Below are 56,809 nucleotides of genomic sequence, written 5' to 3'. Positions count from 1 at the left end.
TGGTGCTCATGCTTGCCGGCTATGAAGTAGTAGTGTTGGACAGCCTGTGCAACAGCTCGGCCGAGTCGCTGCACCGGATCGCCACGCTTTGCGGCCGGACGCCCATATTCGTGCACGGCGATATCCGTAACGCTGCCCTGCTGGATAGCCTTTTCGCCTGTTACCCGATTACTGCCGTGCTGCACTTTGCCGGCCTCAAGGCTGTTGGCGAGAGCGTACGCAAGCCGCTTGAATATTACGCGACCAATGTCGGTGGCAGTGGCGAGCTTTATCAAGCCATGGCTCGAGCGGGGGTTTATCGCCTGGTGTTCAGTTCTTCCGCTACGGTTTACGGCGACGCCAGCCAGATGCCGCTGCGCGAAACTACCCCCACCAATTGGCCTACCAACCCTTATGGGCGGTCCAAGCTGATCGTTGAGGAAATGCTGCGTGACCTGGCTGCATGCGACCCGCGCTGGAGTATCGCCCTGTTGCGCTATTTCAACCCGATTGGTGCCCATGAAAGCGGCTTGATCGGTGATGACCCCAATGGCGTACCCAGCAATCTACTGCCCTACCTCAGCCAAGTGGCCGTCGGTCGGCTGGCGGAGCTTTCAGTCTTTGGCGACAACTACCCGACCCGAGACGGCACCGGCGTACGGGACTACATCCATGTCATGGATCTGGCCGAAGGACACGTCAAAACGTTGGATGCCCTGCGCGATCGCCGCGGGGTGTCAGTCTGGAATTTAGGCACTGGCGTCGGCCAGAGCGTTCTGGAAGTCATCGCAGCCTTTGAGCGTGCTAGCCAGCGCGCCATACCATACCGAGTGGTCGCTCGACGGCCCGGTGACGTAGCCGAGTGCTGGGCCGACCCGTCGCTCTCGGCTCTGGAGCTTGGCTGGAAAGCCAAGCGTGGTCTTGATCAGATGATGCGTGACGCTTGGCGCTGGCAGTCCGCCAACCCCAACGGCTATGCGTGTTCCGTCGAGGCTGCGGTTGCTGTAGAGGCTGGCTAATAACTCATGGCAGGGGTGGAGCGTCGCCCCTGCACCGCGGCTGTTATCGTCCCATGACTGGGGGGCCTGACGGCAGTGGCTGACTGCCGAATAGCGCCTCTACCAATTCAGGGATGAGACGGTCACCGTGTTCGCCTACAGCGCTCTGCTGGAACAGATTGAAGTCACCGAAGGCCTGATGCACGACCCAGCCAGCATACCGGTTCGCCTGGGTTTGCTCGCGGATCTTGCGCATGAAGTGCGCACGTGAGGCGACGTCTTTCAGTGCAGGGGTTCCGTTGTAGTTGAACTCGGAGACGACGCCAAATTCACCGGCGATGATCCGTTTGGGGTTGATACCGCTCGAAACCACCCAACGTTGTAGCTCGGACCAGTCCTCCCAGCGCGAACCATTGTCATACCACAGGTCATTGATCAGTCGGCTGTAACGGGCGATCTCCGATTTTTTCTGTTCTGAACTCAAGTGCGAATCAGCACTCACGCGGGCGCTGACGTCTGCGACCATCTGCGTCTGGCCGCCGACATAACGGGTGATTGGCATCGGGACGTTATACAGATGAGGTTGGCTGCCAATGCCCTGGTGAGTGAACTCGCCCGGTGCGTAGGGGTGAAAGGAGAACATGGTGTTGGCGTCGAAGTCGCTCAGGTTGAAGCGATTCAGTGCCCCATGCCAGCCGGCCTCCGGCTGCAGAATGATGGTCATGTCCGGAGCTTTGGAGCGGCATGCGGAGTGCCAGCCCGGTGCAGCTGAGCGGTAGTAGCCCGGTGTGAGTTGCTCTCCCGGTGGCTCGTTGATCATTTCCAGCGCCACCTGCTGCTTCGAGAAGTAGCTGCCCATGGCTGAGCAGAGCCTGTTGAGAGCGTAATGAAAGCGCGCTTGCTGAGCAGGTTCGTTGACCAGGGCGATGCGTTCTTCCCAAGTCGAGGCCCAGGCAACATGGACGCGGAAGCCGGTTTGTGCGGCCCGATCGATATAGCCGATCCAACGCGACAGAGTGGCCTCCATGCTCACCGGCGGGGCCAGGAATTCGTCAAGCGAAATCCAGATCCGCAGGGTGTTGAAGCCAGCCGCCGACAGTGCAGTCAGACGCGTCTGGGTCATGCCGTAGGCGGGCGCTTCCCAGTCATTCACTGGCGGTGTGATGTCGATGCCCTTGATGTCGCCTCGGGCCATGAATGCGGGGTTGGCTTGGGTGATCGTCGTCGAAGTATCTGCTGTAGCAGAGGGGGCGGACCCGCTGCGCAGCGCTGGCGCTGTGCTTACCGTGTTTGGGGAGCCGACCTTGTTGCCGTCCAGAAGCCCGCCCTTGACGTAAATGCTGAGGTTGCTACCGACCCGGAACACTTTGCTGATCTCGCGCAACTGCCCATCGGCGAAGCGCAGATGCACGCCGGGTTTGAATGCGTCGATGCTCGCCTGAGTGGCAGGAACCGAAAGCCCCGCATATTGGCGCCAGATACCCCGCAAGAAATCTTTGCTGGTGAAAGAGTTGATCTTGGAAACATACGCGGTTTCCGTCGAAACCGAAGTGGCTGCGTGAGCCTGAGTAAGTGCCAGGGGGGTGCAGCACAGGACAGCTGACGCAACGGACAGCAGCAGCGCCCGACGCGTCTGGTTGGAAAGAGTGTTAAGCATGATGGCTCTCAGCGACCTAATACTTCCAGGCGTATGCCGTGGAAAAGTAGCGGGAGTGGATAACAGGGTGTGCGAATCGGAACGGCGATTAGTTCAGTTGATATAACTAGAAATAAGGTTCTCCTGAAGAAACCCGGTGAGGGTTTGGCTTTGGTTGTTTGCGGGCTTGAGAATAGTTGCATTTAAGTCTGTTAGGAATATCCGCAAATTCCCTTGACCACCAGCCTGGTAACAGCTTTAGACCATGCGCCACTGTTTTGATATTTCGTAGGAATTAAGCCTAACGGCGTTTTTAGAGATTTCAGGTAAAAATGATGTGCTCGGATGCCATCGAAAGATGGCACTTAAATATCACTTAATTTCCGACGATTGGTCACGCGCCAGCACTTTCAGAGTTTCTTTTCATCAGCACGGTTTCCAACTTCTTATTAATGCGCCTCAGGAACCGAACCATGTTGGCTTTCCGAGAATATGCATACGCCCTGGTCTCGCTGCTCATCAACGTACCGGTCGCCGTTGCGGACACCAGTGAACCTACATTCACCCGTAGCGGGCCTATCAAGGGAATCGGAGTCAGTCCGCCGATTAGCAACTGGGAAGCGCCGGCCTATGGCCTGACTCAGGCACGGCTGGACGCCCTGGAGCAGGCTGGGTTCAACACCCTGAGGATCTGGATCTCGCTGGAAGAATTTCTGACCCCGCCGGTCAGCATCGAGGCCACCCTGTCGCGCTGGACCGGCTATATCAGCCGCGCGGCAGAAACCGGCTTCCGGGTACAGGTTTCCTGGGCATCTACCTGGGAGCAGCGCATCGCAGTGGTCAACGAGCCGACGACAAATGCGCGCTTTGAAAGGGCTCTTGGTGCTCTGTGTGGCGCCCTCAACAGGTCATTCTCGGAAGAGCAGGTTGCGCTGGAGATGCTTAACGAGCCTCCTGGCGAACAGCTCGCACCGAGCTATTACACCTCCGTTGCGCCGGGTTGGTATTCGGCCTGCCGCTCCAAGGCACCGAACCTGACCATCATTCTACAACCGGAAGCCGGCTGGCATGGCGCGCTCGGGCACTTCAACCTGAGCCAGTACGATGCCAACACCATGTTCTCCTTTCACCCCTACGCACCGGGCGAGTTCACTCATCAGGGCACTGGCAGCCAGCCGCACCTGTACAACGTTCCGATGCCGATTACCCGCTACGCTGGCGGCAAGATGCAGATGCTGGCGGACGTCAGCGCGCGCATAGAAGCGGATACAACGCTGACGCCCGAGCGCAAGGTCGAAGAAATCACCCGTTACGGGCGCATCATCGATCACCTGTGGTGGAGCGATGGAGCGCGCTGGGAGGACTGGACAGAGTTGCAACGTTGGGTTGGTTCGACCGGGATCAATCCCAGGCGGATCATCGCCGGGGAATTTGGCGTTGTTTCCGAGTTCAACTACAACGGAACCCCCGCACTGCCGGATGTCGCTTCACGCGCCTACTTCATGCACAAGATCCGCGCGCAGACTGAGGCAAACAATTTCGCCGGTTGGGTCGTGCATCAGGCATTTGGTGACTTCAACCTGTTCCAGCAAACCTCAGTGGGTGAGCATGGTGAGCACCTTATCCCCGAACTCGTCGAGGCGCTGTTTTAGGGGCGCTGGTGGCTGTTGGTGTGCTTTCTGAAGCAACGGTAAAACGCGTTGAAAATATCGCTATGGCGACGGAACGAAGCGCAGCGCGGCAGGACCAAGCTGCGTATGGCCCGGACAAGCGTTGCCCGTAGCAGCTGCTCTGAAGCTTTGAGCACCCCGGCACTGGCTTGTCTGCATGCCACCTGGCTACGGACCAGCCGGTAAACCCTGGATGGCACTTCCGGAAACGGATGTTGGTGCATTGATGCACGACTGAGAGCGTTCAAGATGAAGAAGCTCGGCTACCTGGTAGCGCTGTACCCGATCGGGTTCATTGATTCCGTGATCGCGTTGCGGATCTCTCTATTACTTTTGTTGCTTTCCGTGGTTATCAACAGGCGTCTGTCGCTGGTTGACTGGCTGCTGCTCGGTCTGCTCGGTATCACCGCCTATTCCTGGCTGACCGTGGATGGCTATGAGCGCAGCTTCATCTCGCCGCAGATCTCGTCCTACTATGTGTTCCTGTTCAGCCTGCGTTTCTTCTACGTCTGTCGCGATGATCTGCTGAACTTCATCACCAATCTGCCGCTGTTCCACTATCTGCTGCTGTGCGTCGTTTACCTCGTTGTTCAGGTCAAGGTCGGCTACACCTACGAAGTTGGTGTATTGGAAGCCTTCATGCTGATTCGCCTGGCGCTCCAGGCGCGCCAGCGCGGCTTGATGTTGGCGATGCTGCTGGCTTATCTGGTGCTGATGTTTCTCATCTCGACCCGCACAACGCCTTTGGGCATCGCTCTGCTGGTTGCCGGCTGTTGCCTCCTGAAACCGCCGAAGCCGGTGCTCAAGGCGGTTGTCGTGGGTGTGATCCTGCTGACGCCAGTGGCGGGTTTCTTTCTGATGGGCCTGGATCTGTCTTCCAGCATGGCGGATGTCGATGACAACGCGGAGATCCGCCTGGAGATGCTCAAGGGCGCCAGTTCGATGATTGGCATTTCCGAGTTCCTGCACGGGGTCGGATTCGGCGGCCCCTATCGCGACGTGAGCTTCAAATATGCCTTCTGGCATCCGCTGCTCGATACACGATTTCTCGCGCATCAGGTGTCTAACCACAACTCCTTGTTCGACGTCTTCTTTCGTTTTGGGATCTTCGTCTACGCCTTGTTTGCCGTTGTGTTCCTGCGCGTCATCTGGCTAGACAAGACGACCAACCATTACGTCTACGCCCTGTTGTTTGTCACCCTGTTCTCGCTATCGGTGAATGCGTATCTGGATTCAACGCGCCTATCGCATGCCTTCGCCGCTTTCATTATCGGACTGATGCTTCTGATACCGCGCAGGACCTTGCGGCACCAGCGCGCGCCCAATGCCGCAGTGGTGCGGGTCGGTTCGCGCACTGTTGATGCTGCGAAGTCGCCAGGCTGACATCTCTCCTAACGCTCACCCGCTGAATTCTCGTCCGCATGTCAGTACAGGAAGTGCCCATGAAAGATTGCGTTTTGATTTCCGCGTTCGCCTGCGACCCTTCCATGGGTTCAGAGCCCTACGTAGGTTGGAACTGGCTCAAACAGATCCTGACTGTCTCCGATGGAAATGTCGTGCTACTCACTCGCCGGATGCATGAGCGGCCAGTGCGCGAGGCGCTCGAACCCGCCAGCCGCGCGCGTCTGGATATCGTTGCTTTCGATTTGCCCGGCTGTGCCGGTATGGCTCATCACCACAGCCTGATGAAGCCGTATTACGTGTTCTGGCAAGTAGCCGCATTGTTTGTCGTGCTGGTCTACCAGCTGCGTCATCGTTCGCTCGCGGTGATACAACAGTGCACTTACAACGTGGTGGATATGCCTGGGTTGCTATGGCTGGTACCTGGAACGCGGTTCATCTGGGGGCCAGTGGGTGGTGGTCAGATACCACCTGCCTGGGCGAAACCGCTTTATGGGCGGGGTTGGATCAAGCAGCGCTGGCGCACGCTGATGAAACGCACGTTGCGGTTCAACCCGTATATCTGCCTAGCATCGTACTGCTCATCGTCAATCCTGGTGGCCAACCAGGACACCCTCGAGATGCTGCCTCGCTTCGCGCACCGCAAATGCATCAAGACGCTTGAAACAGCGGTGAGCGGCGTAACCGCTAGCCCTGCGGCGCAGGAGCCGAAGGAAAGTTTCACATTGCTCTGGGTCGGTCGGCTGGAGCCCCGCAAGGCTCTCAAGCTGTTGCTCGACGCCATCGCACAGATCAAGGCAGATCAGCCTCAGGCCTACGAGCGATTGCGGATCAAGGTGCTCGGTACTGGGCCTGATGCACAGAAGACCGAGGTGGAAGTAGCTGCGCTAGGGTTGGCCGGCAAAGTCGAGTTGCTCGGCGCGCTGCCTTTCGCCGAGGTCCAGCCGCTCTACGAGGGCGCCGACCTTTTCGTCTTCACCAGCGTTCAGGATACCTCCGGTAACGTGCTGCTCGAATCGCTGGCCAGCGGCCTGCCAGCTATAGCGCTCAATCACCAGGGCCCCCGAGAAATCCTGCAAAACGGGGGCGGACGGTTGATCGATGCGCACTCCTATAACGAGGCGGTTAAAGAGTTTGCACGCGCCATACTTGAGCTGATGGATGCGCCGCAATTGCTTAGAGCTTACGCACAGGCGGGACTGGAGAATATTCAGAAGCATTGCCTGTGGGAGCAGAAGGGAGAATTGTTCCGTACGCTGCTGGATGCGCAGGGCAAGTCTGCGAAAAGCCATCTCGCCTCAGATCAAGCTTGAGCGAACGTCTCATGTTTCCTCGTATTTCTACTCGCGCTAAGGGCGCGGGCGATCTTTCTAATGCATGAAGGAGGCGAATATGATTCCAAAGATCATTCATTACGTTTGGATCGGCGATGCGCCGAAGAATGAGCTGCTTCTGCGCTGCATCGAGAGCTGGAAAAAATATCTGCCGGACTACGAAATCAAGGAATGGGGCAACTCGCAAATCGACGGAATCGACATTCCCTATGTCCGTCAGGCGCTGGAACACCGCAAGTGGGCGTTCGCATCGGACTACATGAGGTTGTACGCACTGCACCGCTATGGCGGCTTTTACTTCGACTCCGATCTAGAAGTCACAGCCGATATAGAGCCGTTCCGCGAACATGACTTTGTTGCTGGCTTCGAGGAGTATCAGGGCAACCGATATCCGATGTCGGCGTTCATCGGCGCGGTTCCTAATAACGCAATTATTGGTGATCTGCTAGCCGAGTATGCGTCGCTGAGTCTAGTGGACCGCAACGGCAATCTCGACCTTACGGCCAATACCAAACGCATGACGCTGTATTACGCGCGCAGGTTCGGCCTGAAAAAGCCCTATAAGACCGATGAGCCAACCGCGTTAGATAGTTACTCGTTTATCTATCCGGTTCATTACTTTTGCACGCCTGCGCCGCACAAAAAAAACTTCACCATTCACCATTTCAACGGTTCGTGGCTGGACGGCTATGCGCGACGCAATGTTCTAAACATGTCCGGCTATACGCTGTGCGTTTTCAAGGACCGCAAAAAGGCCAATCGCAGCTTGCCCCTCACCTACAACGAAAGCTTGGCAATGATGCTGCCGCTTGGCTTCGACCTGAGACTGGCGCTCCTGCGCAAAGGCACGTCCCGGCAACCTTTTAAAATGTGCTGATCACATCTAAGGAAGCTGAACCGCCCCTGCTTTCCCAGAGGCTCTGACTCTTGACAGGGTAGGGCCATGAACACAACGACGAAGCATTCCCAAGAAGTCCATGAGCGAGCGGTTCGACCAGTACTGGAGCATCAAGACCACCATGAGTCGAAGCGTGAAGCGATGCTCTATTTCCGCCAAGATCGGTTCTTACTGCCGAAAACGGTGCGCAGCTGAGTGCGTCGAGCGTGACAGCGGTAAGCGTGAACGCCAGACCAGTAGCGAACGCGAGCGGAGACCCTGGAGCGAGAAATACGTGAGCGGCGCCAGGCCAACGAGATCCGGTGTCCAGCGTGCCGCGGCGCAGCCCCTCGGTATTGAACTGAGTGCCCAGCACGGTCCGCCGCTTGGCCTGCGGTTGCTTGCTGACAATATGGAAGGTGCCGCCCGGGTCGCCACGGCCATACAGCATCGAAGCCGGGCCACGCAGGACCTCGATTCGCTCGATAGTCGCGGCGTCCGGCATGTTGGGGTAGCCACGGTTGATGGCGAAGCCGTTGCGGTAGAACTCCTGGGAGCTGAAGCCGCGTACCAGGAATTCGGTCAGGCCCTGGCCGCCGAAGTTGTTGCCGCGCTCGACGCCGACGGCGTAGTCCAGCGCATCCTCGAGACGGGTGGCGCCGATGTCTTCTACCACCTGGCCAGGGGCGACGCTGATCGACTGCGGGATTTCATGGCTGGCGACCCAGGCCTGATGCATCGCGCGGATGCGCCTGCTCCCTGGTTCGCTCTGACTTTGCATAAATGGGGATCGTGCCGTTGGGGGGGAAGTTCACTCGTATCGACGAGGCGCTTGTTCGTAGGCGAGTGAATTGGGCCGCATCAGCAGAGCCATCCGAGCGCTTTGTCTAGATCGCTGTGCTAGTTATTAGCGATGACCGTGGGTTACCTGAAAGCCATCCGACCATTAATCATTTGCGCCGGTTAAGGTTCCGATTACGAGGCTAATGAGAAAGCGAGGCCGCTGAACTCTGAAAACTCACTCCGGTCGGGACTTATGAGGGCCGTAATTGGCTCCTTATGAATCCCCACTCAAATGGAGGAAGCATTGTGAAGAAATCAGCGTTCGCTCTCAGCATACTGGCCTCGACACTCATCGCGGCACCGGCAATGGCGCAAATGCCGAAACTCCAACCCGACGACAGTTACGTTTCAATCAGCGGTACCGTGCTCACCGCCGAAGATGACGAGTTCTCCCTCGACTACGGGCAAGGACAGATCAGCGTCGAAATGGATGACATGGGCTGGGTGGGCAATCAGCCCGAGCTTATTCCAGGTGATGAAGTGACGGTGTACGGGCGTGTCGAAAAACACTTCTTTGTCGATGCATCCATCGAAGCAGACAGCGTCTTCATCGAAGAGCCGGCCACCTATTACTACTCTTCGCCGACTAACGACATGACAACGTTTGCCGTCATGGACGTGGATCCGGTAACCCCCGTTGTGGTGGGTGACCTGATCCTTACCGGTACTGTGCAAAGCATCAAAGATCGACAGTTCACGGTAAACACCGGCGACCTAGAGTTCACCGTCGATACGAGCGGCATGCAAAACAATCCGCTCGATAACGAAGGTCGTCAGAAGGTAGGGAAAGGAGACACTGTCTCCGTTGCCGGTAACCTGGGGAGCGCAGCGATCGGCGACCGTAGGCTGAATGCGGAATCGATCATCGTTCTTCGGGACCAAAGCCAGCAGGGCCAAAAGCAGCAGAGCCAGCAGAAACAGCAGAAGCAAGGCAGCCAGCAAAAACAAGGCAGCTAGTCGTGCGCGTCAGCCAGCCTCGGAGCTGAACAGCTACCAGGCTGGCACTGAGCGAATCGGCCGACCAGGGCTCTCGCCGATTAATCAGCTTAGCGTTGAAGCTTTCGCGCCGATCGCGGCTGAATCAAACCGAGCCTTCACATAAGCTCCTTATAATGTTTAACGCCCGGCTAATGGGCTGGTAACGCACACCACAAAACTCAATAAAAACAACCGTAACCATCACGGCGCAAAAGGACTGGAAACCTCACGCGTGGATAGTTCCTCTTGAACCGATTGTTATGCGTTTGAGTAGGTTGATACTTCAATTAGATTTCCATCAGGATCTCTGAAATAAAATGAAGTAATCGAGCCTTGTGCGCCTGTACGTTTTACAGGGCCCTCCGTGATAATTACACCTTGATTCCTCACATGTTCCATTGCGTCAGATAATACAGTATCAGTAATGAAGCACAGGTCTGCGCTTCCGCACTGTACATTCTGAGCCTTAGGCTCAAATTCCTTACCTAGTTGATGAAGATTGATTTTTTGATGCCCAAACTCTAGAGCAATCCGGCCCGCCCCAAAACTAACGACCTTCATACCCAAAACGTTTTCATAAAATTCGACAGTGGTTGGGATTTCAGCAACTGTCAGCACTAAATGATCCAGGTGACTAATCTTAATCCAAAGCTCCATGTTCTAGGGAAAGGCACCTAGCGTTTTGTTAAGGAGCGGGCGTTAGCCCGTCCCAGTGAGCGAAGCGAACGATTTGAACCAGTTGTTATGGGTTTGCCGGCTCATTAAATAGCACCCTGTTCGAAAACGGGTCTGTTACCGTAAAACAACGATCCCCCCATGGCGCCTGCTCAATTTCCGGCTTACTGTACTTATACGGCCGTGAAGTAACCTCGTGATGGAGCGCTGCAAGATCACTTACGTTGACAAAAACCTTACTGCCAGGCGTGCAGTCGCCCGAATGCTCGCTGAGATGGAAGACAAGATTTCCTTTTGACACCTGCATGTATATCGGAAAATTGACCTCAAAGCGGTGTTCCCAATCCAGACTCATACCCAAAAAATCGAGGTAAAACTCTTTCGCTTTGCCTTCATCGAAAATTCGCAAAATGGGTATTGTTTGAAATTCCATGCTCGATCCTTGACTACACATAACGATTAAGCTAACGGGCTGGCTTTAGCCAGTCCCAGTGAGCGAAGCGAACGGCCTTGAACCGCTTGTTAGAGGTTCCTGCTCAATGCTGCATTATTTTTGCATGGGAGAATTTGCCTTGCTCGTCGAAATAAACATGCAAGTTGTCGTAATCCATTCCGAAGCCGCTGCACATGCCAAGCAGGTATTGGTATTCTTGCTTAGTAAAGCTTCCGCTAGGCCTTCCAAGTAGATCAATAACTTCTTCTTTCGCCATTTTGCTCGATAGCACATTGTCTCGTAAATCTTTCGCCATTCCACCTCTAAAGCAATTGGCATCTTCTGCATTGCTGATACTGGCGGTCCAGCCTCTCTCGTCAAAAGGCAGGGTACCGAAGACGCCAGAGCTCATGTACTAAAAAGCAAGGACGGATAGCACCAAAAGTAATGTAGTAATCGCCACTATTGTGACAAGAAACCACTTGAGAGCTTTTGATGCAAACGACATTGCAACCTCTAACGTTTGGTTAAGGGGCCGGCTTTAGCCGGTCCCGAGTGAGTGAAGCGAACGGCTTGAACCAGTAGTTAGAAGTCAGGCGCTTCATTTAGGATTTTTATCTGGTTCTTCAATGCCGATGTGACGCCTAAAACCGGGGCAATCAATTAGCAACGTATTGCCAAACCAACTGGCAAATTTTTCCATTAGGTGAAAACCCTCATCCTCGGACTGCACCGTGGGTAGCTCATAGTGCGTGCAGAAGTGACGGCGACCATTCCCTTCAACACGGTCAACGATGATGTGTGGTTTGCCATCTTTTTCTCCCATGTATACGAGATGTTCGTATTTCACGGTAATTTCACCTGGCTTCTAACTTTGGTTAAGGGGCGGGCTTTAGCCCTTCCCAGTGAGCGAAGCGAACGACTCGAACCACTTGTTAAATGCCGTTTGCACGTTGCCACCTTCTAGCCATGGCAAAGCACTTGTGGCGCAACTTCTGTGATTTTGATTTGTTGGCTGAAATGGCAAGTAGCTTGTCACAGATTTCTTGCGAAATGGGGAAGCCACTTTCCATCCAGCTTGCTGCCAAGAGCTCCCAATGACGACTTGGAAAAGCTAGAGAGTAGTCGATGACCTCAGCGAGCAGTCTCTCGGTAATCACTCCATGCTCCGGCAACTCATCAAGGACCGCTGGGTATGAATATTACAATATCGGTAGCAACGCCATATAACTCTTGTGATCGACCCAAAGGCGCTCTAGTTCTGCGATTTATTTCATGGCATTTAACGTATGGTTAAGGGGCGGGCTTTAGCCCGTCCCAGTGAGCAAATCGAGCGATTTGAACCACTTGTTAGGCTGTGCCGAAATTGAGAGCCGGACGCAGGTAAAGCCCTGTGTATCATGACTCTACCCATACCGTTTCATTTGGATGGTGCTCTTTGATGGTATTGATTGCGCATAAAATTGCTTCTTTATCGTTAGACTCAATGACATAACTGAAGTCTGAGAAGGCTACGCCTGACTGTCTGAGTGCTGCAAGTTCTGCCTTAGAGAATATTCCAGCGGATAACCAGAGCAAACAACCTAAATTATTGGCAATGCTTTGGTAGCTTTCATAACCTTTAAGAGTGAGTGCCAGGAATATCATGAAAGAGCCTAACGTTTGGTTAAGGGGCGGGCTTTAGCCCGTCCCAGTGAGCGAAGCGACCGGCTTGAAAAACTAGTTAGCGCTACCCTGCGCTGACTAGTTGCAGCAGTGCTCCTACCGCAAACATTAATAAGCCAGCAATTGCAACTAGTCGTTCAGTTTCTCCGAAATTAAATGCTGCGCTGTAATAACTTTTTATTTCATTAACTTTTTCAGGATGATGGATGATTTCAAGGTGTGCTTGGCTGGTCTTGGATTTCAAGTTTCTATTAAAGTCTTCAGATAACAATGCCATAAGTCTGTCATGGTCTTTTTTCCTTTGCTCCACATCTGGCCCGCGAAATATACGAAGAGCAAGCATTAAGGCCGATATTGTTTGAAGTAAAATGCCAGACATCTGTAAGGATAGCTTGCTACTTTCACGCCCTTGAACTCCAGCAAAATACCAGAATTCGGGATAAATGTAGGCAGCGGTAATTGCCATTGCGCCAAGGGTTTAAAACAGGAATATTTCTTGTGCTGCGGTTGGTGTGCAGTATTTGTTTAAGTGCATACGACTTCGTTATTCCCGAACGTTTGACGTGAAGGGCCGCCGTAGCGGCGAAGCTGCGAAGGGAATCCACAAGCGCAGCTTGTGGGCGGTCCCTCTCGACGGAATGGTTAGGTTTCGGTGGAAGGACACGGTTCTATTTTCCACTACGGACAAGACGTACTGCCATAGAAAAGCCCTTGGTGTGACCATCTGCCCCACCACTGAGAAAATCAATGTAGTAAATGAGCGAGGGGATTTCCTTGATTTTGGTGGTGCTCCAATAAAGAGCACCTGCACCCAAATCTCTGACGTTCGGGAAAACTTCGGTATTTATGGCTGGATTGCTGCATATTTTCTCAACAATGCCATACAACTCCTCAATGGTGGGGACGCGCCAACCGCCGCCTGTGTTTTTGGCATACTCCTTGGCCTCACTCAAGCTCATGAGTTTTGCTGTTCCCATACATTTGCCGTTTTTCCATGTGGTTCCGACACTGCAGCGACGCCATGTGAGATTGGTCTCGCGATCAAATGCCTCCGCTCCATTGAGCGTGAAACGAGATGAGGGTGTGCTTGCCATTTTTCCTTTGTCACATGTGGCGAAGGCAATACCTGAGCTGCAAAGCACAACGGCAATGATGAAGGTGCGGAATACTTTCATGGGATAAGAAACCTAACGTTTGGTTAAGGGGCGGGCTTTAGCCCGTCCCAGTGAGCGAAGCGAGCGATTTGAACCAGTTGTTATACGCCGCGTGAAATGGTGCAGTCCCTTATTAATGGAGACAAAAAGAAGCGATCTATTATTCCTGAAACTGTAACCACATCATTTTTTCTTAAAATTAGGAGCGCTTCTTTGTGCTTTGAGTCGAACACAGCAACCACATGTGCGGCATGAGTCGGTTCGCTTTCGGGCATGAGGCTTGTCCAAAGTAACCCATCTTTTTCTTCTGTAACATCGCCTAGACGAGCGCGCCAGAGGATTTTTTGGCCTGTATAGCTCTTTTCGAAGTGACTTCGCTGGAGCTCAGTTAGTGCGGGGTCTTTCCATGATTTACAAAAGGAAACCATATCGTTCAGTAGCGTCGTGCTTTGGCTCAGAGCTTCAATTTTTTGAACTGAATCAGCTTGTAAGATGGGTGATTTTGGTTCGGACTTAAATTCGTTGTTGGTGCGCTGCGGAGTAAGTTGAATTTGCTCTGGGCGCTGAAGTTCTTTCTTTAATTCATCAAGGTTTTTTTCTAATACGGAAATGCGGAAATCTCGTGGCTTTACGTATAGGGCATCAAAAATTTTCCAGGCCGCTGCAATAGCTGGAATGATTACTAAGACCAGGCTTACCAAAGGATTCTGTTGAATTATTTCAAGCATAGTTTGCCTTGTGTGTATAACTATAATTAGACACCATTTGGTGTATAAGACGCCGGACGGGCGTGGTGTATAACATTCCTTGTCATTGCGGCTCTCCTTGTCTAGGCCGGGCGTTTCCGAAGGACGGTGACTGTATAAGGGAGTTATACACCATGGATGGAAGGCCGCGATTGCTCGATCAGGTCCGGGACCAGATCCGGCTGAAACACTACTCGATCAGAACTGAACGTGTCTATTGCGAGTGGGTGAAGCGCTATATCCGATTTCACAAATATCGACATCCGCTTGAAATGGGCGCAGCTGAAGTTGAGGCGTTTCTTTCGGATTTGGCTGTGCGCCGTGATGTATCCGCTTCGACGCAGAATCAGGCGCTGGCTGCATTGTTGTTTCTTTATAAGCAAGTACTCAAGCAGGAGCTACCCTGGCTTGGCAAAGTGGTGCGTGCAAAAAAGCCCGCTCGGCTGCCGGTGGTGCTCTCTATCGACGAAGTGCAAAGGATTCTCAGCCAACTGGACGGCGATGTCGGGTTGATAGCACGACTGTTATATGGTGGCGGCCTGCGGTTGATGGAAGGGGTGCGGCTCAGGGTCAAGGACGTCGATTTCTCGCGCAACGAGATCATCATCCGTGACGGTAAAGGGCAGAAGGATCGCGTCACCGTAATGCCGGCAAGCCTTGTGCTGCCGCTTAAGCAGCACATCACTGTTGTACGGGCTATTCATCAGCGCGAGGTCGCCGCAGGGCGGGGTGATGTCTACTTGCCTGACGCATTAGCTCGTAAATATCCCAACGTGCCATGGGAATGGGCTTGGCAATACGTGTTCCCTGCTGCAGGCCTGTCGGTGGACCCACGCAGTGGTTCAGTGCGTCGTCATCATCTGGATGAAAAGCGGGTGCAAAGGGCTTTCAAACGCGCAGTAGCGCAATCCGGTATAGCCAAGTTGGCGACCCCGCATACGTTGCGGCATAGCTTCGCAACTCATCTATTGGAAAGCGGACAAGATATTCGCACTGTGCAGGAGTTGTTGGGCCACGCAGACGTGAAGACAACCATGATCTACACCTACGTGCTAAACCGGGGCGGCTTGGCGGTTTTGAGTCCGTTGGATCGTTTGTAAGTTTGCGGTATGCGCAGAGGGATGCGCTGGTCCGGCTATAGGCCGCCAGGTACGGTCGCGAAAGGCCGAACCCCCTAGGATCGCTAGGACGGGCCCGTGTGATCGTTGTAAAAGAATGAGCTGTAACGGTGGGTGATACCGCGCCCTGGGCAATGGCCAAGCCATCAACCCAGGGCATTGCACCAATAGGCACTAGAGCTCGATTGATACCCCGGCCTGCAGGGTGCGCGGAGCGCCCGGGTAGGCCCAGATGTTCCAGGCGCGCTCTTCGTATTCCTCGTCGAAGACGTTGTCGAGGTTGAGGTTGAGGCGAATGCGGTCGGTGAGCGGGTAGTAGGCCAACAGATCGACCACGGTGTAGGCGCCCATGTCGTAAGCAGTGTTCGAAGTGCTGCCCTTGCGTGAACTGACGTACTTCACGCCAACCCCAAGGCCCAGCCCGTCCAGCGCACCGTTATCGAACTCGTAGGTGTCGAGCAGGTTGAAGCTGTGCTCTGGCACGTTGGCCAGGCGGCTGCCCACCGGCACGGCGGCGCTGTTGCTTTCAGTGACTTCGGCATCGACGTAGGCATAGCCGCCAATCACGCGCCATTGCGGGGTGATATTGCCGGCAACGCTGAGGTCGAAGCCGCGGCTGCGGACCTCGCCTGCAGCCACCTGGAAGGCCTGGGAGCCAACGTTTGCCGGGTCAGCCGTCAGCACGTTTTCCTTGGTGATGTGGAACAGTGCGGCCGTCACGCTCAAGTTGTGTTCGGGCAGGTCGTACTTGATGCCAGTCTCGTAGGCGACACCTTCTTCCGGGTCGAACGCCTGGCTGCTGCGGTCGGCGCCCCGGTTGGGCTTGAATGAGCGGGAGGCGTTGGCGTATACGGCCAGCGCTTCGGTCACGTCGTAGATTGCACCGATGCGCGGCGAGACGGCGTTATGCGCCTGATCCCAGCTACCAGCAGCCGACAGCTTGTTGGTGTAGTTCTGCTCGAAACGTTCCAGGCGGGCACCCAGCTGCAGGGTGAAACGGTCGGTCAGCTCGACCTGATCCTGCATATAGAAGGCATAGGACTGCAGGTCTTCGTCGTCCCAGTAGTTGGGGCCGAGAATGGGGGGCAGCGGCTGGCCATAGACCGGCTCGTAGATGTCGATCGGGAAGGAGCCTACGCCACCTGCGGAACGGTCGATGCGGGAGTTGTAGTTGAAGTCGTCGTACTCGATGCCGGTCAGCAGGGTATGCATGAAGCCCAGAGCGCTGAAGCGGCCCTCGAGGTTGGCCTGAACGGCCGTATCGTTCCATTCCAGCCGTCGTTCGCTGTAATTGCGCCCCACGGTGCGGCCGTCAGCGGCCAAGCCATTGTTTTCCACGGCGCCACCCTCCAGGCTGCCGTCGAGGTATTGCACGCCGCCGCGCAGGGTCCAGTGGTCATCCAGCAGATGCTCGATTCGCAGCTGGGTCATGGCGTTTTCGTTGGTGAACTTGCCGGCGCTTTCTTCCCCGAGGAAGCGATCACGTGGCAGCTGGCCTTGCTGGCCGGCGTAGCGCGTCACGCCGCGGTCGAGCGGGTGACGGTTGTGGAGGTAGTCACCTTCCAGAATGATCGCGGTGGCGTCGCTGAGGTCCCAGCGCAGCACTGGGGCAACGTTGTAGCGTTCGCTTTCGACATGATCGCGAAAGCTGTCAGCGCCTTCGGCCACTAGGTTGAGGCGATAGGTGAATTCGGCCTGCTCGTCCAGTGCGCCGGTGGTGTCCAGCGTGCCGCGGCGCAGCCCCTCGGTGTTGAATTGAGTGCCCAGCACGGTCCGCTGCTTGGCCTGCGGTTGCTTGCTGACAATGTTGAAGGTGCCGCCCGGATCGCCTCGGCCATACAGCATTGAGGCCGGGCCACGCAGGACCTCGATTCGCTCGATAGTGGCGGCGTCCGGCATGTTGGGGTAGCCGCGGTTGATGGCGAAGCCGTTGCGGTAGAACTCCTGGGAGCTGAAGCCGCGTACCAAGAATTCGGTCAGGCCCTGGCCGCCGAAGTTGTTGCCGCGCTCGACGCCGCCGGCATAGTCCAATGCATCCTCGAGACGGGTGGCACCGATGTCTTCTACGACCTGCCCGGGGACGACGCTGATTGACTGCGGGATTTCATGGATGGGCGTGTCGGTACGCGTTGCGCTGGCCGAGCGCGTAGCGCGATAACCGTCCACTGGGCCGTCGGCGCGTTCGGCTTGCGAGGCGGTGATCTCCATTTGTTCGAGGGCGATGGGGGCCCCGGTAGATCCCGCTTGTTCGGCAGCGTAGGCGGTGGCGGCGAGCGCCTGTAGCGACAGCACAGGCACGAGAAGTCGACGCATTGGGGCAGTTCCTTTTGAAGGCTTCGAGCGGAGGGGCGCAGATGCTATAGATGTTGATAACTATTATCAATTGAGCTGCAGCTGGTTCGCTGAATTGTGTCGCTTTAGGGGTTTGATGAGTCGTTGCTGGCGCCGCTCAGGGCTTGCGGCATTGCCGAGCAGTTCCTGTCGAGCCGGCATGAGGTCTGCTTTAGCACGGAGCGAGCCCGGCCGACCGGGACGGAAGAGTTCGAGCAGAAAGGTCGGAGAGCTTCGCACTCCAGATCCCGGTGCGCATCGTTGCGCTGCGGTTGCGTTGGTTTGCGAGGCGCTTCAGGAGAAGGGCTGGATGGTTGTGAGGTTTGGCTTTTGCTTGGGCAGGCCTGCGGCCTGCATTCGCCGCGGGGCGCGCCTCCCACAGGGCAGGTGCGAGGCTGGCGTTTCCTGCGTATGACCTGTTCATTAACCTCGCGTTGCCACAACGTCCGCCACGGGCGCCATTGATTTGCCGAGACGATGCGCCAGCGTCATGTCACGCGCGTCGTCCAGCGCCGCTTAGGGATCAGCGACCCCGGCTCTCGCCCTCGCGGGACCGAGTCGAGTCGGCTGGCGTTTCGGTACCGGTCATCGTCGAGGATTCGGTATGGGGTTGGGTGTCATCAGCGGGCTCGGCTTCAGGCTCGCTGGACGGTACGACTGTTGGCGTTCCAATGCTTTGCGAGGCGCCACGGCAGGTCAGCTCGGCGAAAGGCTGGTCCGGCGAGTACTCGCCTGGCACCCGCTCTACCCGCTGAGTGTTGGGGCTCACGGTGAAAACGGGCGGGGCGGAGGTGTCGGCACGTGCATCGTCGGGCACGTGGAATTCGCAGGTCACGGTGTCACCGGTATTGTTCCTCACCTTCACGGCGCGTATTCCGACCAGCTCGCCACCCGCCTCGGTGGTTGAGGTCGGCACGCCCATGGCGCTGACTTCGATATCCAGGCCGTTCAGGTGGGTGATCACTTCGGGCTTGGGTGTCTGGGCAAGCGCAACAGGTGCGCAAAGGGCTAAGCCTAGGGTCGTGAGCAGTGCCTTGGTCATGGAAACCTCCTCGAGTCGATGACTGCTTAGAAGGGTTCGAGGGGTGAGGGTTCGGTCTGCTCTCCGATTTGCTTGTCCGTTGCTTCGCATCCTGCGGTTGAGCGCTACTTCTGTGGCTTCAGATTGCGAGCATAAAGCGCCTTCCCGCCCGTGGAGGTGGTGCCTCTGGCCTCCAGCTCGAATCGCTTGGAATGCGATTTGATCAAGTCGCTGAGTTTCTTGAAGCCATACAGACGCGGATCGAAAGCGGGACGGAGTTTGCTGATGTTGGAGCCAAGCTCGCCGAGGTGCACCCAGTCATCCTCGTCATCGGCAATGTCGCTAAGAACCTTGGCAATGAACTCTATCGGAGCCTTTTGCGCTTTGACCTGGCCGCCTTTCTCGGCGGTTTTGGCATCGTCTTCGGACTTTTCTGCAGGCTCCGGCGCGGGCGTCTTGTCCCCATTGCTTGGGGGTTCCTGCGAGGTCTTGGGTGCGTCGGCGCGAAGAATTTCGGTGTAGATGAACTTGTCGCAGGCTGAAACGAAGGGCGACGGGGTTTTTTGTTCGCCAAAGCCATAGACGGTCAGGCCTTCTTCGCGGATGCGTGCGGCCAGACGCGTGAAGTCGCTGTCGCTCGAGACCAGGCAGAAGCCGTCGAAGCGGCGCGTGTAGAGCAGGTCCATCGCGTCGATGATCAACGAGCTATCAGTGGCGTTCTTGCCGGAGGTATAGGCGAACTGCTGAATCGGTTGGATCGAATAGTCGAGCAGCACCTTTTTCCAGCTGCCGAGGTTGGGCTTGGTCCAGTCGCCGTAGATGCGCTTGACGCTGGCGACGCCGTATTTGGCGATTTCCTCGAACAGGCCTTCGACAATCGCGGCGGGGGCGTTATCGGCGTCGATGAGAACTGCAAGGTGGATCTGCTGACGGGTGTTGCTGGGCTTGGCGGCCATGATTCGTCCCTGGATGGATGTGTGTCGACCTTAACGTCAGTCACGCCTACACGGCCATAACCTTCTGCAATCTACGGGTCGCCCGTCGCGACTGAGAGGCCGCGCACCGGCTGAAAAACCGCCGGTGCGTTGCCCTCGGTTCCGGTTGCGAAAAGGTTGGACGGAACCCTGGCGGCGATGACCTTTCTGAGACCTTGGTCTGCTGCGGATGCGCTCGGTCAACGCGCGTCCTGCACCCTCATTCACCGGGCGGTCTCGATCGGTGCGGCGCTCTGGCTGGTGCTCTCGGGCTCAGCGACTAGAGTTAGCCGTATTCGTCCGTCCCTCAACGACAAGGCGCTTCCATGACCGCGATTATCGACTTCCTCAACACCATCTTCTGGGGCTACGTCCTTATTTACGGTCTGCTCGCGGTTGGGGTGTTCTTCACCATCCGCCTGGGCTTTCTGCAGTTTCTCCATTTCGGCGAAATGGTACGGGCCATCCGCGGTGCGCGGCAAAGCGACGCTTCGGGGATATCGCCATTTCAGGCGCTGTGCACCAGCCTCGCATCGCGGGTGGGCACCGGTAACCTGGCGGGCGTGGCGGTTGCGCTCTATTTGGGTGGCGCTGGCGCAATCTTCTGGATGTGGATGGTGGCGCTGGTGGGCATGGCCACGGCCTATGCGGAAAGCTCTCTCGCGCAGTTGTACAAGGTGCGCGATGGGGAGGGTCAGTACCGGGGCGGCCCGGCGTTCTACATTGCCAAGGGTTTGAAGGCGCCATGGGCGGGCGGCGTGTTTTCCGTGGCGCTGATCATCTCGTTCGGGCTGGTGTTCAACGCGGTGCAGGCCAACTCCATCGCCGATGCCATGGAGGGCGCGTTTGGCGTCCCGAAACTCTGGGTGGGCATTGCTATCGCCATTCTCGCCGGGCTGGTGATCTTCGGCGGGCTGCGCTCCATCGCGCGCTTCGCCGAACTGGTGGTGCCGCTGATGGCGGGTCTGTATGTGCTGATGGCACTGATCGTGTTGCTGATGAACATCACCGAGGTGCCAGGCGTGCTGATGACCATCGTCCGTAGCGCCTTTGGCCTCGAAGAAGCCGCCGGTGGTGTTGCCGGCTCGGTGACCGCGGCGATGCTCAATGGCATCAAGCGCGGCTTGTTCTCCAACGAGGCAGGCATGGGGTCGGCGCCCAACGTGGCGGCGACCGCGACCCCAGCGCCGCATCATCCGTCTTCCCAGGGGCTGGTGCAGGCGATGGGCGTGTTCATCGACACCCTCGTCATCTGCACCGCTACCGCGGTGATGATTCTTCTGTCGGGCGTTCTTGAGCCCGGTTCGGGTGTAACCGGCACGCAGCTCACCCAGCAGGCAATGGAAAGCCACATCGGCGTGGCAGGGACCTACTTCATCGCCATCGCCATTCTGTTTTTTGCCTTTACCTCGATTGTCGCCAACTACGCCTATGCGGAGAACGCGCTGATCTTCCTGGGTGCGGGTAACAAACTCGGCCTGACTCTGCTGCGCCTGGCGGCATTGGGAATGGTGATCTGGGGCGCTTACGAGGCAGTCACCACCGTGTTCAACGCGGCGGATGCGTCCATGGGGCTGATGGCAACGATCAACCTGATCGCAATCACGCTGCTCTCCGGCACGGTGGTGAAACTGACCAAGGACTATATGGCGCAGATTAAGGCGGGCGAGGTGCCTACGTTCAAGGCCGCGGACTACCCGGAACTGAAAGCCAAGATCAACAACAATATCTGGCGCTGATGTGAAAACGCCCCGGCAGTCATGCCGGGGCGTCGTGCCTTACAGCTCGGTGGGTCAGCTCGGTAGCCGGTCCAGTGTTTTTGGCTCATGCATCGGGCAGCCGTTGTGACGAGCGCGGAACTCGGATGACATCTCATAGGCCGGCTTGCGCGAGCGCATGATGCCGCCGAGCGGACGATGGGCCGCCAGTCCATGCCAGGGGCTGAAGGACATCTGGTCATCCACCACCGCTGCGCGGGCTTCGCTCCAGGCCGATTGCGGCTGGACGTTGATCCGCGCAACCGTGACGTAAGGGCTGGCATCTTCCGGCCAGACCACGCTGGCGTCCTCGATGGGCATCTTCTCGATGTCGGTGGCCAGCTGAACGCGCAGCTCCCAGGTCCCGCCGTGCCCTGCGAAATGGTCGTTGATCGCCTCGCGCAACCCGTTCGGCTTGTCCTTGAGGTCGACGTTCTGATCGGTCAGCGCCTTTAATTCCGGCGAGACGGGCACCACCGAGAGCTTGGCGAAGTAGCGGCCATAGAGCAGCGGAACCACGCTGTAATAGGTCTCGCCGAGCAAATTGGTGGTGGGATGGCCGCCCATGCCTTTGAGCGTCGCGCTTTCGCCGCCGGCCTTTTCCACCAGACTCTCGGCACCGCGCAGCGCGGCAGACAGCGCCTGCTTGGCGCGGGGCGCTCGGTCGGTAGTCTTGGCGATCAACTTCACCGACTTGAGGAAGTCCTTGGGTGTCGGCGCCATGAACGCCGGCGCGTTGACCATGACGAAATCCTGGGTGACCTGGCCGTCCGAATTCGGCAGGCGTTCGCCTTCAACGCCGATGAGCTTGATCGCCAGCCCGCGCGGAGTGGAAACCTTGTCATCAAGGATGTCGCCCGGATTGGTCGAATAACGCATCACCACCGGCATCTTCCCTGGCTTCGCAAAAGCGCCCTGGGCCAGTTCTGGCGGCAGGTCAGGCAGGATTTCGATTTCGCCCTGCAGCAGGCCGTGACTCTTGGCGTGCACGCTGCGAACAGCATGGCCACTGTCGGCAAAGGTCGTCTCGGTGATCTCGCGCATGGCCTGGATCAGGCCGGAGATGGTCTCGGCTTCGTCGTCTGGCACCTGTTCGTATGCAGGGTCGAAGGGTAGGGGCGTTACGGTCAGGCGATCGGTCATAGGCTCGGCTCCGGAAGGTGATGCGGACTTATGGACTGCTGCGCCGCGGTCTGTAGTCGACAATCGAGGTCCGGAATCGTTTTCGAAGAGCGTGCAAGCCCTTGTGGATGGACTTTGCGCAGGATCAGTCCACAAGCCTGGATTGCCCAGGCCCAGGAGCGCGCCGTTTTACTGCGGAATTACGCCAAGCCCTCGCGCCATAAGTGCCGCCAGCAGAGGAAGCAACAGCAGGGCGAGCAGTTCGATGTGGATCACCAGCTTGACCATTCGTGCGCTGGTCGGGCTGATGCTCGGGACCTGGCCGGACTTTAATGCGGGTCGCCATTTCAGGAAGGTCACGGTCGGATAGATCGACAACAGGGCAACGATGACGAAAAGCCCGACCTTGGCGTGGAAGAAGCTGTTGTTGAGGTAATAGTCCAGCCCCTTGCCATAGCGCATCGCGCGCGCTGCGCCGGTGACCAGGACGAACCCGGCGGCAATGCCGAAGGCCAGATCAACGCGAAACAGGCTGCGGGCGCGTTTGAAATTCAGCGGCAGGCGGAACAGCTGGTGCTCGAGCACCAGTAGGGAGAAGAGCAGGAAGATCGCCACGAAGTGCAGGTAGGCGGCGACGGCATAGGCCATTTTCTGAAGGTCCTTTGGTTAGGGTTGCTGCGGTGTGGCGGTGACAGCCGCCGCCGCATGGGTCGAGGCGAACCATTGCCCCTTGCGTTGCAGCCGCCTGGCGATGCTGCCTAAGCAGACGCCGCGCAGGAGCATGAAGGCGAGAAAGGCCAGCCACAAGCCGTGATTGCCCATCCCACGCAACAGCCAGCCCAATGGTAGCGAAATCAGAACGGCAAGCAGCATGGCGTTTCGCATTTCCCGCGCACGGGTGGCGCCGATGAACAAACCGTCCAGCAGATAGCTCCAGACGGCGACCAGGGGCAGCACGGCGAGATAGGGCAAGTAGGTCGCGGCGGTTTCACGCACGGAAGGAATGTCGGTCTGCAGGCTGACGAACAGCTCGCCGCCCAGCAGGAAGAACAGCCCGAAGGCCAGACTCGCCAGCAATGACCAGCCGCCAGCAACAGTCAGAATCCGTCGCAGCTCGGTGCGGCTCTGGGCGCCGATCGCATGCCCGCTCAATGCTTCGACCGCGTGGGCGAGACCGTCGAGTGCATGCGCCGTGAGCATCAAACCGTTCAGCAGCAAGGCATTGGCCGCTACCGTGGCGTCGCCCAGCCGCGTCCCTTGGACCGTGACCAGGAAGAACACCAGCTGCAGCGCCAGCGAACGAAGGAAAATGTCGCGGTTGACGGACATCAGTGGACGCCAACTGGCCCACAGGCGCAGCGCCTGACGGTCCAGGCGTCCGGCGTAACGCAACAGCGCGCCTCGGGTCAGCGCTAGGCCGACCAGCACACCGCTCCATTCGGCAATGACCGAGGCGCGGGCTGCGCCGGCCACGCCCCACTCCAGACCGATGACGAACCACAGATCCAGCGCAACGTTGATCAGATTTGTCGTCAACAGAATCGCCAATGGCGCGCGCGCATTCTGGGTGCCGAGAAACCAGCCGATCAGCGCCATGCTGGCCAGCGCGGCGGGCAGGCCGAACAGGCGGGTATGAAAATAGGCTTGGGTGAGCGCGTCGAGTTCGGCAGAGGGCTGCATAAGCTGCAGCGCGTAACCTTTCAGCGGCATCGCAAACAGGCTCAACAGCAGCGCAAAGCCCAGCGCCAATAGCAAGCCCTGCAGCAGCACCTGACGCAGCGCGCCGCCGTCCTGACGTCCGGCGGCCTGAGCAGCAAAGCCGGTAGTGCCCATGCGCAGAAAACCCATCACCCAGACCAGCAGGCTGTAGAGGCTGCCGCCTACCGCAACCGACGCGAGCTGATGCGCGTGCGGCAGGTGGCCGATCACGGCGCTGTCGACCAACGCCACCAGTGGCACGGAGAGGTTGGACAGAATCATCGGCGCAGCCAGCGCCCAGACCCGTTTATGAGTGGGGGCGTGCTGCCAGGCGGTCAATAACCGTGACATGAAAGGCTCCAGAACAGCCGGGCATGATACGTCGCGATGGTCCGGAGCGCAGCCGAGCGATGGCGCTGGTGCCGTGCTCGGTCGGGTTGTCGGAGGAGTAGGGCGCTACGAATGGCTCAGTGGATTAGCCAGCTCAGCAACCAGAGCCCGAGGAACAGGTAGATCACGCCAGCGATGATCGAGCGGCGGAAGAACGCGCGAAACGCGCCGACCAGCAGCATCAGGCCGATGGCCAGTGCAATGAGGCTGATCAGTGAACGATCCATGCCGAGGGTCCGCGACAGACCCTCGAGAAAGTTGGCGCCGGCATCGGCGAACAGCCCGAAAAAGCCGCTGAGCGCATCGACGATGTAACGAATCACGGTGCCGAGCGCCTGGCCCAACCATTCGAAAAAGCTTTCCACCTGCATGCTGCACTCCTGCCAAACGATCCGCGGCCGCAAGCGCAGCCGTTCCCTGGTCCATTGGGCTGCCAATCCGCCTGGCAGTTCCCGGCGTTGCGATTGAACCGCAGCCACGGCGATGGGTCAGTAGCAGGCTGATCGTCGCCATCGCGTGCACCGTCACGCAAATGCAACCCTTCGCGATCAGGCTATCTCGCCAGTAGCGGCCTAACGAGAAAAGATGATGCCGATAGTTACCAGTACCCGCCCGCGTTGGTTGCCTGAGGTTCGCCCGCAGGTCTGGGCGTTGGGAATGCTGGCTGCAGGTCTGCTGCACACTGCTGCCACCTTTCACCTCGATGAGCGGGTGTTCTATTCGCTGCAATCGGCTTGGCAGGAGAGCAGTCTCCAGACCCGCAGCCTCTGGTTGCCCGAGTACCAGGTGCGTGTCGAGGCTAAGCCGGTGGCGACCGTCGGTAACAACCTTTCCGGCTTGACCTTCGATGAGCAGCGCAATCAGCTCTGGGCCGTGGTGAACAACCCGGAGGAGCTCGTCGCGCTGGATCTCAACGGTGAATTCATTGCTCGCTATCCACTGAAGGGATTCATCGACGTCGAGGCCGTTACCTACCTGGGCGACAATCTGCTGGCAGTTGCCGAGGAACGCAGCCAAACGATCGTGATCCTCCCGGTTCCCTCGCAGCCCGGTGACCTGGTGCGTGAGGATTACGCGGCAGTCTCGCTGTCCATGGGCGCATCGGACAACTCGGGTTTCGAGGGGTTGGGCTACGACCGCGCCGGTGATCGACTGTTTGCGGTGAAAGAGCACTCACCACGCAAGCTTTATGAGATTCAGGGCATCAAGGCCAGCCTCAACGGGCAACTGAACCTCAAGGTGATCGATCGTGAGGCGTGGATCGAAGACAAGGACATGGCCAGCGACCTTGCCTCGGTGCACTACGACGAGCGCACCGGTCATCTGGTGCTGCTCAGCGATGAAGCGAAAATGATGCTCGAGCTCGACGGTGAGGGTGAGCTGGTCAGCTTCCGCTCGTTGTGGAGCGGCTTTGCCGGTCTCGACAAGAGCGTGCCTCAGGCCGAAGGCATGACCTTTGACGAGCGTGGCGATCTGTATCTGGTCAGCGAACCCAATCTGTTCTACGCCTTCGAGCGCAAGTAGCCGAACTGCGATCAGCCGCGGCGGATCATCCAGACGCCTGCGAAAATCAGCAGCAATCCCCCTAGCTTGCCCACGCTGATCGACGACTGGCGAAAGCCGGCCCAGCCGAAGTGATCGAGCAGCAGCGCCATCCCCAGCTGGCCGGCCAGTACCAAAGCCATGAATAGTAGCGCGCCGATACGCGGGCCAGCGAAGGCGGCGGTCGCAATGAAGAACATTCCCAGCAATCCGGCACACCAGTGATACCAGTTCAGGCCCCGCAGTGCCTGGATGCCCGGCATGTCCCGCTGGAACAGCACCACGCAGATCAGCGCCACGGTGCCCACTGCGAAGGACAGCATCGCGGCGCTCATCACGCTGCCAAAGTGCTTGGCCACCTGCCCGTTGATGCCGGCCTGTAGCGGCAGGAAAGCCCCGGCGATAAAAGGCAGAACGAGTAGCCACCAGGCTGCGACGGGCATGCAGATTTCCTCCAGAGCAAAAGAAAGCCCGCCGAGGCGGCGGGCGTAATTCAGAGCGAGCCGACAATGCTAGCGCGGCGGGTATTGCGAAAGAACCTTATTGACGGTTTCACGAAACATCCCGGCCCGCTCCTGAGGACTTCCGGGGTCGTCGCGCAGAACCTGTTCGGCACTGCCGCGCCAGACCAGTTTGCCGTCGTCAGCGTCGTACATATCCAGCTGTAAGGTGCCGACCTGATAGTGAATGGTGCGGGTGTCAGTCATCACCGGCCCGCCCCAGAAACCGTGCCATGGGCCGCCCCAACCACTGATCGATGAGGTGGTGTATTGCTGGCTGCGCTCATCGACGAGAAACCAGGCCTGCACCATGAGATCCGGTTGTGCGCCCGACTGGGCCTGGCGTAGGCCGCGTTGATCCAGCTGCTCGCTGACGGCGCTGCGGATGCGTTGCTCGGTCAGGTCGCTTTTGATGCGGGGATCGTCTGGTCGGTACTGCAGGGCGGGCTCCTTCCAACTCCAGGTCCGATAGGCGGAAAAATCACGCTGCGGGTCGAAATCGCGTTGCACCTGGGTGCTCTGACAGGCGGCCAGCATCAGCAGCAGAGGCAGGATCAGCAATGAACGGAACATCGGTGTTCTCCTTGCGTTAAATGCGTGCGCTCAGTGCGGTGGATAATCAGCAAGCGCACGGTTCACGGCGGCTCGCGCGGCGTCCTTGCGCTCGGCCTGATCGCCGCCACTGCGGGCCTCGGCGCGGTTGCTCCACACAGTCTGGCCGGAGGCGCTGTCGATCATCTCGATGCGCACCGTCATCACTTCCTCTTCATAGTTGCGCACCACCGGAGCGCTACCGCCGATCCCGTAGCCGGAGTTGAACCCCGGCCCGTAGCCGCCATAGCGACCGGCACCGACGCCCACTCGTGGCCCGTAATCATCATAGACCTGACGCACGCGCGTCTCCATCTGCGCGCTGGCGCTGATTTGCACGTCGCCCTTTGCGCCTGTTGGCGCAGGCCGCAAGCCGCGCTGGTCGAGCGCGCCGGAGATCATTTCCTGCAGCTCTTCGGTGCCCAGCGAAGCCGTGCCAGCCGGTGGGTTGCGCCAGCTCCAATTCTGGTAGCTGGAGAAATCCTGCGGTGCCGCCGGGTACGTCGGCGACTGGATACGTTCGATAGGCGGGGCTGGAGGGATCGGCGCGGACTCGTTGGTGTACGGGTTGCTGCTCTGGCAAGCCGCAAGGCTCAAGCCGAGCAGCGAACAGAGCAGGGGCAGTGCAGGGCGGATCGACATCGGTACCTCCCGGTCGGCTCAAAGCGGCCGACACAACCAGTGCAGGTAACGCCCGAGCCCGGCGAATGCGGGATGGCGGCGGTAGGCCAGTTCCATCTCGATGAGGTCGGCAGGCTCGGTGCGGGCCTGGAAATCGGCGGGCATGTAGTCATGGAAGACGCGCACGCCGCTGGTTGATTCGACCCGCCAGCGCGGCGCGAGTTGCGCAGCCAGCTCGCGCGGGTCGAGCGGCTGTTGCGGTGTCAGGCTCTGGCGCTCGCCGGCATAGGTCTGACTGCGCAGCTTCTTGAAATGGCCTTTTAGCAGGTTGCGGTAGATCAGCGCGTCGCGGTTATAGAAGGCCAGCGACAGCCAGCCATCCTCGGCAACCAGGCGATGCAGCACCGGCAGGATCGCCTGGGGCTCGGCCAGCCATTCCAGCACCGCATGGCAGATCACCAGATCGAACCGGCCCTCGACGTGGTTTTCGACGTCCTGCCAGGGTGCCTGGATGAACGTTGCGTTTTGGCCGGCTTCGGCAAACTGCTTGCGGGCGCCTTCCAGCATGGGTTCGGCGGGTTCGGCTAGCGTGACCTGATGGCCCTGCTGCGCCAGCCACAGGCTCATGTGGCCGAGGCCTGCACCGATGTCCAGGACCCGTAGCGGGCGTTCTGGGAGTATTTCAGTCAGGTCTGCCTGCAGCACGGCGAGTCGGATCGCGCCCTTGGCGCCGCCGTAGATTTTTTCAGCGAAGCGCGTCGCCAGCTCATCGAAATGCCGATCGCTCATCGGGCGAACCGCCGTTCGTTGTCGGCAAGCTTGGCCAGCAGCGCCTGTTCCATGTCGATGCCCAGTTCGCTGCACATCAGCAACAGGTACATGAGGATGTCACCGACTTCCTGGCCAGCGTGTGCGAGCTTGTCGGCCGAGAGCTGGCGCGATTCGTCCTCGGTCTGCCATTGGAAGATTTCCACCAGCTCGGCCATTTCCACGCTGGCGGCCATGGCGAGATTTTTCGGACTGTGAAAGCGCTGCCAGTCGTTCTGGTCGCGGATCGCGTGCAGGCGTTGGGTGATCTGTTCGATGTTCATGTGGAAAAGCGGGCTCGTTGTTTTGGGCGTGTGCCGGAAGCAGGTGGCAGCAGGGCTCGTTCTTGCCTGGCGCGGCAGGGTCTCGTAGGGGCGAGCTTGCTCGCGATCAGCCTCTTCAGGCTATGGCTGCACTTGGCTGGCGCGCGGCTTCGATCGCCAGCAAGCTGGCTCCTGCAAAATCGCTGCAACTCGTGCAGGTCGCGCCAGGCGAGCTTCCTCGCGGGTCCGGTCGCCAGATAGGCCGCAAGCTTCCTTCAGTCAAACAATGCCCGCAAGGGGCAGATTGATCAGAGCCGGCGAATCTTCAGCTCACGCTCGATCGCGATGACGCCGGGGCGATAGTCGCCTTGCTCGGTGGCGCGAATAGCCTGCTCCAACGCCTGCTCGGCGATCTGCTCGTGCTGCTGGGAAATCGCATTGACCCGGATCGGCAGGAAATCCAGCAACTGCGCGTCACCAAAGGTTGCCAGCCGCAGTTGCTCCGGCCAGAGCAGATCGCGCTCGCGCAGCGCATCGAAGACGCCTTCGAGCAACACGTAGGCGGTGGTGATGAGGGCATCGGGCAGCGGGCCGCGGTCGAGCAGGGTGAGCATCTGCTCGCGTCCGCAGGCACGGCTGAACTGGTCGGCGCGCAGGATGCTGACCTGCCCTGTGTGCTGCGACAGCGCCCGGCGAAAACCTTCCTCGCGCTGCTGACTGATGGGCAACGCGGGGCGCGCGCTGATCAGGGCGATATGCGCCGCGGCCGGAACTGCCAGCGAGCGGGTGAGCAGAGCGGCCGCTTCGCAGTCATCGCTCACCACCGAACAGAAGTGCCCAGCATCCAGCGCACGGTCGAGGGCGATCACCGGCGTGCCAGCTGCTTGCACCTTTCGATAGCTCTGGTCCTCGGCGGATAGGCAGCTGGCGACGATCAGCGCATCGCAACGGCGCGAGCGCAACAGCTGGATGACCTGACGCTCGGTGTCCGGCTCGTCGTCGGTCCCGGCGATCAACAACTGGTAGCCGCGCTGCCGCGCACGCTGTTCGAGCAGCTTGGCAAGGCGCGCGTAGCTGGGGTTTTCCAGATCCGGAACGATGAAACCCAGCGTTCGCGACTGCCCGCGGCGCAGGCCAGCTGCCTGCTGATCCAATTGGAAACCCTGCTGCTCGACAACCGCCATGACGCGCTCGACCGTGGCCGGGCTGATACGGCGCTGCGCGGCCTTGCCGTTGAGCACGTAGCTGGCAGTGGTTACCGAAACGTTGGCGAGGCGGGCGATGTCGGTCAGTTTCAACAGAGGGTCCTGAGACGGGTGGTATGAACTCGGGCTTCTAGAATTACCCAATATTGCGTAATGTGCCAGTCTTAGGTGAAACGTTTCAGCAGTGTGTCGGTCTGAAACGCCAGCCCAGGATTCGGGCAATGCCGGCGCAGCCGTCGGCCACAACAATCGCGAGCCCCGCAGGAGTTCTCCATGCTTGAGTTGAATGCACAGCACATCCACATGCATCAGGCCGCGGCGGACAAGCCTGCGGCGCTGGCTCTGCTGGGCGAGGTTCTGGTCGCCGACGGGCTGGTCGCGCCGGGCTACCTCGACGGGCTGCGCGCGCGCGAAGCGCAGGGCTCGACCTTTCTCGGTCAGGGCATCGCAATCCCCCATGGCACGCCGGAAACCCGCGATCAGGTATTCACCACCGGCGTGCGGCTGCTGCATTTTCCGGCCGGCGTCGACTGGGGCAATGGTCAGCAGGTTTACCTTGCCATCGGCATCGCGGCGCGCTCGGATGAACATCTGCGGTTGCTGCAACTGCTGACCCGAGCGTTGGGCGAGGGCGATCTGAGCGAGGCGCTGCAGAACGCAGAAAGCCCCGAAGCGATCATCGACCTGCTGCAGGGCGCGCCGCAGGCCCTGGCGCTGGACGGCGAACTGGTGGGACTGGGCGTAGCCGCCGATGATTTCGACGAGTTGGCCTGGCAAGGCGTCAAGTTGCTCAAGCGCGCCCAATGCGTGGAGCCAGGCTTCAATGCCAGCCTGCCGCTGAGCCAGGCGTTGCCGCTGGGCGATGGCTTATGGTGGCTCAGTAGCGAGCAGTCGGTGCAAAGCCCGGGGCTCGCGTTCGTCACGCCAACCTCGAACCTTGAGCATCTGGGTCAGCCGTTGAATGGTCTGTTCGTGCTGGCCAGCCTGGGCGAAGCGCATCAGGCCATGCTTGAGCGTTTGTGCAACCTGTTGATCGAAGGGCGCGGCCAGGAGCTGAGCCAGGCGACTTCCAGCCGCGTGGTGCTCGAAGCGCTGGGCGGCGAGGTACCGGCAGATTGGCCAAGCGCTCAGGTGCCGCTGGCCAACGCCCACGGCCTGCATGCACGCCCGGCCAAGGCGCTGACCGAAGTGGCTCAAGCTTTCGATGGCGAGATTCGCGTGCGCCTGGCCGGCAGCGAGAGCGCCGGGGTGTCGGTCAAGAGCCTAAGCAAGCTGCTGGCGATGGGCGCGCATCGTGGTCAGGTGCTGGAGTTCATCGCCGAGCCATCCATTGCCGACGATGCACTGCCGGCGCTGGTGCGCGCGGTGGAAGAAGGGCTGGGCGAAGAGGTCGAACCCTTGCCGGCAGCTGGGGAGACGGAGCAACCCGTCATCGCCACGCAACCCGATGAGTCGGCCATCGAGCAGGCGGCTCTGCGACCGGGCGATCAGGTAAACGGCATCGCCGCTTCGCCGGGCATCGCCATCGGCCCGGTGCTGGTGCGCAAGCCGCAGGTGATCGACTACCCCAAGCGCGGCGAATCGCCAGCGGCGGAATTGCAACGTCTGGATGCTGCGCTGGACAAGGTCCATGCCGAAATCGGCACGCTGATCGACGCAAGCCAGGTCGTCAGCATTCGCGACATCTTCACCACTCACCAGGCCATGCTGCGTGACCCGGCGCTGCGCGAAGACGTGCAGGTGCGGCTGCAGAAGGGCTTGAGCGCCGAAGCGGCCTGGATGGAAGAGATCGAGAGCGCGGCGCAGCAGCAGGAATCTCTCCACGACAAACTGCTGGCCGAGCGCGCCGCCGACCTGCGTGACGTGGGTCGCCGCGTGCTGGCCTGCCTGACCGGCGTCGAAGCCGAGCAGGCCCCGGACGAACCCTACATTCTGGTGATGGACGAAGTGGCGCCTTCGGACGTTGCCACGCTCAACGCCCAGCGCGTCGCCGGCATCCTGACGGCCGGCGGTGGCGCCACATCCCACAGCGCCATCATCGCCCGGGCGCTGGGGATTCCGGCCATCGTCGGCGCAGGTCCCGGTGTGCTCGGGTTGGCGCCCAACACCCTGCTGTTGCTCGACGGCGAGCGCGGCGAACTGCTGGTCGCCCCGACCGATGCGCAGCTGGAGCAGGCCAGGGGCGAACGCGCTGCCCGCGAGGAGCGCAAGCGCCTGGCGGACGAGCGCCGCATGGAGCCGGCAGTCACCCGCGACGGCCATCCAATAGAGATCGCCGCCAACATTGGCGCAGCCGGCGAAACCCCTGAGGCCGTGGCGATGGGTGCTGAAGGCATCGGTTTGCTGCGTACCGAGCTGGTGTTCATGAACCATTCCCAGGCGCCGGATCAGGCGACTCAGGAAGCCGAATACCGCCGTGTACTGGAGGCGCTCGACGGGCGCCCGCTGGTGGTGCGTACGCTGGATGTTGGCGGCGACAAGCCGCTGCCGTACTGGCCGATGCCAGCCGAGGAAAACCCCTTCCTCGGCGTGCGCGGGATTCGCCTAAGCCTGCAACGCCCGGACATCCTCGAAACCCAGCTGCGTGCCTTGCTCGCCTCGGCTGATGGCCGCCCGCTGCGGATCATGTTCCCCATGGTCGGCAATATCGACGAGTGGCGCACGGCCAAGGCCATGGTCGAGCGCCTGCGCGTGGAGCTGCCAGTGGCGGATCTGCAGGTCGGCATCATGATCGAGATACCGTCCGCCGCGCTGATCGCGCCGGTGCTGGCGAAGGAAGTCGACTTCTTCAGCATCGGCACCAACGACCTGACGCAATACACCCTGGCCATCGACCGCGGCCATCCGACGCTCTCCGGTCAGGCGGACGGGCTGCATCCGGCTGTGTTGCGCCTGATCGGCATGACCGTCGAGGCCGCCCACGCACATGGCAAGTGGGTTGGCGTCTGCGGCGAACTGGCTGCTGATGCGCTGGCGGTGCCGATGCTGGTGGGCCTGGGCGTGGACGAACTGAGCGTTTCGGCGCGCAGCATCGCCCTGGTGAAAGCGAGGGTGCGCGAGCTGGACTTCGCCGCCTGCCAGCAGCTGGCCAAGCAGGCGCTGATGTTGCCAGGTGCTCATGAAGTGCGCGCCTTCGTCGGGGAGCATTGCTGATGGCTCGTGTCCTGACCGTCACGCTGAACCCGGCGCTGGATCTGACCGTGCGGCTGCCTTCACTGCGTCTGGGCGAGGTCAACCGCAGTGAAAGCCTGCAGGTCCATGCTGCCGGCAAAGGCCTCAATGTGGCGCAAGTGCTGGCCGATCTTGGCCATCAGCTGACCGTCACCGGCTTTCTCGGCGAGGGCAATCCGCAAGCCTTCGAGCAGCTGTTCGCCGCGCGGGGCTTTGGCGACGAATTCGTCCGCGTCGCGGGCGACACCCGCAGCAACATCAAGCTGGCCGAAGCCGGGGGCCAGGTCACTGACATCAACGGGCCCGGACTGGCAGTCAGCGATGCACACCGTAGCGAACTGCTGGAGCGCATCAAGCGGCTGGCGCCGACCCATGAGCTGGTCGTGGTGGCAGGCAGCCTGCCGCGTGGTGTGGATAACCAGTGGTTCGTCGAGCTGCTAAACCTACTCAAACAAACCGGAGCGCGAGTGGCGCTGGATACCAGTGGCTCAGCCCTGCGTGCCGGCCTGGAAACCGCGCCCTGGTTAATCAAACCCAACGAGGAAGAGCTCGCCGAAGCGCGTGGCATCGAGCTGGCCGAACCCGAGGCGCTGGCTCGTGAGGCCTGGAGGCTGCAGATCGAGGGCATCGAGCACGTAGTGATTTCCCAGGGCGCCAATGGTGTCAGCTGGTTCTCGCCGAGCGCGGCGCTGCATGCCAATCCGCCCAAGGTTCAGGTTGTCAGCACTGTCGGCGCAGGCGACTCACTGTTGGCCGGGATGCTCCACGGTTTGCTCGAAGGCTGGCCGGCAGAACGCACGCTCACTCGCGCCACTGCCATCGCCGCGCAGGCGGTCGGGCAGGTCGGCTTTGGCATCACCGACACGGCGCAACTGGCCGAACTCCAGGCCGCAGTGCGTCTCCAGCCGCTGAGCCAATAAATCGAACAAGAGGTGAAGGAATGAATCTTCTCATCATCACGGCCTGCCCCAACGGAATGGTCACCAGCGTGCTGACGTCACGCCTGCTCGAAGCGGCTGCCCATCGTATGGGTTGGTCGACGGCCGTCGAAGTCCACGATCCCAAGGCCATTGGCTCACCGCTGACGCCGGCGCAGATCGCCAATGCGGATCTCGTGGTTGTGGTGAAAACGGGGCCGCTGTCCCTGCAACGCTTCGCCGGCAAGCGCGTAGCGCAATCGACGCCGTCCGAAGCGCTGCTCGACCCCGAGGCCTTCCTGCGCAGCGCGGCTGACACGGCGAGCGAGCTGCAGCAGAACGACGAAGCAGATGCCGCGCATACCAGCGGCAAGCCCAAACTTGTCGCCATCACCGCCTGCCCGACCGGTGTCGCGCATACCTTCATGGCCGCCGAAGCCTTGCAACAAGCCGCCATCCGCAAGGGTTACGACCTGCAGGTGGAAACCCGCGGTTCGGTAGGTGCGCGCAACGTGCTCGAAGCACAGGCCATCGAAGAGGCCGATGTGGTGTTGCTGGCTGCGGACATCGAGGTGGATGTGGCTCGCTTCGCCGGCAAGCGGGTGTTCCGCTGCGGCACTGGCACGGCCCTTAAACAACCCGACGCCACCCTGGATCGCGCGCTGGAGGAAGGCGCGGTGTTCAGCGGTGGTGTAGCGGCCGCGAGCGCAAGTGGTGAGCAGAAAGGTGAGAAGACTGGTGTCTACAAGCACCTGCTCACCGGCGTGTCCTACATGCTGCCTATGGTGGTGGCCGGCGGCTTGCTGATCGCGCTGTCGTTCGTCTTTGGCATCGAAGCGTTCAAGGAAGAGGGCACGCTGGCTGCCGCCTTGATGAAGATCGGCGGCGAAACGGCTTTCCAGTTGATGGTGCCGCTGCTCGCGGGTTACATCGCCTATTCCATCGCCGACCGCCCGGGTCTGGCGCCGGGGATGATTGGTGGCCTGCTGGCGGGGACCCTGGGTGCGGGCTTCATTGGCGGGATAATCGCGGGCTTCGTGGCAGGCTATGCGGCAAAGGCAGTAAGCCGCTGGATTCCCTTGCCGGCCAGTATCGAATCGCTCAAGCCGATCTTGATCATTCCTCTGCTGGCGAGTCTGGTGACGGGACTGGTGATGATCTACGTCGTCGGCACGCCAGTAGCGAAGATGCTCGCCGGGCTTACCGAATTCCTCGACACCATGGGCACCTCCAACGCCATCCTGCTCGGGCTGTTGCTGGGCACCATGATGTGCGTCGACCTGGGCGGGCCGGTGAACAAGGCGGCGTATGCCTTTTCGGTGGGTTTGCTGGCATCGCAGAGCTACGCGCCGATGGCGGCGACCATGGCAGCGGGCATGGTGCCGCCCATAGGTATGGGCATCGCCACGTTGATCGCTCGGCGCAAGTTCGCACAGACCGAGCGTGAAGCCGGCAAGGCCGCGCTGGTGCTGGGCTGCTGCTTCATTTCCGAAGGCGCGATTCCCTTCGCCGCCAAGGACCCGCTGCGGGTGATCCCGGCCAGCATCGCCGGCGGTGCGCTGACCGGCGCGCTATCCATGGCCTTCGGCGCGAAGCTTCTGGCGCCGCATGGCGGGCTGTTCGTACTGCTGATTCCCAACGCCATCAATCACGCATTGCTTTATCTGCTGGCGATTCTGGCCGGCAGCCTGGTGACCGGGGTGGTCTACGCGGTGATCAAGCGGCCCGAGGCGCAGCCGCTTGCCGTCGGCGCTACGGCCTGAGGTTCAGCGCTGCAAGCGCTGAACTAAAGCCCTTCGCGTCGTATCCACTGAAAGCCGGACGAAACTTTGTCACAGGAAGTTTCGCCGGCTTTTTGCTTTCCCTGTTTATAAATACGTCCCGCTTGGAGTGTGTTGCATGAGTATCGATTATGGGCCTCGGCCCTTGCGTATCACCCTGACCGCCGTGGTGGTGCTGGTGCTGGGCGCGCTGATGGCGGGCGGCGGTGCGTACCTGGCTGTGCTCGGCGGCTCCTGGTACTACCTGCTGGCCGGCATCGGTCTTCTGGTGGTGGCCGGCCTGCTGTTTGCCCGTCGCCGTGCGGCGATCTGGCTGTATGCAGCGCTGTTGCTGGCGACCCTGGCGTGGACCCTCTATGAGGTGCGCTTCGACTGGTGGCAGCTGGCGCCGCGGATCGACCTCTGGTGCATCCTCGGCCTCTGGCTGATCCTGCCCTTCGTCAATCGCTACGTGAGCGACCGTCTGGTCTGGCGCGACGGTGCCAGTGGCCTGCTCGGGCTCGGCCTGCTGGCCGGGGCGTTGATGGCGGGATACTCGCTGACCCAGGACTACCACTCGATCGACGGCCAGTTCAGCGACGCGCAGATGCAGGGGCTCGATCCGCAAGGGCAGGCCGGTCGTTCCAACAGCGAATGGCCTTCTTACGGCGGATCAGAGCAGGGCGACCGGTATTCGACGGCAGATCTGATCACCCCCGAGAACGTCGGCACGCTGACGAAAGCCTGGGAATACCACACGGGTGATCTGCCGGGGCCGAACGATCCCGGCGAGTTCACCTACGAGGTCACTCCGCTCAAGGTCGGCAACAGCCTGTTCATCTGCACGCCTCACAGCATCGCCATTGCCCTGGACGCCGATACGGGCGAGGAGCGCTGGCGCTTCGACCCGAGCATCAACCGCGATGCCGAGTACTACCAGCACATGACGTGCCGCGGCCTGGCGTTTCACGACGGCACTCGCTATCCCTCGCCGGGTTCGACTAGCGGCCAGCCGGATCAATCGGCGGCGCGTTGCGAGCGGCGCCTGTTCCTGCCGACCAACGATGCCACGTTGATCGCGCTCGACGTGGAAGATGGCAAGCCCTGCGAAGACTTCGGCAACGCGGGTGTCGTCGACCTGAAGCTGCGCCTGGGTGAAGGGGCGCTCGGGGTCTACCTGCCCACCTCGCCGCCGGTGGTGACCGAAAAGCTGGTGATCATCGGCGGTTCGGTTACCGATAACGGCGCCGTGGACTCACCCGGCGGGGTGATTCGTGCCTACGACGTGAAGACTGGCCGCCTGGTCTGGAATTTCGACCCGGGCAACCCGGATGCCACGGAACCGTTGCCACCGGGTGAAACCTACGTACGCAGCACGCCGAACTCCTGGACCGTTGCCACCGCTGACGAGGCGCTGGGCCTGGTCTACATCCCCTCCGGCAACCAGACCCCTGATCAGTGGGCAATCGATCGCTCGGCCCAGGCCGAGCGTTTCACCGACACCCTGATTGCGCTGGACCTGGCGACCGGTAAAGTCCGCTGGGAATTCCAGACCGTTCACCATGATCTCTGGGACCGCGACCTGCCGTCCCAACCGACGCTGGTCGATATCGACCGGCCCGAAGGCAAGGTGCCGGCCATCATTCAGGCGACCAAGCGCGGCGATCTCTATGTGCTCGATCGGCGCACCGGTGAGCCCATCGTGCCGGTGACCGAGGTGCCTGTTCCGCAGGGCACCGATTACGGTGACTTCACCGCGCCCACTCAGCCGGTCTCGGCGCTGACCTATGCGCCGCAGGAGCCGCTGTACGAGAAGGACATGTGGGGCGGCACGCCGCTGGATCAGATGATGTGTCGCATCCAGTTCCGCAAGCTGCGCTATGAAGGCGACTTCACGCCGCCATCGGAAAAGGGCTCGCTGATTTATCCGGGCAACGTCGGTACCTTCAACTGGCCGTCCGTGGCGGTCGATCCGAGTCGGCAGTTGCTGTTCGGCGCGCCGAACTACCTGGCGTTCGTCTCGAAGATGTACAAGCGCAGCGAGGTCGATCCCAATGAGCGCACCGGGGGCGGCGAAACCGGCCTGCAACCCAACCTTGGCGCGCCCTACATGGTCAGTCTGAAGCCACTGCTATCAGTGCTGGGCCTGCCTTGCCAGAGCCCGCCGTGGGGCTATGTCACCGCCGTGGACCTGCGCACCATGAAGAAGGTCTGGATGCACAAGAACGGCACCAGCCGCGACAGTGCGCCGCTGGGCATTCCTTTCCCGGTGGGCACACCAGCATTGGGCGGTCCGATCGTGACGGCAGGCGGCGTCGCCTTCATGAGCGGCACGCTGGACTACTACTTGCGCGCCTATGACCTGCAGACCGGCAAGCAGCTGTGGAAAGGGCGGCTACCCGCGGGCGGCCAGGCCACACCCATGACCTACGTCTCGGAGCAGACCGGCAAGCAGTATGTGGTGCAGGTGGCCGGCGGGCACGGCTCGTTCGGCACGAAGATCGGCGACTCGGTGATCGCCTGGACGCTTGAGCAAGATGATGCGAACTAGACCGGGCGGGCATCGGGCCTAATGGTCAGCCCATCGCCTCTCGCAGTGCGGAGGTGATGGGCTGGACAGGCTGCGATCCAATAGCAAAGCCATCGTGCTTACCAACAGCCAGTACTAGCGGCCATTCAGCAGGGCCGCCCTTTGTAGTTGCGATTCTGGCTGGGCTCTACGCAGTGCTGTTCTGTGTGCTGTTCGAGACGTGGAGATTTGTCCCGCAGGCTGGACGTGAGGCTTTTTAAAAACTTCTCGGCCGTGCCTGGTCGTCGAAGCGCCGCGCACCATTCAACGAGCCGGTATAGCTACCGTTACTGGCGGCATAGCACTCCTGATTGTTGGAGCAGCTCAGGCCAACGACCCAGTACGGACTGTTGATCAGCACGCCTGCCTGAGCAGAGGACGTGATGAAGGCAAAGACGAACAGAAAACGCTTCATGGTGTAACCCCTGGCCTTGATATCGCGAACATAACCGATCGCCGAAGCGTTGAGTGTGGGCGGTATCTCGATCGTTGAACTCGCCAGTTCTTTACGATTACTACGAGGTCGCGCACGGCGGCGGGCTGCAGTAAAGCCGATTTATTGACGACCGTTCGTCTGGGCGTCACGGTTCTGTCAAGCGGCTCGCTTAAACCCTTCTTCCAGCATCCGTTGAAGGGGACGACCATGACCGAATCAACCAAACCCGAACTCGACCAGACACGCCGCCGCCTCGTTCAAGGCATCGGTGCTGGCCTGGCGCTGCCCGCGCTCGGCGTTTCGCCTGCGATCATCGCAGCGCCCACCGCGCGACCCTGGATCACCGATGGCGTGCAGTCCGGTGACGTGCTGGCTGATCGTGCCGTGATCTGGAGCCGCTGCGATCGCCCGGCGCGGCTGGTGGTGGAGTGGGATACCAGCAGTGGCTTTAACAACGCTCGGCGGATGGTTTCGCCGGTCACCGATGAACGACTCGACTTCACCGCGCGTATCGATCTGCGTGGGTTGCCGTCGGATCAGTCGATCTTCTACCGCGCCAGTTTTGAGGACGCCCGCGACCATGCCCGCAGCGAACCCTGGAAGGTAATCGCAGCCGACATGCCCATCGGCCTGCATGTGCCGGACGGTAAGGACGCGGCCGGCAGGGCGCGCTGGGAGGCAATCGCCAACGGACAGGACGGGCCTGCAGCCGGGCGCGAGCTGGAAATCGCCGAACTGCTGGGTTACCTGCGCAAATACCGTGTGCGCAACACTGTCTGGCTGACTGCTGACGTTCACTATTGCGCAGCCCACCACTACCATCCAAACCGCGCGCTATTTCAGGATTTCGATCCGTTCTGGGAGTTCGTTGCCGGGCCCCTCAATGCAGGCAGCTTCGGCCCCAATCCGCTGGATGCCACCTTTGGCCCCGAGCTGGTGTTCCAGAAAGCACCCGCTTATGCCAACGCATCGCCCTACGCCGGTTTTCAGTTCTTCGGTGAAGTGGAAATCGATTCACGCAGCGGCGCCCTGAGCGTCACCCTTCGCGATATCGACGGTGCCTCTGTCTTTTCCAAAACCCTCGAACCCCAACACGCCTAATACCAGGGAGCGACATCCATGCGCCGCAACGACCGCTTCAAGCCGCACCCGCTCACCGCCGCCCTGCTGGCAATCGCCGCAATGGGCGTGCACTCCATGGCATCCGCCGATGTGCTGATTTCCGAGTATGTGGAGGGCAGCGGCAACAACAAGGCGCTGGAGTTCTACAACACCGGCGAGACGGCGGTCTCGCTGGACGGCTACCGGGTCGACTTCTATTTCAATGGTTCGACCAGCAGCGGGCGGAGCATCGCTCTGGTTGGTGAAGTGGCGCCGGGAGCGGTGCATGTGCTGGCTCATGAAAGCGGCGACCCGGCGTTGCAGGCCAAGGCGAATCAGCGCGGCAGCGGTAGCTGGTACAACGGCGACGATGCCATCGTGCTGCGCGGTCCATCAGGGGAAATACTGGACAGCATCGGCCAGGTCGGTTTCGATCCGGGCAGCGCATGGGGATCGGGGCAGACGCAGACGGCTGATCGTACGCTGACCCGTCGGGCGTCCGTTAGCGTGGGTGATCGGAATCCCAGTGATGCCTTCGATCCGGCCACCGGGTGGCAAGGTTATCCGGTCAACACCTTTGCCCATCTCGGCCAATATGGCGAAGGCGAGCCGGGTGGCAACGATGCGGGGCGGCGCGCGATTGCGGAAGTTCAGGGCGCCGAGGATCTCAGCCCGTTGGTGAACCAGACGGTGACGGTCGAAGGCATCGTCGTGGCTGACTTCCAGGCTGAAGGTGAGCTGGGCGGCTTCTTCATCCAAGCGCCGGATAACGAGACCGACGACGATCCGCGGACCTCCGAGGGGCTGTACGTTTTCGGTTCGGGCAACGGGGTGGATGTGCAGGTTGGCGATCGGGTCCGGGTGCGTGGGCTGGTCGCCGAATACAACGGCCTCACCGAGCTGACCGCGCCTCAGATCAGTGTTCTGGCCCGTGCGCAGTCCCTGCCTAGCATGGTGCAGATCAGCCTGCCACTGTCGGCGCCCGATGCACTGGAGCGTTACGAGGGCATGCAGGTCCGCTTCGCCCAGCCGCTTACGGTCAGCGAGGCCTACAACCTGGGACGTTACGGCGAGCTGGTGCTGTCGTCCGGCGGTCGGCTGTGGATACCCACCAACAAGGTCTCGCCCGGCGAGCCGGCCCGACAGCTGCAGGCAGAGAATGACCTCAACCGGATCGTTCTGGATGATGGCCGCGGCGGTCAGAATCCCGATCCGATTCGCTACCCCTCACCGGAACTCGACGCCTACCGCACGCTGCGTGTGGGCTATGAAGTCACCGACGTGCAGGGTGTGCTGCATTACCTGGCCGGAAGCTATCGCATCCAGCCGACCCAAGCTCCGAACTTCGTTGCGGCAAACCCCAGGCCGGAGGCGCCAAAGCCCATCGAGGGTCGCTTGCGCGTGGCGAGTTTCAATGTACTCAACTACTTCAACGGTGACGGTCGTGGCGCAGGTTTCCCCACCTCGCGGGGCGCGGATACCCGTGAAGAGTTCAACCGCCAGCGCGACAAGATCATCGCCGCGATTCTGGGTGCAGATGCCCACATCATCGGCCTGATGGAGATCGAGAATGACGGATATGGCGAGCACAGCGCCATCGCCGATCTGGTGGCTGGCCTCAATGCGGCGTCACGGAGCGGGGACCGGTACGCGTTCATCGATCCGAAACGCGAACGGCTCGGTACCGACGCAATTGCCGTCGGCCTGATCTATCGCCAGGACATCGTGAGCCCTCACAAGGATGCCGCGGTGCTCGACGGCTCGGTCGACCCGCGCTTCAACGACACGCGCAATCGCCCGGTGCTGGCGCAGACCTTCCGCGAACGCCGTACGGGCGAGCGTTTGACGGTGGCGGTCAACCACCTCAAGTCCAAGGGCTCCAGCTGCGACGACTTGGGTGACAAGGACATGGGGGACGGCCAGGGCAACTGCAACCTGACCCGTGTTCGCGCCGCCCAGGCGCTGGTCGCCTGGCTGGGCCGTGATCCCACGCGTTCCTACGATCCGGATCGGCTGATCATCGGCGACCTGAACGCCTATGCGAAGGAGGATCCGATCAATGTGATCAGGGCGTCCGGCTACACCGATCTGCTGGCGACCTTCGGCGGGGGCGACGCGTATTCCTATGTGTTCTCCGGCCAGTCGGGCTACCTCGACCACGGCCTGGCCAGCACCAGCCTGACGCCACAAGTGCGCGGCGCAACCGAATGGCACATCAATGCCGACGAGCCGCGGGTGCTGGATTACAACCTCGAATTCAAGACACCACGCCAGCAATCGATGCTGTACAGCGCCGAGCCTTATCGTGCGTCCGATCATGATCCGTTGGTGATTGGGGTCGATCTTGGGAGGTAGGTAGTAGGCTGCCTTCCAATAGCGCGAGCCCTTGACGTCTCGGTTGTACGAGACTTTGGGATCGCCAGCAAGCTGGCTCCTACAGAGTGCGGTCTGCCGTCTGGGCTTTGGTAGGAGCCAGCTTGCTGGTGATCATGGGTCGCTCACCCCGGGCCTAGTTGTAGTCGTGCCTGCCGGTTAGAAGATCTGCGAAAAATAGGAGAAACCCCGGCTTTGGTAGGAGCCAGCTTGCTGGCGATCAAAGCTCCAGCCTTACAACCAAACCGCATCCCACCATGGATAATCGCCAATCCGGCTCACCAGTTCCGCCCGCAACGGGTTGGCAACGATGTACCGCGCAGCGTCGATCAGATCTTCATCTTGGCGCAGCGCACGATCGTGAAACCCCCGCTGCCAGATCCGGGCGCCCGTTTCGCCTGTAATGCGGTTGATGGCTATTGCGCTGCGGGACTTGAAACGCTGGACCACTTTTGGCAACGGCGCTGAGCCCAGTTCGATCAGCCAGTGAACATGATCCGGCATGACGACCCAGGCTAATGATTCGACGTGGTGTTCGTCATGGATACGGCGCATTTCCCTCACCAGCACTCGGGCTAGCAGCGGGTCGGTGAAGACTGATTTGCGTCGCTCTGTTACCGCGGTCAACAGGTAAACCTGACCCGGTTCGGAATGTCTGCCCCGACGCAATGCGTGGCCACGGTGGTTGAATCGGCTTGGCATATCCACCTCCATGTGGATCCAGCTATTCAGTCGTGCGTTGAGGTGGCCCGGATCGCCAGCAAGGACTGGGTGCCCCCCTGGCTCCTACGAAAAGCCAGCGTGGTCACATCCTGTAGGAGCCAGCTTGCTGGGGATCATGGGGATACCGAAGCGCTCATGATCCTGGCCGAATCCGCCCCGGCAAGACCGGTCCCCTTAATGATGCTCCCGCGTCGCCCTGAACTTCACATCCGGCCAACGCTCTTCCATCAGGCTCAGGTTGACCCGCGTCGGCGCCAGATAGGTCAGGTGGCCGCCGCCGTCGACCGCCAGGTTCTCGTAGGCCTTGTCGCTGAATTCCTTCAGCTTCTTCTCGTTATCGCACTCAATCCAGCGGGCAGACCAGACGTTGATTGCCTCATACGCGCACTCGACCTTGTATTCCTCCTTCAACCGGCTCGCGACAACGTCGAACTGCAGCACGCCGACCGCGCCGAGGATGATGTCGTTGTTGCGCTCGGGGAAAAACACCTGGGTGGCGCCTTCTTCCGCCAGTTCCTGCAGACCCTGACGCAGCTGCTTGGATTTCAGCGGATCCTTCAGGCGCACGCGGCGGAACAGTTCCGGGGCAAAGTGAGGGATGCCGGTGAAGCCGAGGTTCTCGCCTTCGGTAAAGGTGTCGCCGATCTGGATGGTGCCGTGGTTGTGCAAGCCGATGATGTCGCCGGCCCAGGCTTCTTCCAGCTGTTCACGCTCGCTGGAGAAGAAGGTCAGGGCGTCGGCGATGCGGATGTCCTTGCCGATGCGTGCGTGGCGCAGCTTCATGCCTTTGTCGTACTTGCCCGAGCAGATACGCATGAAGGCGATGCGGTCACGGTGCTTGGGGTCCATGTTTGCCTGGATCTTGAACACGAAACCGGTGAATTTTTCCTCGGTCGGCTCGACTACGCGCTCGTTCGCGGCGCGTGGCAGCGGGCGCGGCGCCCAGTCCACGATAGAGTCGAGCACGTGATCCACACCAAAGTTGCCGAGTGCGGTGCCGAAGAACACCGGGGTAAGCTGGCCCTTGATAAATTCGTCCTGATCGAACTCGTGGCAGGCACCCTGGACCAGCTCCAGCTGTTCGACGAAGCGGTCGTACTCGTCGCCAATGTGCTTGCGCGCCTCGTCGGAGTCGAGCTTCTCGATGATCTTGACGTCGGTGCGTTCGTGGCCGTGGCCTGGCGTGTAGACGATGATGTAGTCGTCCTTGAGGTGATACACGCCCTTGAAGTCACGGTAGCAGCCGATCGGCCAGGTGATCGGCGCGGCCTTGATCTTAAGCACCGCCTCGATCTCGTCGAGCAGTTCGATGGGGTCGCGGATGTCGCGGTCGAGCTTGTTGATAAAGCTGACGATGGGTGTGTCGCGCAGCCGGCAGACATCCATCAGGGCGATGGTGCGCGGCTCGACGCCCTTACCTCCGTCGAGGACCATCAGTGCCGAGTCCACTGCGGTCAAGGTGCGGTAGGTGTCTTCCGAGAAGTCTTCGTGACCGGGGGTGTCGAGCAGGTTGATCATGTGCTCGCGGTAGGGGAATTGCATCACCGAGGTGGTGATGGAGATGCCGCGCTGCTTTTCCATTTCCATCCAGTCGGAAGTCGCGTGACGGTCGGATTTACGCGACTTCACGGTACCGGCCACGGCAATGGCCTTGCCCATCAGCAGCAACTTTTCGGTGATGGTGGTCTTGCCCGCGTCGGGGTGGGAAATGATGGCGAAGGTGCGGCGCTTCGCGACTTCGGCGGCCTGAGAGGTCATGGCGGTCCCGGTATGAAAACGTGTCGGAAAAAGCCGGCGATTATAAAGCAAAGCCGCCGAGCTGGCTTGGCGTATCCGCTGGCTCCCTGGCGTACAGGGGCTGGCGCTTGAATGAGGCGCCGACGATTGGCTTCTGCTCCGCCAGTCGGGATCATCGCGCCTGGACGCCATGGTCACTGGCTCGAAAAACCAGTGAGGTGAGGGGAGTCATTGCGGTCGCGAAGAATTCGGGGCTTTGGCGCGGTTTGCGCATCGTATTGGCGGTTGTAAATCCGTGTTGAGCATGCCGAGGACGGAGACCTTGCGTCTCGTCGGAGGAACATCCCTGCGTCATATCGGTCGGTTTGAATAGGGTAGGTTCGCCGATGGGGCAGAAAACGGAGCGAGCGCGGATTTTTCATTGATCTGGAACAGCAGTGGTTCTACAGTTCGCGCCCGAACGTCCATGCTGGCAACGATCCATCCGGCTCAAGTACTGACGACGAGAGATTCACCAGGCCAGCGCACCGGCTGCGATGGCCTGGCCGTGATACTCGGCGACATGCCTTGGGAAGTAGGCGAACCAAAGTGGGGAAACTGATCAGGCGTTCTTGCTCACCCCTAATCCGATTTTACGTTTCCCGATTTGGAGCCATGCATGTCGATCAAGATCGAAGATTACTATTCCCAATCCACCTTTCAGAAGATGAAGACCTTCGCTGACCAGCACGAAACACCGTTCGTGGTCATCGATACCGCAACCATCGACAAGGCGTACGACGATCTGCGCGCCGGTTTCGACTTCGCCAAGGTCTACTACGCCGTGAAGGCCAACCCTGCGGTCGAAATCATCGATCTGCTGCGCGATAAGGGCTCGAGCTTCGACATCGCGTCCATCTATGAGCTGGACAAGGTGATGTCCCGCGGTGTCGGCCCGGAGCGCATCAGCTACGGCAACACCATCAAGAAAGCCAAGGACATCCGCTACTTCTACGACAAGGGCGTGCGCATGTTCGCCACCGACTCGGAAGCCGACCTGCGCAACATCGCCAAGGCCGCACCGGGCTCGAAAGTCTATGTACGCATCCTCACCGAAGGCTCCACCACTGCGGACTGGCCGCTGTCGCGCAAGTTCGGCTGCCAGACCGACATGGCCATGGATCTGCTGATCCTGGCGCGTCAGTTGAAGCTGGAACCTTACGGTATCTCCTTCCATGTTGGGTCGCAGCAGCGCGACATCTCCGTATGGGACGCCGCGATTGCCAAGGTCAAGGTGATCTTCGAGCGCCTGAAGGAAGAAGACGGCATCGAGCTGAAGATGATCAACATGGGTGGCGGCTTCCCGGCCAACTACATCACCCGCACCAACAGCCTTGAAACCTATGCCGAAGAAATCATCCGCTTCCTCAAGGAAGACTTCGGTGATGAGCTGCCGGAAATCATTCTCGAGCCGGGCCGCTCGCTGATCGCCAACGCCGGCATCCTGGTCAGTGAAGTGGTGCTGGTGGCGCGTAAATCGCGTACCGCCGTCGAGCGTTGGGTCTACACCGACGTCGGCATGTTCTCCGGCCTGATCGAAACCATGGGCGAAGCCATCAAGTTTCCAATCTGGACCGAGAAGAAGGGCGAGATGGAAGAAGTGGTCATCGCCGGCCCGACTTGCGACAGCGCCGACATCATGTACGAGAACTACAAGTACGGCCTGCCGCTGAACCTGGCCATCGGGGATCGCATGTACTGGCTGTCCACCGGTGCTTACACCACCAGCTACAGCGCCGTGGAGTTCAATGGCTTCCCGCCGCTGAAGGCCTACTACATCTAAGCGTCATCGCCATGCAAAACGCCGCGAAGTTCGCGGCGTTTTTGTGTCTGGCATCAGGCTGGTTCTAGCGTTTTATCAACGTGGTCTGGTGATCATCGTCGACGCTTGTTGCTAGCCGTAATACCTAGACGCGGCCCACTGTGGGCCGCGTGAGATGGCTTCAGGGCATCTGCACTTCGATCACACCATCGGCATTGATACTGATCTGCCGGGTGCCGGCTTCTACATCCGGCGTAGGCATGGCGTCCATGCTCTTCATCGACACGCTGCGCATCATCTCGGGCTGAAAATTGCCGGCGCTAGTGAGGTTGAGGCTGACGATCCTATAGTCGCTGCCGCCCAGCGCCTCGGTCGCCAGCTGCGCGCGGGCGCGGAAGGCAGTTACCGCATCTTTGAGCAAGGCGTCTTCGTTCTGTTGGCGGATCGAGTCAGACACGCTGAAATGCATGCTGCCCATCTTCAGGTCTTGCATCAGCTCTCCGGTGAGCTTGGAGAGCGCGGCGAAGTCTCCACTTTCCAGGCGCAGTTCGGCGCGTTCACGCCAAGCGGTGATCTGCTGACCCTTTTCCTCATAGACGGGGTAACTACTACGGCTGCCCTGACTGACTTCGACCTCTTTCGCCTGCCGGGCGCGCTGCAGTGCCTTGTTCATCGTTCTAGTCGTTTGCGCTGCCAGCTGCGCCGGGTCCTCGTGCTGCGACTCGGTGAACAGCGTTACATGCATGCGGTCCTGGGCGACCTCGCTGCTGGCCTCGGCGCGCAGGGAAATCTGATTGTAATGTTGCTCGTCGGCTACAGCGGGAAGGCAGGCTATGCAGGCCAACAGCGCAATGCTGCGCGGAACGGAAACGAACATGGAAACTCCTGAATTCGAGGGCACCAACGGTGCGGCGCAAAGACTTTAGTCCTTTGCTCGCCAGTGCGCAGTTTTTCCGTGCGGCGCGTTGCCGCAGACAGGCTGTGTTTCGGGCGGCTTGGTTATACTCGTGGCTCCTTTGGAGACCCCATGTACGCATCCGTTCACCTGCTGTCTGCCAGCCGCCAGAATCTCCGTCTGCTCACCCTGATCCGCGTTCTCGTGCTGGCTGCCCAGGCCGGTGCGGTAGGGCTCGCCTACGCCACCCAGCTGTTCGGTCTGCCCTGGTTTCATCTGGGGGTCACGCTTGGTGTTTCAGCGCTGATCTGTCTGGGTACGGCGTTGCGGCTGCGCGGACCTTGGCCGGTGACGGAGCTTGAATATGCCGGGCACCTGGCGACCGATCTGTTGATCCACAGCGCCCTGCTGTATTACTCGGGTGGCTCGACCAATCCGTTCGTTTCTTACTACCTGGTGCCGCTGACCATTGCGGCGGCAACGCTGCCGTGGCTGTATTCGGTGGCGTTGTCCGGACTCGCGCTTGCTGGATACACCTTGATGCTGGTGTGGTACGACCCGGTCATCGTGCCGCCGGTCGATCGCACCACGCTGCTGGTGTATGGCATGTGGCTGAGTTTTGCGCTGGCGGCGGCGCTGATCACTTTTTTCGTGGCGCGCATGGCCGAACAACTGCGCCGTCAGGAGCAGCTTCAAGCTCAGCGTCGTGAAGAAAGCATGCGCGACCAGCAGCTGTTGGCCGTGGCGACACAGGCTGCGGGAGCCGCTCATGAGCTGGGCACGCCATTGGCGACCATGAGTGTGCTGCTCAAGGAGTTGCGTCAGGATTACAAGGAGCCTGCGGAGCTCAGCGAGGACTTGGCATTGCTGCAATCGCAGGTTCAGTTGTGCAAAGACAGCCTGCGCCAGCTGGTCCGTGCGGCTGAAGCCGATCGTCGCCAGGCCATCGTCGAACAGACCGTACGTGAGTGGGTCGAGTCGGTGTTGCAGCGCTGGCATCTGATGCATCCGGAAGCCACCTATCGTTTCCAGTGCCTGGGCAAAGGCACTCCGCCGCGCCTGATGCCCCCAGCGGATCTGGGGCAATCGCTGCTCAACCTGCTGAACAACGCCACCGATGCCAGCCCGGACAACCTGGACATTCGTCTGGATTGGGACGCACAGTGGATCAGATTGACCATCCGCGACCACGGCGCGGGTGTACCGCTGGCGATCGCCGAACAGATCGGCAGGCCGTTCATCACAACCAAAGGCAAGGGGTTTGGTCTTGGCCTGTTCCTGAGTCAGGCGAGCGTTACGCGCGCCGGTGGCACTGTGAAGCTATACAATCACGAAGAGGGTGGCACCCTGACCGAGCTGCGTCTGCCGCATGGCTCGGTTCGGGCCTGATCAGACGTGATCATTACGCGAGGAATGCAAACATGACCGAAGAGTTGCAGCACGAAGGCGAAGAACAGCCTCATCTGCTGCTGGTAGACGACGACCCGACCTTTACTCGCGTCATGGCACGCGCCATGAGCCGCCGCGGTCTGCACGTCAGCATTGCCGGGTCGGCGGAAGAAGGCCTGGAGATGGCCAAGCAGGAGCTACCTGATTACGCGGTGCTGGACCTGAAAATGGAGGGGGACTCCGGGCTGGTGCTGCTCCCTAAACTTCTCGAGCTGGACCCGGAAATGAAGGTGCTGATCCTGACCGGGTATTCGAGCATCGCCACCGCCGTGGAAGCGATCAAGCGCGGAGCATGCAACTACCTGTGCAAGCCCGCCGACGCAGACGACGTGCTGGCAGCATTGCTCTCGAAACATGCCGATCTGGATACGCTGGTGCCGGAAAACCCCATGTCGGTGGATCGCCTGCAGTGGGAGCACATCCAGCGAGTGCTTGCCGAGCACGACGGCAATATTTCCGCTACCGCTCGCGCGCTAGGGATGCACCGTCGCACCCTGCAGCGCAAACTGCAGAAGCGTCCCGTGCGGCGCTGATCGCCATACAAGCCAGCGCCATTGGTTTCTGCCCTTGGCGCAGCGCTTGCCTAATGCCGGATCGATAGGCGACCCATGGCCCGATCCGGCATGTTCATTACCGTATCGTCCCGTCCTGACTCTTCTTTTCGAGCCTCGCCATGCTGCCCATGGTTCTGCAGACCCTGAGCGTCACCGCTCCGGTATTCGTGATGCTGTTCATCGGCGTCGCGTTGATGCGCCTGCGCTTGATCGATGGTGCGTTCATTCACACCGCATCAACGCTGGTGTTCAAAGCCACGATGCCAACCCTGCTGTTCCTTTCGGTCATCAAGGCGGACCTGAGCGCCGCGCTTCAGCCAACACTGCTCGTCTATTACGTTGCCGCTACAGTGGGAGGATTTCTGCTGGCGTGGGCCTGGGCGCTTTGGCGCTGTCCGGTCGCCGACCGCGGCGTCTATGTACAAGGCGCCTTCCGCGGCAACAATGGGGTGGTGGGGTTGGCGTTGGCGACCAGCCTCTACGGCGACTACGGGCTGTCACTAGGCGGTGTGCTGGCTGGTCTGGTGATCCTTTTGTACAACAGCCTGTCCGCGGTGGTGCTGGCGATCTATAGCCCGGATGGCCAGGCCGACGCCGGGGCGATCATTCGCAGCATCTTGCGCAACCCGCTGATTATCGGGGTGACTGCGGCGATCCCTTTCGCCTACTGGCAAATCGCATTGCCCGACTGGCTGATGACATCTGGTCAGTATTTCGCCCAGCTGACGTTGCCGCTCGCTCTGATCTGCATTGGCGGCACGCTGTCGATTTCGGTGTTGCGCGAAAGCAGCAGCGTTGCGATGAGCTCGAGCCTGATGAAGATGGTCTGGTTTCCGGCGTTGGCGACGCTAGGCGCCTGGCTATGCGGCTTTCGCGGCGCTGAACTTGGAATCCTGTTTCTCTACTTCGGCTGCCCGACGGCATCGTCCAGCTTCGTTATGGCGCGGGCGGTTAATTCCAACCATCAGCTGGCCGCCACCATCATCGTCATCACCACGCTCGGCGCGGCGTTGACGATCAATGTTGGGTTGTTTCTGCTGGGCTGGGCCGGCTGGATCTGACCAGCCGGCCCTGTGCGTCAGTTGCGCTGGGTCTTCCAGGCCCGACCGGAGATCACCAGCAAGGTCACCATGGTCAGAGGCACTACGTAGCCGATCATCGCATCGCCGAAAACCTCAGCCAACGGCCGGCCGGTGCTGACCAGCACCAGATAGAGGGTATAGGCGACGTAGTACGCGACGAAAAGCAGACCTTCCCAGCGATTGATGGCGTAACCGCTAAAGAAGATCGGCAGGCAAGCCAGGGCGACGGCGATCATGACCGGGAAGTCGAAAGCCAATGCATTGGCAGCTACGCTGATCGCATCGGGTGATACCAGCGAGGCCAGCCCCAGCACGCAAAGCAGATTGAAGATGTTGCTACCGACGATATTGCCGACGGCGATATCGCGTTCGCCGCGTATGGCCGCGAGGATTGACGTAGCCAGTTCCGGCAGCGAGGTGCCGATAGCGATCACCGTCAGGCCGATGACCAGTTCCGATAGACCCAAGGCGCGAGCCAGGGACACGGCTCCTTCCACCAGAAAATTCGAGCCGGTCACCAGCAGAACCAGGCCGGCAACCACCAGGCCGGCGTTAATCAGAGAGGCATAACGCTTGGGTGTTTCGTCGAGACCGAACTCCTTGGCGAACTCGTCGTCGGCTGTGGCCGCAGCAGTGGCACGACGGCTGCTGATGATCAGAAACAGCGTGTAACCGATCACCGCTGAAAACAGCAATGCACCGTCAAGGCGACTGAGCGAGCCATCCCACGCCAGGGCATAGGTGACCAGGCTGGCACCAATCATGATGGGCACGTCGAGTCGAATCAGCTGGCGAGAGACGATCAGCGGTGCGACCAGCGACGTCACGCCGAGAATCAACAGAACGTTGGCGATGTTGCTGCCGAGTACGTTGCCAATGGCGATGTCGCCGCTGCCGTTGAGCGCAGCCTGCACGCTAACTGCGGTTTCCGGTGCGCTGGTGCCAAAGGCGACCACGGTGAGACCGATGATCAGCGGTGGGATACCGAACTGAGCGGCCAGTTTGGCAGCGCCCCGCACCAACACCTCGGCCCCGGCTACGAGAAGTACCAGACCGGCTATCAGATAAACAAAGGTCATTGCGGACACGAAAATAAGGCTCCAGAAGGGGGAGGGATAATGCTCAGCGCTGGCGTTTCCAGGCGCGCAGGAAGATCACCAAAAGCGTGATGGCGGTCAAGGGCAATACGTACCAAGTCATTGCATGGCGCAGCAGATTGATCGCCGGTAGCCCAGTGGAAAACATGATCAGGTAGAGGGTATAGGCGACGTAATAACCAAAGAACATGGTGCCTTCCCATCGATTGATGCGGTACCCGGAAAAGAAGATCGGCAGGCAGGCTGCGAACACGGCAAGCATCACGGGCAGGTCGAACGCCAAGGCATTTGGCGAAATGGAAAGGCCTTCGGGCGAAATCGCGGCTCCGGCGCCCAGCACCAGCAACAGGTTGAAGATGCAACTGCCGACGATATTGCCCACGGCGATGTCCCGCTCACCGCGGTAGACAGCCAGCAGCGAGGTGGCGAGTTCGGGCATGGATGTTCCAACGGCGATTACGGTCAGGCCAATGACCAGCTCCGACAATCCCAGCGTCCGAGCCAGGGCCACCGCGCCCTCGATGAGCAGGTTGGAGCCCAGAATCAGCAAACCGAGGCCGAGCAGCACCAACGTCAATTGGAGAATCCATCCGAGCGGCTTGGCGCTACGGTCTGCGCCGTATTCATCGCGGAACTCATCGGACGGCAGGCGCGCTTCTCGCTTGCTTGCGACCACGAGAAAGCCCGTATAGACCAGCAGCAGCGCGAGCAGGATCAGGCCGTCTATCTGGCTGATGCGGCCATTCCACGCCAGCGCGAATGTCAGCAGACCTGCACCGATCATTACCGGTACGTCGAGGCGCACCAATTGGCGAGACACCACCAACGGCGCTATCAGGGCCGACAGGCCGAGAATGAGCAGGATGTTGGCGATATTGCTGCCGATCACATTGCCGACGGCGATATCCCCGTTGCCATTCAGCGAGGCTTGGATGCTCACCGCCGTTTCCGGTGCGCTGGTGCCGAACGCAACCACGGTCAAGCCGATGATCAGTGGCGAAACGCCGAAGCGTGCAGCCAGTTTGGAGGCGCCACGTACCAGCGCTTCAGCGCCAACAACCAGCAGCACAAGGCCGCCGATTAGGTAGGCCAGGGTTATCAAACTCATCAGTGTTCCTTTGAAGGCAATCCGGGCAATCAGTCCAGCGTTTCGATCTTCACTGGGGCGATGCCCTCGTCGAGCAGATCGATTCGATTCGCCGCTACTCGTGACAGATCTATGATTCGGCCCGGCTTGAAAGGTCCGCGGTCATTGATGCGCACGGTGACTTGCTTGCCATTTTCCAGGTTAGTGACTTGCACACGCGTGTCGAAGGGCAGCGTTTTGTGGGCGGCCACCAATTCGTTCTGGTTGAACGTTTCTCCGCTGGCCGTTTCCTTCCCTTGGAAGCTGCGGGCGTAATACGAAGCCTTGCCCTTCTGGATGACGGCGCTTTCGGTGGCGTCTGCCTCTGGCGACTCGGTGCAGCCGGCGGCAAAGGCAAGCAGGATCGGGACGGTCAGTATTCGGGTTTGCATAAGCAATCCTTCCTGAACGGATCAGGCTGCGGTTACTGGTTCGGTCATGTCAGCTTTGGATCGCCGACCTGCGCCACCGTTCACTCGACGATGAGGTTGCAGTGCCAAGGTGGGCTTCAACAAGGAACGGGCCCTGTCGGGCCCGTGTCGGTTAGCCTTCCAGTTTGCTCTTGAGCAACTGGTTGACCTGAGCGGGATTGGCCTTGCCCTTTGAGGCTTTCATGGCCTGGCCGACGAAGAAGCCGAACATCTTGCCGCGCTTGGCTTCGTCGCTGGCACGGTACTGCTCGACCTGCTCGGCGTTGGCGGCTAGCACCTCGTCCAGCATCTTTTCGATGGCACCGGAATCGGTGACCTGCTTGAGGCCTTTCTTCTCGATGATCTCGTCAGCCGAGTCTTCGCCGGCGGCCATCGCTTCGAAGACCATCTTGGCGATTTTGCCGCTGATGGTGTTGTCCTTGATGCGCAGGATCATGCCGCCCAGTTGCTCGGCCGATACCGGAGACTGCTCGATGTCCAAGCCTTCCTTGTTCAGCAGGCTGGACAGCTCGCCCATGACCCAGTTGGCTGACAGCTTGGCGTCACCACAGGTCTTCTGCACCGCTTCGAAGTAGTCGGCCATCTCGCGGCTGGCCGCCAGCACGTCGGCGTCGTAAGTGGACAGGCCGAACTCGCGCTCGAAACGCTCGCGCTTCTGCACCGGCAGTTCCGGCAGACTGGCACGCACCTCGTCGAGGAAGCTCTGCTCAATCACCACCGGCAGCAGGTCGGGGCAGGGGAAGTAGCGGTAGTCGTTGGCTTCTTCCTTGCTGCGCATGGAGCGCGTCTCGTCCTTGTTCGGGTCGTACAGGCGGGTTTCCTGGACCACCTTGCCGCCGTCTTCGATCAACTCGATCTGACGCTGCACTTCGTGGTTGATCGCCTTTTCGATGAAGCGGAAGGAGTTGACGTTCTTGATCTCGGCGCGAGTGCCGAACTCGGCTTGGCCTTTCGGGCGCACCGAAACGTTGCAGTCGCAACGCAGCGAACCTTCCGCCATGTTGCCGTCGCAGATGCCGAGGTAGCGCACCAGCGCATGGATGGCTTTGACATAGGCCACCGCTTCCTTCGCCGAGCGAATGTCCGGCTCGGAGACGATCTCGAGCAGCGGCGTGCCGGCACGGTTCAGATCGATGCCGCTCATGCCCTGGAAGTCTTCGTGCAGGCTCTTGCCGGCGTCCTCTTCCAGATGCGCGCGGGTAATGCCAATGCGGCGTGTGGTGCCTTCTTCCAGGGTGATGTCCAGATAACCCTTGCCGACGATGGGGTGGTCCATCTGGCTGGTCTGGTAGCCCTTGGGAAGGTCCGGGTAGAAGTAGTTCTTGCGCGCAAAGACGTTTTTGTCGGCGATCTCGGCGTCAATCGCCAAGCCGAACTTGCAGGCCATGCGCACCGCTTCGGCGTTGAGTACCGGCAGGGTGCCTGGCATACCCAGGTCAATCAGGCTGGCCTGGGTGTTGGGCTCGGCACCAAAGGTGGTGGCGCTACCGGAAAAGATCTTCGATTGAGTCGCGAGCTGTGCGTGGATCTCCAGCCCGATCACGGTTTCCCATTGCATGTGTTCGTCCTCAGAATCCGCTCGGTGCTTGTTTATGCCACTCGGTAGCCTGCTGGTACTGGTGAGCAACGTTGAGCAGGCGGCTTTCCTGGAAATATGGGGCCAGCAACTGCACGCCCACCGGCAGGCCGTCGATGAAGCCAGCCGGCATCGAGAGGCCCGGGATGCCCGCAAGGTTGGCCGTGATGGTGTAGATGTCTTCGAGGTAAGCCGAGACCGGGTCGTTGTTCTTCTCGCCAAGCTTCCATGCCAGATTCGGTGTGGTCGGGCCGAGGATCACATCCACCTCACCAAAGGCACTGACGAAGTCGTTCTTGATCAGGCGACGGATCTTCTGTGCCTTGAGGTAGTAGGCGTCGTAGTAGCCGGCGGACAGAGCGTAGGTGCCGACCATGATGCGTCGGCGGACTTCATCACCGAAGCCTTCGGCGCGGGAGCGCTTGTAGAGGTCGGTCAGATCCACCGGGTTCTCGCAGCGATAGCCGAAGCGCACGCCGTCGAAGCGGGACAGGTTGGAGCTGGCCTCGGCTGGCGCGATCACGTAGTAAGAAGGGATCGCGTGCTGCATGTTCGGCAAGCTGATCTCCTTCACCGTGGCACCGAGCTTCTTCAGCTCTTCGACCGCCGCCATTACCGCGTCGGCGATCTTGCTATCGAGACCATCACCGAAATACTCCTTCGGCAGGCCGACACGCAGGCCGGTCAACGGCTTGGTCAGTGCGCCGAGATAGTCGTCCAGCGGCTGGTCGACACTGGTTGAATCCTTCGGGTCGAAACCCGCCATGGCGCCGAGCATCAAAGCGCAGTCTTCAGCCGTGCGGGCAATTGGGCCGCCCTGGTCGAGGCTGGAGGCATAGGCGATCATGCCCCAGCGTGAAACACGTCCGTAGGTTGGCTTGAGGCCGGTAAGGTTGGTCAGCGCAGCCGGTTGACGAATCGAGCCGCCGGTATCGCTGCCGGTCGCCGCAGGCAACAGGCGCGCCGCGACGGCTGCAGCGGAACCACCGGACGAGCCGCCGGGTACGCGGCTCGTGTCCCAAGGGTTCTTCACGGCGCCGTAGTAGCTCGACTCGTTGGCCGAGCCCATGGCGAATTCATCCATGTTCAGCTTGCCCAGCGAGACTGCGCCAGCAGCAGCGAGGCGTTCGACGACCGTGGCGTCGTAGGGTGCTTGAAAATTGTCGAGAATCTTCGAGCCGCAGCTGGTGCGAATGCCCTGGGTGCAGAACAGATCTTTATGACCGATCGGTGCGCCAAGCAGCGCGCCGTTCTCGCCATTGGCACGGCGCGCATCGGCTGCCTTGGCCTGGTCAAGCGCCCGCTCTTCGGTCACGGTGATGAAACTGTTCAGTTGCGGATCGAGTTGCTGGATGCGTGCCAGCAGCGAACGGGTCAGCTCCTCGGCGGAGAACTGCTTGTCTGTCAGCGCGCGGGCGATCTCGGCGAGGGTCAGTTGATGCATGTCGGCGTCCTTCATTACTCGATCACCCGCGGAACCAGATACAGACCGTCTTCTACAGCCGGGGCGATGGCCTGGTAGGCGTCGCGCTGATTGGTCTCAGTGACCGCGTCGGCACGCAGACGCTGGCTGGTTTCCAGTGGGTGGGCCAGGGGCTCGATGCCCGTGGTGTCCACGGCTTGCATGCGATCGATCAAGCCGAGGATGTTGTTCAGGGTCTCGGTGGTGCGGGGCAGGTCGT

General features: G+C 60.2%; 50 protein-coding genes and 3 pseudogenes (2 of these 53 running past the window's edge). 20 read left to right on the top strand and 33 right to left on the bottom strand.

What is annotated here, in order from left to right; all coding sequences use genetic code 11:
- A protein-coding gene (gene galE / locus ACIGHL_RS10675) for a UDP-glucose 4-epimerase GalE (RefSeq protein ID WP_064480560.1) crosses the window boundary here: on the top strand, positions 1-998 show its 3' portion. Its footprint begins 58 nt before the window's first position; only the last 998 of its 1,056 coding nucleotides appear in the window; the start codon falls outside the window, past its left edge; it ends in the stop codon at positions 996-998.
- Positions 999-1,041: 43 nt separating this feature from the next.
- Here galE and ACIGHL_RS10670 read toward each other — a convergent pair whose 3' ends face one another.
- Positions 1,042-2,634 carry a cellulase family glycosylhydrolase gene (locus ACIGHL_RS10670; RefSeq protein ID WP_128120097.1) on the bottom strand — a complete coding sequence of 531 codons (1,593 nt, stop codon included), beginning with the start codon at positions 2,632-2,634 and terminating at the stop codon, positions 1,042-1,044.
- Positions 2,635-3,086: 452 nt separating this feature from the next.
- Here ACIGHL_RS10670 and ACIGHL_RS10665 point away from each other — a divergent pair, with 452 nt between their 5' ends.
- The 5 genes and pseudogenes from ACIGHL_RS10665 to ACIGHL_RS10645 form a co-directional block, all read left to right on the top strand.
- Positions 3,087-4,265 carry a cellulase family glycosylhydrolase gene (locus ACIGHL_RS10665; protein ID WP_181689987.1) on the top strand — a complete coding sequence of 393 codons (1,179 nt, stop codon included), beginning with the start codon at positions 3,087-3,089 and terminating at the stop codon, positions 4,263-4,265.
- A 267-nt stretch (positions 4,266-4,532) separates the two neighbouring features.
- On the top strand, positions 4,533-5,666 hold the full coding sequence (locus tag ACIGHL_RS10660) for an O-antigen ligase family protein (protein ID WP_128120095.1): 1,134 nt from the start codon (positions 4,533-4,535) through the stop codon (positions 5,664-5,666).
- Positions 5,667-5,725: 59 nt separating this feature from the next.
- Entirely contained in the window at positions 5,726-6,997 is a 1,272-nt protein-coding gene (locus ACIGHL_RS10655) for a glycosyltransferase family 4 protein (RefSeq protein ID WP_181689986.1), read from the top strand.
- A 79-nt stretch (positions 6,998-7,076) separates the two neighbouring features.
- Positions 7,077-7,895 carry a glycosyltransferase family 32 protein gene (locus ACIGHL_RS10650; protein WP_216707187.1) on the top strand — a complete coding sequence of 273 codons (819 nt, stop codon included), beginning with the start codon at positions 7,077-7,079 and terminating at the stop codon, positions 7,893-7,895.
- A 66-nt stretch (positions 7,896-7,961) separates the two neighbouring features.
- Positions 7,962-8,216: pseudogene (locus ACIGHL_RS10645) on the top strand (IS3 family transposase); the annotation flags it as partial.
- Positions 8,217-8,220: 4 nt separating this feature from the next.
- On the opposite strand, the pseudogene ACIGHL_RS10640 reads toward ACIGHL_RS10645, so the two are convergent.
- Positions 8,221-8,616: pseudogene (locus ACIGHL_RS10640) on the bottom strand (TonB-dependent receptor plug domain-containing protein); the annotation flags it as partial.
- Between the two features lie 368 nt (positions 8,617-8,984).
- Between ACIGHL_RS10640 and ACIGHL_RS10635 the strand changes: the two are divergent.
- A complete protein-coding gene (locus tag ACIGHL_RS10635) occupies positions 8,985-9,695 on the top strand; it encodes a single stranded DNA-binding domain-containing protein (RefSeq protein ID WP_181689984.1) in 711 nt (236 codons plus the stop codon).
- Positions 9,696-9,974: 279 nt separating this feature from the next.
- On the opposite strand, the gene ACIGHL_RS10630 is transcribed toward ACIGHL_RS10635, so the two are convergent.
- The 8 genes from ACIGHL_RS10630 to ACIGHL_RS10595 all read right to left on the bottom strand — a co-directional run bounded on the left by ACIGHL_RS10630 (position 9,975) and on the right by ACIGHL_RS10595 (position 14,371).
- Positions 9,975-10,361 carry a VOC family protein gene (locus tag ACIGHL_RS10630; RefSeq protein ID WP_181689991.1) on the bottom strand — a complete coding sequence of 129 codons (387 nt, stop codon included), beginning with the start codon at positions 10,359-10,361 and terminating at the stop codon, positions 9,975-9,977.
- 97 nt (positions 10,362-10,458) lie between these two features.
- Positions 10,459-10,824, bottom strand: a complete 366-nt coding sequence (locus ACIGHL_RS10625; RefSeq protein ID WP_128120090.1) for a glyoxalase superfamily protein — start codon at positions 10,822-10,824, stop codon at positions 10,459-10,461.
- Between the two features lie 103 nt (positions 10,825-10,927).
- Positions 10,928-11,236: an outer membrane protein assembly factor BamE gene (locus ACIGHL_RS10620; RefSeq protein ID WP_128120089.1), complete on the bottom strand. Its 309-nt coding sequence runs from the start codon at positions 11,234-11,236 to the stop codon at positions 10,928-10,930.
- 189 nt (positions 11,237-11,425) lie between these two features.
- Positions 11,426-11,674 carry a hypothetical protein gene (locus tag ACIGHL_RS10615; protein WP_128120088.1) on the bottom strand — a complete coding sequence of 83 codons (249 nt, stop codon included), beginning with the start codon at positions 11,672-11,674 and terminating at the stop codon, positions 11,426-11,428.
- A gap of 548 nt (positions 11,675-12,222) precedes the next feature.
- The gene (locus ACIGHL_RS10610; RefSeq protein WP_128120087.1) at positions 12,223-12,471 is read right to left on the bottom strand and encodes a hypothetical protein; all 249 of its coding nucleotides are present in this window, start codon (positions 12,469-12,471) and stop codon (positions 12,223-12,225) included.
- Between the two features lie 82 nt (positions 12,472-12,553).
- On the bottom strand, positions 12,554-12,955 hold the full coding sequence (locus ACIGHL_RS10605) for a hypothetical protein (protein ID WP_128120086.1): 402 nt from the start codon (positions 12,953-12,955) through the stop codon (positions 12,554-12,556).
- Between the two features lie 202 nt (positions 12,956-13,157).
- Complete coding sequence (locus ACIGHL_RS10600) at positions 13,158-13,664, bottom strand: Lcl C-terminal domain-containing protein (RefSeq protein ID WP_128120085.1); 507 nt, start codon at positions 13,662-13,664, stop codon at positions 13,158-13,160.
- An 80-nt stretch (positions 13,665-13,744) separates the two neighbouring features.
- Positions 13,745-14,371: a hypothetical protein gene (locus ACIGHL_RS10595; RefSeq protein ID WP_128120084.1), complete on the bottom strand. Its 627-nt coding sequence runs from the start codon at positions 14,369-14,371 to the stop codon at positions 13,745-13,747.
- A 152-nt stretch (positions 14,372-14,523) separates the two neighbouring features.
- On the opposite strand from ACIGHL_RS10595, the gene ACIGHL_RS10590 reads away from it, so the two are divergent.
- Positions 14,524-15,489 (top strand): integron integrase, encoded by a 966-nt coding sequence (locus tag ACIGHL_RS10590; protein WP_128120171.1) that lies wholly within the window; start codon positions 14,524-14,526, stop codon positions 15,487-15,489.
- Between the two features lie 192 nt (positions 15,490-15,681).
- On the opposite strand, the gene ACIGHL_RS10585 is transcribed toward ACIGHL_RS10590, so the two are convergent.
- The 3 genes and pseudogenes from ACIGHL_RS10585 to ACIGHL_RS10575 form a co-directional block, all read right to left on the bottom strand.
- Positions 15,682-17,820, bottom strand: coding sequence for a TonB-dependent siderophore receptor (locus ACIGHL_RS10585; protein WP_128120083.1), 2,139 nt, complete (start codon positions 17,818-17,820; stop codon positions 15,682-15,684).
- Positions 17,821-18,511: 691 nt separating this feature from the next.
- Positions 18,512-18,880 (bottom strand): annotated as a pseudogene (locus tag ACIGHL_RS10580) (hypothetical protein); the annotation flags it as partial.
- A gap of 104 nt (positions 18,881-18,984) precedes the next feature.
- Positions 18,985-19,815 carry an NYN domain-containing protein gene (locus ACIGHL_RS10575; RefSeq protein WP_216707188.1) on the bottom strand — a complete coding sequence of 277 codons (831 nt, stop codon included), beginning with the start codon at positions 19,813-19,815 and terminating at the stop codon, positions 18,985-18,987.
- A 344-nt stretch (positions 19,816-20,159) separates the two neighbouring features.
- Between ACIGHL_RS10575 and ACIGHL_RS10570 the strand changes: the two genes are divergently transcribed.
- Complete coding sequence (locus tag ACIGHL_RS10570) at positions 20,160-21,572, top strand: alanine/glycine:cation symporter family protein (RefSeq protein ID WP_216707189.1); 1,413 nt, start codon at positions 20,160-20,162, stop codon at positions 21,570-21,572.
- Between the two features lie 54 nt (positions 21,573-21,626).
- On the opposite strand, the gene ACIGHL_RS10565 is transcribed toward ACIGHL_RS10570, so the two are convergent.
- From ACIGHL_RS10565 to ACIGHL_RS10550, 4 genes are all read right to left on the bottom strand, one after another.
- Positions 21,627-22,733: a catalase family protein gene (locus ACIGHL_RS10565; protein WP_216707190.1), complete on the bottom strand. Its 1,107-nt coding sequence runs from the start codon at positions 22,731-22,733 to the stop codon at positions 21,627-21,629.
- 168 nt (positions 22,734-22,901) lie between these two features.
- The gene (locus ACIGHL_RS10560) at positions 22,902-23,360 is read right to left on the bottom strand and encodes a DUF2214 family protein (protein WP_216707191.1); all 459 of its coding nucleotides are present in this window, start codon (positions 23,358-23,360) and stop codon (positions 22,902-22,904) included.
- 18 nt (positions 23,361-23,378) lie between these two features.
- Positions 23,379-24,761 carry an MATE family efflux transporter gene (locus tag ACIGHL_RS10555; protein WP_216707192.1) on the bottom strand — a complete coding sequence of 461 codons (1,383 nt, stop codon included), beginning with the start codon at positions 24,759-24,761 and terminating at the stop codon, positions 23,379-23,381.
- A gap of 116 nt (positions 24,762-24,877) precedes the next feature.
- On the bottom strand, positions 24,878-25,171 hold the full coding sequence (locus tag ACIGHL_RS10550; RefSeq protein WP_045424622.1) for a hypothetical protein: 294 nt from the start codon (positions 25,169-25,171) through the stop codon (positions 24,878-24,880).
- A gap of 217 nt (positions 25,172-25,388) precedes the next feature.
- Between ACIGHL_RS10550 and ACIGHL_RS10545 the strand changes: the two genes are divergently transcribed.
- A complete protein-coding gene (locus ACIGHL_RS10545; protein ID WP_216707266.1) occupies positions 25,389-26,324 on the top strand; it encodes an SdiA-regulated domain-containing protein in 936 nt (311 codons plus the stop codon).
- An 11-nt stretch (positions 26,325-26,335) separates the two neighbouring features.
- On the opposite strand, the gene ACIGHL_RS10540 is transcribed toward ACIGHL_RS10545, so the two are convergent.
- From ACIGHL_RS10540 to cra, 6 genes are all read right to left on the bottom strand, one after another.
- Positions 26,336-26,785, bottom strand: a complete 450-nt coding sequence (locus ACIGHL_RS10540; RefSeq protein ID WP_128120076.1) for a DMT family transporter — start codon at positions 26,783-26,785, stop codon at positions 26,336-26,338.
- A 69-nt stretch (positions 26,786-26,854) separates the two neighbouring features.
- Complete coding sequence (locus ACIGHL_RS10535; RefSeq protein ID WP_128120075.1) at positions 26,855-27,415, bottom strand: DUF4136 domain-containing protein; 561 nt, start codon at positions 27,413-27,415, stop codon at positions 26,855-26,857.
- A gap of 30 nt (positions 27,416-27,445) precedes the next feature.
- Positions 27,446-28,075, bottom strand: a complete 630-nt coding sequence (locus ACIGHL_RS10530; protein WP_128120074.1) for a DUF4136 domain-containing protein — start codon at positions 28,073-28,075, stop codon at positions 27,446-27,448.
- 18 nt (positions 28,076-28,093) lie between these two features.
- Positions 28,094-28,843: a methyltransferase domain-containing protein gene (locus ACIGHL_RS10525; protein WP_128120073.1), complete on the bottom strand. Its 750-nt coding sequence runs from the start codon at positions 28,841-28,843 to the stop codon at positions 28,094-28,096.
- Positions 28,840-29,145 carry a nucleotide pyrophosphohydrolase gene (locus tag ACIGHL_RS10520; protein ID WP_046163110.1) on the bottom strand — a complete coding sequence of 102 codons (306 nt, stop codon included), beginning with the start codon at positions 29,143-29,145 and terminating at the stop codon, positions 28,840-28,842. The genes ACIGHL_RS10525 and ACIGHL_RS10520 overlap by 4 nt, the downstream gene beginning before the upstream one ends.
- A 287-nt stretch (positions 29,146-29,432) precedes the next feature.
- Positions 29,433-30,422 carry a catabolite repressor/activator gene (gene cra / locus ACIGHL_RS10515; protein WP_216707193.1) on the bottom strand — a complete coding sequence of 330 codons (990 nt, stop codon included), beginning with the start codon at positions 30,420-30,422 and terminating at the stop codon, positions 29,433-29,435.
- A gap of 180 nt (positions 30,423-30,602) precedes the next feature.
- Here cra and ptsP point away from each other — a divergent pair, with 180 nt between their 5' ends.
- The 4 genes from ptsP to ACIGHL_RS10495 all read left to right on the top strand — a co-directional run bounded on the left by ptsP (position 30,603) and on the right by ACIGHL_RS10495 (position 38,728).
- Complete coding sequence (gene ptsP, locus ACIGHL_RS10510) at positions 30,603-33,482, top strand: phosphoenolpyruvate--protein phosphotransferase (protein WP_128120072.1); 2,880 nt, start codon at positions 30,603-30,605, stop codon at positions 33,480-33,482.
- The gene (gene pfkB, locus ACIGHL_RS10505) at positions 33,482-34,420 is read left to right on the top strand and encodes a 1-phosphofructokinase (RefSeq protein WP_128120071.1); all 939 of its coding nucleotides are present in this window, start codon (positions 33,482-33,484) and stop codon (positions 34,418-34,420) included. Before ptsP ends, pfkB begins: the two co-directional genes overlap by 1 nt.
- Positions 34,421-34,440: 20 nt before the next feature.
- Positions 34,441-36,180, top strand: coding sequence for a PTS fructose-like transporter subunit IIB (locus tag ACIGHL_RS10500; protein ID WP_128120070.1), 1,740 nt, complete (start codon positions 34,441-34,443; stop codon positions 36,178-36,180).
- 136 nt (positions 36,181-36,316) lie between these two features.
- On the top strand, positions 36,317-38,728 hold the full coding sequence (locus tag ACIGHL_RS10495) for a membrane-bound PQQ-dependent dehydrogenase, glucose/quinate/shikimate family (RefSeq protein WP_128120069.1): 2,412 nt from the start codon (positions 36,317-36,319) through the stop codon (positions 38,726-38,728).
- Positions 38,729-38,963: 235 nt separating this feature from the next.
- On the opposite strand, the gene ACIGHL_RS10490 is transcribed toward ACIGHL_RS10495, so the two are convergent.
- On the bottom strand, positions 38,964-39,161 hold the full coding sequence (locus ACIGHL_RS10490) for a hypothetical protein (RefSeq protein ID WP_241509109.1): 198 nt from the start codon (positions 39,159-39,161) through the stop codon (positions 38,964-38,966).
- Between the two features lie 228 nt (positions 39,162-39,389).
- Here ACIGHL_RS10490 and ACIGHL_RS10485 point away from each other — a divergent pair, with 228 nt between their 5' ends.
- Both ACIGHL_RS10485 and ACIGHL_RS10480 read left to right on the top strand, forming a co-directional pair.
- Positions 39,390-40,283: an alkaline phosphatase D family protein gene (locus ACIGHL_RS10485; protein ID WP_128120068.1), complete on the top strand. Its 894-nt coding sequence runs from the start codon at positions 39,390-39,392 to the stop codon at positions 40,281-40,283.
- An 18-nt stretch (positions 40,284-40,301) separates the two neighbouring features.
- A complete protein-coding gene (locus tag ACIGHL_RS10480; protein WP_128120067.1) occupies positions 40,302-42,638 on the top strand; it encodes an ExeM/NucH family extracellular endonuclease in 2,337 nt (778 codons plus the stop codon).
- Positions 42,639-42,890: 252 nt separating this feature from the next.
- Here ACIGHL_RS10480 and ACIGHL_RS10475 read toward each other — a convergent pair whose 3' ends face one another.
- On the bottom strand, positions 42,891-43,358 hold the full coding sequence (locus ACIGHL_RS10475) for an REP-associated tyrosine transposase (protein WP_128120066.1): 468 nt from the start codon (positions 43,356-43,358) through the stop codon (positions 42,891-42,893).
- 195 nt (positions 43,359-43,553) lie between these two features.
- Entirely contained in the window at positions 43,554-45,137 is a 1,584-nt protein-coding gene (locus ACIGHL_RS10470) for a peptide chain release factor 3 (protein WP_128120065.1), read from the bottom strand.
- Positions 45,138-45,774: 637 nt separating this feature from the next.
- Between ACIGHL_RS10470 and ACIGHL_RS10465 the strand changes: the two genes are divergently transcribed.
- Entirely contained in the window at positions 45,775-46,938 is a 1,164-nt protein-coding gene (locus ACIGHL_RS10465) for a type III PLP-dependent enzyme (protein ID WP_128120064.1), read from the top strand.
- 160 nt (positions 46,939-47,098) lie between these two features.
- Here ACIGHL_RS10465 and ACIGHL_RS10460 read toward each other — a convergent pair whose 3' ends face one another.
- Positions 47,099-47,794: an SIMPL domain-containing protein gene (locus ACIGHL_RS10460; protein WP_128120063.1), complete on the bottom strand. Its 696-nt coding sequence runs from the start codon at positions 47,792-47,794 to the stop codon at positions 47,099-47,101.
- A 150-nt stretch (positions 47,795-47,944) separates the two neighbouring features.
- Here ACIGHL_RS10460 and ACIGHL_RS10455 point away from each other — a divergent pair, with 150 nt between their 5' ends.
- From ACIGHL_RS10455 to ACIGHL_RS10445, 3 genes are all read left to right on the top strand, one after another.
- A complete protein-coding gene (locus ACIGHL_RS10455; protein WP_045424657.1) occupies positions 47,945-49,201 on the top strand; it encodes an ATP-binding protein in 1,257 nt (418 codons plus the stop codon).
- A 32-nt stretch (positions 49,202-49,233) separates the two neighbouring features.
- On the top strand, positions 49,234-49,794 hold the full coding sequence (locus tag ACIGHL_RS10450) for a response regulator transcription factor (protein ID WP_045424659.1): 561 nt from the start codon (positions 49,234-49,236) through the stop codon (positions 49,792-49,794).
- Positions 49,795-49,934: 140 nt separating this feature from the next.
- Entirely contained in the window at positions 49,935-50,876 is a 942-nt protein-coding gene (locus tag ACIGHL_RS10445; RefSeq protein ID WP_045424661.1) for an AEC family transporter, read from the top strand.
- 17 nt (positions 50,877-50,893) lie between these two features.
- On the opposite strand, the gene ACIGHL_RS10440 is transcribed toward ACIGHL_RS10445, so the two are convergent.
- From ACIGHL_RS10440 to gatC, 6 genes are all read right to left on the bottom strand, one after another.
- Complete coding sequence (locus ACIGHL_RS10440) at positions 50,894-51,985, bottom strand: calcium/sodium antiporter (RefSeq protein ID WP_216707195.1); 1,092 nt, start codon at positions 51,983-51,985, stop codon at positions 50,894-50,896.
- A gap of 34 nt (positions 51,986-52,019) precedes the next feature.
- Complete coding sequence (locus ACIGHL_RS10435; RefSeq protein WP_128120062.1) at positions 52,020-53,102, bottom strand: calcium/sodium antiporter; 1,083 nt, start codon at positions 53,100-53,102, stop codon at positions 52,020-52,022.
- A gap of 29 nt (positions 53,103-53,131) precedes the next feature.
- A complete protein-coding gene (locus ACIGHL_RS10430; RefSeq protein ID WP_128120061.1) occupies positions 53,132-53,512 on the bottom strand; it encodes a septal ring lytic transglycosylase RlpA family protein in 381 nt (126 codons plus the stop codon).
- 151 nt (positions 53,513-53,663) lie between these two features.
- A complete protein-coding gene (gatB, locus tag ACIGHL_RS10425) occupies positions 53,664-55,109 on the bottom strand; it encodes an Asp-tRNA(Asn)/Glu-tRNA(Gln) amidotransferase subunit GatB (protein ID WP_128120060.1) in 1,446 nt (481 codons plus the stop codon).
- A gap of 10 nt (positions 55,110-55,119) precedes the next feature.
- Positions 55,120-56,571: an Asp-tRNA(Asn)/Glu-tRNA(Gln) amidotransferase subunit GatA gene (gene gatA / locus ACIGHL_RS10420; protein WP_128120059.1), complete on the bottom strand. Its 1,452-nt coding sequence runs from the start codon at positions 56,569-56,571 to the stop codon at positions 55,120-55,122.
- Positions 56,572-56,585: 14 nt separating this feature from the next.
- Positions 56,586-56,809: the 3' portion of an Asp-tRNA(Asn)/Glu-tRNA(Gln) amidotransferase subunit GatC gene (gatC, locus tag ACIGHL_RS10415; protein ID WP_064480528.1), read on the bottom strand. The gene runs 64 nt beyond the window's last position; 224 of the gene's 288 nt are visible here — the last part of the coding sequence; its start codon lies beyond the right edge, outside the window; it ends in the stop codon at positions 56,586-56,588.

The organism is Pseudomonas sp. NPDC077451 (assembly GCF_044543345.1).
Taxonomy (GTDB): domain Bacteria; phylum Pseudomonadota; class Gammaproteobacteria; order Pseudomonadales; family Pseudomonadaceae; genus Stutzerimonas.
The sequence above is the reverse complement of the archived record's forward strand: the minus strand, read 5'-3'. Positions and strand labels throughout refer to the sequence as shown.

Bases quoted from the DNA above. Each gene is read 5' to 3' on its own strand.
- ACIGHL_RS10610 (WP_128120087.1), bottom strand. From the start codon at position 12,471: ATGATATTCCTGGCACTCACTCTTAAAGGTTATGAAAGCTACCAAAGC.
- ACIGHL_RS10435 (WP_128120062.1), bottom strand. From the start codon at position 53,102: ATGAGTTTGATAACCCTGGCCTACCTAATCGGCGGCCTTGTGCTGCTG.
- ACIGHL_RS10450 (WP_045424659.1), top strand. From the start codon at position 49,234: ATGACCGAAGAGTTGCAGCACGAAGGCGAAGAACAGCCTCATCTGCTG.
- ACIGHL_RS10545 (WP_216707266.1), top strand. From the start codon at position 25,389: ATGCCGATAGTTACCAGTACCCGCCCGCGTTGGTTGCCTGAGGTTCGC.
- ACIGHL_RS10560 (WP_216707191.1), bottom strand. From the start codon at position 23,360: ATGGCCTATGCCGTCGCCGCCTACCTGCACTTCGTGGCGATCTTCCTG.
- ACIGHL_RS10465 (WP_128120064.1), top strand. From the start codon at position 45,775: ATGTCGATCAAGATCGAAGATTACTATTCCCAATCCACCTTTCAGAAG.
- gatA (WP_128120059.1), bottom strand. From the start codon at position 56,571: ATGCATCAACTGACCCTCGCCGAGATCGCCCGCGCGCTGACAGACAAG.
- ACIGHL_RS10575 (WP_216707188.1), bottom strand. From the start codon at position 19,815: ATGGCCGCCAAGCCCAGCAACACCCGTCAGCAGATCCACCTTGCAGTT.
- ACIGHL_RS10445 (WP_045424661.1), top strand. From the start codon at position 49,935: ATGCTGCCCATGGTTCTGCAGACCCTGAGCGTCACCGCTCCGGTATTC.
- ACIGHL_RS10565 (WP_216707190.1), bottom strand. From the start codon at position 22,733: ATGACCGATCGCCTGACCGTAACGCCCCTACCCTTCGACCCTGCATAC.
- ACIGHL_RS10490 (WP_241509109.1), bottom strand. From the start codon at position 39,161: ATGAAGCGTTTTCTGTTCGTCTTTGCCTTCATCACGTCCTCTGCTCAG.
- ACIGHL_RS10655 (WP_181689986.1), top strand. From the start codon at position 5,726: ATGAAAGATTGCGTTTTGATTTCCGCGTTCGCCTGCGACCCTTCCATG.
- ACIGHL_RS10650 (WP_216707187.1), top strand. From the start codon at position 7,077: ATGATTCCAAAGATCATTCATTACGTTTGGATCGGCGATGCGCCGAAG.
- ACIGHL_RS10590 (WP_128120171.1), top strand. From the start codon at position 14,524: ATGGATGGAAGGCCGCGATTGCTCGATCAGGTCCGGGACCAGATCCGG.
- ACIGHL_RS10600 (WP_128120085.1), bottom strand. From the start codon at position 13,664: ATGAAAGTATTCCGCACCTTCATCATTGCCGTTGTGCTTTGCAGCTCA.
- ACIGHL_RS10540 (WP_128120076.1), bottom strand. From the start codon at position 26,785: ATGCCCGTCGCAGCCTGGTGGCTACTCGTTCTGCCTTTTATCGCCGGG.
- ACIGHL_RS10470 (WP_128120065.1), bottom strand. From the start codon at position 45,137: ATGACCTCTCAGGCCGCCGAAGTCGCGAAGCGCCGCACCTTCGCCATC.
- ACIGHL_RS10660 (WP_128120095.1), top strand. From the start codon at position 4,533: ATGAAGAAGCTCGGCTACCTGGTAGCGCTGTACCCGATCGGGTTCATT.
- ACIGHL_RS10485 (WP_128120068.1), top strand. From the start codon at position 39,390: ATGACCGAATCAACCAAACCCGAACTCGACCAGACACGCCGCCGCCTC.
- ACIGHL_RS10455 (WP_045424657.1), top strand. From the start codon at position 47,945: ATGTACGCATCCGTTCACCTGCTGTCTGCCAGCCGCCAGAATCTCCGT.
- ACIGHL_RS10480 (WP_128120067.1), top strand. From the start codon at position 40,302: ATGCGCCGCAACGACCGCTTCAAGCCGCACCCGCTCACCGCCGCCCTG.
- ACIGHL_RS10475 (WP_128120066.1), bottom strand. From the start codon at position 43,358: ATGCCAAGCCGATTCAACCACCGTGGCCACGCATTGCGTCGGGGCAGA.
- ACIGHL_RS10665 (WP_181689987.1), top strand. From the start codon at position 3,087: ATGTTGGCTTTCCGAGAATATGCATACGCCCTGGTCTCGCTGCTCATC.
- ACIGHL_RS10550 (WP_045424622.1), bottom strand. From the start codon at position 25,171: ATGCAGGTGGAAAGCTTTTTCGAATGGTTGGGCCAGGCGCTCGGCACC.
- ACIGHL_RS10585 (WP_128120083.1), bottom strand. From the start codon at position 17,820: ATGCGTCGACTTCTCGTGCCTGTGCTGTCGCTACAGGCGCTCGCCGCC.
- ACIGHL_RS10535 (WP_128120075.1), bottom strand. From the start codon at position 27,415: ATGTTCCGTTCATTGCTGATCCTGCCTCTGCTGCTGATGCTGGCCGCC.
- ptsP (WP_128120072.1), top strand. From the start codon at position 30,603: ATGCTTGAGTTGAATGCACAGCACATCCACATGCATCAGGCCGCGGCG.
- gatB (WP_128120060.1), bottom strand. From the start codon at position 55,109: ATGCAATGGGAAACCGTGATCGGGCTGGAGATCCACGCACAGCTCGCG.
- ACIGHL_RS10670 (WP_128120097.1), bottom strand. From the start codon at position 2,634: ATGCTTAACACTCTTTCCAACCAGACGCGTCGGGCGCTGCTGCTGTCC.
- ACIGHL_RS10495 (WP_128120069.1), top strand. From the start codon at position 36,317: ATGAGTATCGATTATGGGCCTCGGCCCTTGCGTATCACCCTGACCGCC.
- ACIGHL_RS10555 (WP_216707192.1), bottom strand. From the start codon at position 24,761: ATGTCACGGTTATTGACCGCCTGGCAGCACGCCCCCACTCATAAACGG.
- ACIGHL_RS10500 (WP_128120070.1), top strand. From the start codon at position 34,441: ATGAATCTTCTCATCATCACGGCCTGCCCCAACGGAATGGTCACCAGC.
- ACIGHL_RS10525 (WP_128120073.1), bottom strand. From the start codon at position 28,843: ATGAGCGATCGGCATTTCGATGAGCTGGCGACGCGCTTCGCTGAAAAA.
- ACIGHL_RS10570 (WP_216707189.1), top strand. From the start codon at position 20,160: ATGACCGCGATTATCGACTTCCTCAACACCATCTTCTGGGGCTACGTC.
- ACIGHL_RS10625 (WP_128120090.1), bottom strand. From the start codon at position 10,824: ATGGAATTTCAAACAATACCCATTTTGCGAATTTTCGATGAAGGCAAA.
- pfkB (WP_128120071.1), top strand. From the start codon at position 33,482: ATGGCTCGTGTCCTGACCGTCACGCTGAACCCGGCGCTGGATCTGACC.
- ACIGHL_RS10595 (WP_128120084.1), bottom strand. From the start codon at position 14,371: ATGCTTGAAATAATTCAACAGAATCCTTTGGTAAGCCTGGTCTTAGTA.
- ACIGHL_RS10520 (WP_046163110.1), bottom strand. From the start codon at position 29,145: ATGAACATCGAACAGATCACCCAACGCCTGCACGCGATCCGCGACCAG.
- ACIGHL_RS10530 (WP_128120074.1), bottom strand. From the start codon at position 28,075: ATGTCGATCCGCCCTGCACTGCCCCTGCTCTGTTCGCTGCTCGGCTTG.
- ACIGHL_RS10620 (WP_128120089.1), bottom strand. From the start codon at position 11,236: ATGAGCTCTGGCGTCTTCGGTACCCTGCCTTTTGACGAGAGAGGCTGG.
- ACIGHL_RS10430 (WP_128120061.1), bottom strand. From the start codon at position 53,512: ATGCAAACCCGAATACTGACCGTCCCGATCCTGCTTGCCTTTGCCGCC.
- ACIGHL_RS10605 (WP_128120086.1), bottom strand. From the start codon at position 12,955: ATGGCAATTACCGCTGCCTACATTTATCCCGAATTCTGGTATTTTGCT.
- ACIGHL_RS10460 (WP_128120063.1), bottom strand. From the start codon at position 47,794: ATGTTCGTTTCCGTTCCGCGCAGCATTGCGCTGTTGGCCTGCATAGCC.